This window comes from Paenibacillus sp. NEAU-GSW1 (genome assembly GCF_009737085.1).
Classification (GTDB): Bacteria; Bacillota; Bacilli; order Paenibacillales; family Paenibacillaceae; genus Pristimantibacillus.
This window is the reverse complement of record NZ_WOVL01000007.1, coordinates 1-57,671: the sequence shown is the minus strand read 5'-3', so window position 1 is coordinate 57,671 and position 57,671 is coordinate 1. Positions and strand designations below refer to the sequence as shown.

General features: G+C 51.7%; 52 protein-coding genes, 1 pseudogene and 1 riboswitch (1 of these 54 running past the window's edge). Of the genes and pseudogenes, 15 read left to right on the top strand and 38 right to left on the bottom strand.

The features are described 5' to 3' along the window. The 4 genes from GOM71_RS06700 to GOM71_RS24855 form a co-directional block, all read left to right on the top strand. On the top strand, positions 1-3,483 hold the 3' portion of the coding sequence (locus GOM71_RS06700) for a carboxypeptidase regulatory-like domain-containing protein (RefSeq protein WP_156279092.1). The gene continues 1,983 nt to the left of window position 1, outside the view; only the last 3,483 of its 5,466 coding nucleotides appear in the window; its start codon lies beyond the left edge, outside the window; it ends in the stop codon at positions 3,481-3,483. Positions 3,484-3,558: 75 nt separating this feature from the next. Next, positions 3,559-4,836 carry a glycoside hydrolase family 18 protein gene (locus GOM71_RS06695; protein ID WP_367649494.1) on the top strand — a complete coding sequence of 426 codons (1,278 nt, stop codon included), beginning with the start codon at positions 3,559-3,561 and terminating at the stop codon, positions 4,834-4,836. A 295-nt stretch (positions 4,837-5,131) separates the two neighbouring features. Next, on the top strand, positions 5,132-5,485 hold the full coding sequence (locus GOM71_RS06690) for a helix-turn-helix domain-containing protein (RefSeq protein WP_156279088.1): 354 nt from the start codon (positions 5,132-5,134) through the stop codon (positions 5,483-5,485). Then, positions 5,434-5,793, top strand: coding sequence for an IS3 family transposase (locus GOM71_RS24855; protein ID WP_156279086.1), 360 nt, complete (start codon positions 5,434-5,436; stop codon positions 5,791-5,793). The genes GOM71_RS06690 and GOM71_RS24855 overlap by 52 nt, the downstream gene beginning before the upstream one ends. Before the next feature lie 103 nt (positions 5,794-5,896). Here the strand turns inward: GOM71_RS24855 and GOM71_RS06680 are convergent, their stop codons facing one another. The 4 genes from GOM71_RS06680 to GOM71_RS24340 all read right to left on the bottom strand — a co-directional run bounded on the left by GOM71_RS06680 (position 5,897) and on the right by GOM71_RS24340 (position 11,348). After that, positions 5,897-6,349, bottom strand: coding sequence for a SitI3 family protein (locus GOM71_RS06680; RefSeq protein ID WP_156279084.1), 453 nt, complete (start codon positions 6,347-6,349; stop codon positions 5,897-5,899). Between the two features lie 9 nt (positions 6,350-6,358). After that, complete coding sequence (locus GOM71_RS24850) at positions 6,359-7,192, bottom strand: CdiA C-terminal domain-containing protein (RefSeq protein ID WP_156279082.1); 834 nt, start codon at positions 7,190-7,192, stop codon at positions 6,359-6,361. 62 nt (positions 7,193-7,254) lie between these two features. Further along, positions 7,255-7,608 (bottom strand): hypothetical protein, encoded by a 354-nt coding sequence (locus GOM71_RS06670; protein ID WP_156279080.1) that lies wholly within the window; start codon positions 7,606-7,608, stop codon positions 7,255-7,257. 11 nt (positions 7,609-7,619) lie between these two features. After that, on the bottom strand, positions 7,620-11,348 hold the full coding sequence (locus GOM71_RS24340; RefSeq protein ID WP_253944730.1) for a hypothetical protein: 3,729 nt from the start codon (positions 11,346-11,348) through the stop codon (positions 7,620-7,622). Between the two features lie 22 nt (positions 11,349-11,370). Between GOM71_RS24340 and GOM71_RS23770 the strand changes: the two genes are divergently transcribed. After that, positions 11,371-11,514: a hypothetical protein gene (locus GOM71_RS23770; protein WP_173275302.1), complete on the top strand. Its 144-nt coding sequence runs from the start codon at positions 11,371-11,373 to the stop codon at positions 11,512-11,514. A gap of 303 nt (positions 11,515-11,817) precedes the next feature. On the opposite strand, the gene GOM71_RS06660 is transcribed toward GOM71_RS23770, so the two are convergent. The 4 genes from GOM71_RS06660 to msrB form a co-directional block, all read right to left on the bottom strand. After that, a complete protein-coding gene (locus GOM71_RS06660; protein ID WP_156279078.1) occupies positions 11,818-13,440 on the bottom strand; it encodes an MDR family MFS transporter in 1,623 nt (540 codons plus the stop codon). 69 nt (positions 13,441-13,509) lie between these two features. Next, entirely contained in the window at positions 13,510-13,938 is a 429-nt protein-coding gene (locus GOM71_RS06655) for a MarR family winged helix-turn-helix transcriptional regulator (RefSeq protein ID WP_156279076.1), read from the bottom strand. A gap of 227 nt (positions 13,939-14,165) precedes the next feature. Continuing rightward, positions 14,166-14,738: a nitroreductase family protein gene (locus tag GOM71_RS06650; RefSeq protein WP_156279074.1), complete on the bottom strand. Its 573-nt coding sequence runs from the start codon at positions 14,736-14,738 to the stop codon at positions 14,166-14,168. A gap of 44 nt (positions 14,739-14,782) precedes the next feature. Beyond that, positions 14,783-15,739 (bottom strand): peptide-methionine (R)-S-oxide reductase MsrB, encoded by a 957-nt coding sequence (gene msrB / locus GOM71_RS06645; RefSeq protein WP_156279072.1) that lies wholly within the window; start codon positions 15,737-15,739, stop codon positions 14,783-14,785. A gap of 470 nt (positions 15,740-16,209) precedes the next feature. Here msrB and GOM71_RS06640 point away from each other — a divergent pair, with 470 nt between their 5' ends. Beyond that, positions 16,210-16,644 (top strand): hypothetical protein, encoded by a 435-nt coding sequence (locus tag GOM71_RS06640; protein WP_156279067.1) that lies wholly within the window; start codon positions 16,210-16,212, stop codon positions 16,642-16,644. Continuing rightward, on the top strand, positions 16,641-17,720 hold the full coding sequence (locus tag GOM71_RS06635) for a phosphodiester glycosidase family protein (RefSeq protein WP_156279065.1): 1,080 nt from the start codon (positions 16,641-16,643) through the stop codon (positions 17,718-17,720). The genes GOM71_RS06640 and GOM71_RS06635 overlap by 4 nt, the downstream gene beginning before the upstream one ends. A gap of 287 nt (positions 17,721-18,007) precedes the next feature. Here the strand turns inward: GOM71_RS06635 and GOM71_RS06630 are convergent, their stop codons facing one another. From GOM71_RS06630 to guaA, 5 genes are all read right to left on the bottom strand, one after another. Next, positions 18,008-19,393, bottom strand: coding sequence for an NCS2 family permease (locus GOM71_RS06630; RefSeq protein WP_156279063.1), 1,386 nt, complete (start codon positions 19,391-19,393; stop codon positions 18,008-18,010). A 128-nt stretch (positions 19,394-19,521) separates the two neighbouring features. Then, a riboswitch (purine riboswitch) is annotated at positions 19,522-19,622 on the bottom strand. 179 nt (positions 19,623-19,801) lie between these two features. Further along, positions 19,802-21,112 carry a 6-phospho-beta-glucosidase gene (locus tag GOM71_RS06625; RefSeq protein ID WP_156279061.1) on the bottom strand — a complete coding sequence of 437 codons (1,311 nt, stop codon included), beginning with the start codon at positions 21,110-21,112 and terminating at the stop codon, positions 19,802-19,804. Between the two features lie 18 nt (positions 21,113-21,130). Then, positions 21,131-22,102, bottom strand: coding sequence for an N-acetylglucosamine kinase (locus GOM71_RS06620; protein ID WP_367649493.1), 972 nt, complete (start codon positions 22,100-22,102; stop codon positions 21,131-21,133). 96 nt (positions 22,103-22,198) lie between these two features. Beyond that, entirely contained in the window at positions 22,199-23,065 is an 867-nt protein-coding gene (locus GOM71_RS06615; RefSeq protein WP_156279057.1) for an AraC family transcriptional regulator, read from the bottom strand. A gap of 1,051 nt (positions 23,066-24,116) precedes the next feature. Further along, positions 24,117-25,655 (bottom strand): glutamine-hydrolyzing GMP synthase, encoded by a 1,539-nt coding sequence (gene guaA / locus GOM71_RS06610; RefSeq protein ID WP_156279055.1) that lies wholly within the window; start codon positions 25,653-25,655, stop codon positions 24,117-24,119. A 162-nt stretch (positions 25,656-25,817) separates the two neighbouring features. On the opposite strand from guaA, the gene GOM71_RS06605 reads away from it, so the two are divergent. Next, positions 25,818-27,008, top strand: a complete 1,191-nt coding sequence (locus tag GOM71_RS06605) for a DUF418 domain-containing protein (RefSeq protein WP_156279053.1) — start codon at positions 25,818-25,820, stop codon at positions 27,006-27,008. Between the two features lie 112 nt (positions 27,009-27,120). Here GOM71_RS06605 and GOM71_RS06600 read toward each other — a convergent pair whose 3' ends face one another. From GOM71_RS06600 to GOM71_RS06565, 8 genes are all read right to left on the bottom strand, one after another. Beyond that, positions 27,121-29,679: a transglutaminase TgpA family protein gene (locus GOM71_RS06600; RefSeq protein WP_156279051.1), complete on the bottom strand. Its 2,559-nt coding sequence runs from the start codon at positions 29,677-29,679 to the stop codon at positions 27,121-27,123. After that, on the bottom strand, positions 29,666-31,234 hold the full coding sequence (locus GOM71_RS06595) for a DUF58 domain-containing protein (protein ID WP_156279049.1): 1,569 nt from the start codon (positions 31,232-31,234) through the stop codon (positions 29,666-29,668). The genes GOM71_RS06600 and GOM71_RS06595 overlap by 14 nt, the downstream gene beginning before the upstream one ends. After that, entirely contained in the window at positions 31,174-32,199 is a 1,026-nt protein-coding gene (locus GOM71_RS06590) for an AAA family ATPase (RefSeq protein WP_156279047.1), read from the bottom strand. The genes GOM71_RS06595 and GOM71_RS06590 overlap by 61 nt, the downstream gene beginning before the upstream one ends. A gap of 581 nt (positions 32,200-32,780) precedes the next feature. Further along, positions 32,781-34,220, bottom strand: coding sequence for a serine hydrolase domain-containing protein (locus GOM71_RS06585; protein WP_253944736.1), 1,440 nt, complete (start codon positions 34,218-34,220; stop codon positions 32,781-32,783). Positions 34,221-34,270: 50 nt separating this feature from the next. Then, positions 34,271-34,753 (bottom strand): thioredoxin-dependent thiol peroxidase, encoded by a 483-nt coding sequence (gene bcp / locus GOM71_RS06580; RefSeq protein ID WP_156279043.1) that lies wholly within the window; start codon positions 34,751-34,753, stop codon positions 34,271-34,273. A 71-nt stretch (positions 34,754-34,824) separates the two neighbouring features. After that, complete coding sequence (locus GOM71_RS06575) at positions 34,825-35,616, bottom strand: ABC transporter permease (RefSeq protein WP_156279041.1); 792 nt, start codon at positions 35,614-35,616, stop codon at positions 34,825-34,827. A gap of 6 nt (positions 35,617-35,622) precedes the next feature. Then, complete coding sequence (locus tag GOM71_RS06570; RefSeq protein ID WP_156279039.1) at positions 35,623-36,417, bottom strand: ABC transporter permease; 795 nt, start codon at positions 36,415-36,417, stop codon at positions 35,623-35,625. Continuing rightward, positions 36,414-37,463: an ABC transporter ATP-binding protein gene (locus GOM71_RS06565; protein ID WP_156279037.1), complete on the bottom strand. Its 1,050-nt coding sequence runs from the start codon at positions 37,461-37,463 to the stop codon at positions 36,414-36,416. The genes GOM71_RS06570 and GOM71_RS06565 overlap by 4 nt, the downstream gene beginning before the upstream one ends. Positions 37,464-37,760: 297 nt before the next feature. Between GOM71_RS06565 and GOM71_RS06560 the strand changes: the two genes are divergently transcribed. The 3 genes from GOM71_RS06560 to GOM71_RS06550 all read left to right on the top strand — a co-directional run bounded on the left by GOM71_RS06560 (position 37,761) and on the right by GOM71_RS06550 (position 40,473). Beyond that, positions 37,761-38,813 (top strand): LCP family protein, encoded by a 1,053-nt coding sequence (locus tag GOM71_RS06560; protein WP_156279028.1) that lies wholly within the window; start codon positions 37,761-37,763, stop codon positions 38,811-38,813. Positions 38,814-38,970: 157 nt separating this feature from the next. After that, positions 38,971-40,281, top strand: a complete 1,311-nt coding sequence (locus GOM71_RS06555) for a glutamate-1-semialdehyde 2,1-aminomutase (RefSeq protein ID WP_156279027.1) — start codon at positions 38,971-38,973, stop codon at positions 40,279-40,281. A 3-nt stretch (positions 40,282-40,284) separates the two neighbouring features. Then, on the top strand, positions 40,285-40,473 hold the full coding sequence (locus tag GOM71_RS06550) for a hypothetical protein (RefSeq protein ID WP_156279025.1): 189 nt from the start codon (positions 40,285-40,287) through the stop codon (positions 40,471-40,473). 446 nt (positions 40,474-40,919) lie between these two features. On the opposite strand, the gene GOM71_RS06545 is transcribed toward GOM71_RS06550, so the two are convergent. Continuing rightward, positions 40,920-41,282, bottom strand: a complete 363-nt coding sequence (locus tag GOM71_RS06545; RefSeq protein ID WP_156279023.1) for a hypothetical protein — start codon at positions 41,280-41,282, stop codon at positions 40,920-40,922. Positions 41,283-41,486: 204 nt separating this feature from the next. Continuing rightward, the gene (locus GOM71_RS06540; protein WP_156279021.1) at positions 41,487-41,768 is read right to left on the bottom strand and encodes a hypothetical protein; all 282 of its coding nucleotides are present in this window, start codon (positions 41,766-41,768) and stop codon (positions 41,487-41,489) included. Between GOM71_RS06540 and GOM71_RS06535 the strand changes: the two are divergent. Both GOM71_RS06535 and GOM71_RS06530 read left to right on the top strand, forming a co-directional pair. Continuing rightward, positions 41,726-41,845: pseudogene (locus GOM71_RS06535) on the top strand (AraC family transcriptional regulator); the annotation flags it as partial. The gene GOM71_RS06540 and the pseudogene GOM71_RS06535 overlap by 43 nt on opposite strands. 123 nt (positions 41,846-41,968) lie before the next feature. Beyond that, complete coding sequence (locus tag GOM71_RS06530; protein ID WP_156279017.1) at positions 41,969-42,625, top strand: DUF2306 domain-containing protein; 657 nt, start codon at positions 41,969-41,971, stop codon at positions 42,623-42,625. Between the two features lie 79 nt (positions 42,626-42,704). Here GOM71_RS06530 and GOM71_RS06525 read toward each other — a convergent pair whose 3' ends face one another. The 8 genes from GOM71_RS06525 to GOM71_RS06490 form a co-directional block, all read right to left on the bottom strand. Further along, positions 42,705-43,799: an ankyrin repeat domain-containing protein gene (locus tag GOM71_RS06525; RefSeq protein WP_173275296.1), complete on the bottom strand. Its 1,095-nt coding sequence runs from the start codon at positions 43,797-43,799 to the stop codon at positions 42,705-42,707. Between the two features lie 131 nt (positions 43,800-43,930). After that, complete coding sequence (locus tag GOM71_RS06520) at positions 43,931-44,785, bottom strand: inositol monophosphatase family protein (RefSeq protein ID WP_367649492.1); 855 nt, start codon at positions 44,783-44,785, stop codon at positions 43,931-43,933. Between the two features lie 101 nt (positions 44,786-44,886). Then, positions 44,887-45,708 (bottom strand): sulfite exporter TauE/SafE family protein, encoded by an 822-nt coding sequence (locus GOM71_RS06515; protein ID WP_156279013.1) that lies wholly within the window; start codon positions 45,706-45,708, stop codon positions 44,887-44,889. Between the two features lie 21 nt (positions 45,709-45,729). Next, complete coding sequence (gene uvsE / locus GOM71_RS06510; RefSeq protein WP_156279011.1) at positions 45,730-46,749, bottom strand: UV DNA damage repair endonuclease UvsE; 1,020 nt, start codon at positions 46,747-46,749, stop codon at positions 45,730-45,732. Between the two features lie 3 nt (positions 46,750-46,752). After that, on the bottom strand, positions 46,753-47,070 hold the full coding sequence (locus GOM71_RS06505; protein WP_156279009.1) for a hypothetical protein: 318 nt from the start codon (positions 47,068-47,070) through the stop codon (positions 46,753-46,755). Positions 47,071-47,164: 94 nt separating this feature from the next. Then, positions 47,165-48,280, bottom strand: coding sequence for a D-alanine--D-alanine ligase (locus tag GOM71_RS06500; RefSeq protein ID WP_156279007.1), 1,116 nt, complete (start codon positions 48,278-48,280; stop codon positions 47,165-47,167). A gap of 20 nt (positions 48,281-48,300) precedes the next feature. After that, positions 48,301-49,569, bottom strand: a complete 1,269-nt coding sequence (locus tag GOM71_RS06495) for an amidase domain-containing protein (protein WP_156279005.1) — start codon at positions 49,567-49,569, stop codon at positions 48,301-48,303. Between the two features lie 121 nt (positions 49,570-49,690). After that, complete coding sequence (locus GOM71_RS06490) at positions 49,691-50,434, bottom strand: IclR family transcriptional regulator (RefSeq protein WP_156279003.1); 744 nt, start codon at positions 50,432-50,434, stop codon at positions 49,691-49,693. Positions 50,435-50,694: 260 nt separating this feature from the next. On the opposite strand from GOM71_RS06490, the gene GOM71_RS06485 reads away from it, so the two are divergent. After that, positions 50,695-51,807: an alpha/beta hydrolase gene (locus GOM71_RS06485; RefSeq protein ID WP_156279001.1), complete on the top strand. Its 1,113-nt coding sequence runs from the start codon at positions 50,695-50,697 to the stop codon at positions 51,805-51,807. Between the two features lie 65 nt (positions 51,808-51,872). Here GOM71_RS06485 and folE read toward each other — a convergent pair whose 3' ends face one another. The 7 genes from folE to GOM71_RS06450 form a co-directional block, all read right to left on the bottom strand. Next, positions 51,873-52,466, bottom strand: coding sequence for a GTP cyclohydrolase I FolE (folE, locus tag GOM71_RS06480; RefSeq protein WP_156278999.1), 594 nt, complete (start codon positions 52,464-52,466; stop codon positions 51,873-51,875). A gap of 25 nt (positions 52,467-52,491) precedes the next feature. Next, positions 52,492-52,719 carry a YneF family protein gene (locus tag GOM71_RS06475; protein ID WP_156278997.1) on the bottom strand — a complete coding sequence of 76 codons (228 nt, stop codon included), beginning with the start codon at positions 52,717-52,719 and terminating at the stop codon, positions 52,492-52,494. A gap of 91 nt (positions 52,720-52,810) precedes the next feature. Then, on the bottom strand, positions 52,811-53,971 hold the full coding sequence (queG, locus tag GOM71_RS06470; RefSeq protein WP_156279340.1) for a tRNA epoxyqueuosine(34) reductase QueG: 1,161 nt from the start codon (positions 53,969-53,971) through the stop codon (positions 52,811-52,813). Between the two features lie 38 nt (positions 53,972-54,009). After that, positions 54,010-54,447: a ribonuclease HI gene (rnhA, locus tag GOM71_RS06465; RefSeq protein WP_156278995.1), complete on the bottom strand. Its 438-nt coding sequence runs from the start codon at positions 54,445-54,447 to the stop codon at positions 54,010-54,012. A 146-nt stretch (positions 54,448-54,593) separates the two neighbouring features. Beyond that, positions 54,594-55,163 carry a signal peptidase I gene (gene lepB, locus GOM71_RS06460; RefSeq protein WP_156278993.1) on the bottom strand — a complete coding sequence of 190 codons (570 nt, stop codon included), beginning with the start codon at positions 55,161-55,163 and terminating at the stop codon, positions 54,594-54,596. Then, entirely contained in the window at positions 55,160-55,717 is a 558-nt protein-coding gene (locus tag GOM71_RS06455) for a DUF402 domain-containing protein (protein ID WP_156278991.1), read from the bottom strand. Before GOM71_RS06455 ends, lepB begins: the two co-directional genes overlap by 4 nt. Positions 55,718-55,890: 173 nt before the next feature. Next, positions 55,891-56,313 (bottom strand): GNAT family N-acetyltransferase, encoded by a 423-nt coding sequence (locus tag GOM71_RS06450; protein WP_156278989.1) that lies wholly within the window; start codon positions 56,311-56,313, stop codon positions 55,891-55,893. A gap of 422 nt (positions 56,314-56,735) precedes the next feature. Between GOM71_RS06450 and GOM71_RS06445 the strand changes: the two genes are divergently transcribed. Continuing rightward, on the top strand, positions 56,736-57,350 hold the full coding sequence (locus GOM71_RS06445) for a superoxide dismutase (RefSeq protein ID WP_156278987.1): 615 nt from the start codon (positions 56,736-56,738) through the stop codon (positions 57,348-57,350). Positions 57,351-57,671 lie beyond the last annotated feature (321 nt).

The following is a 57,671-nucleotide window of genomic DNA, read 5'->3' as shown; positions in this document are numbered from 1 at the left end:
CCAGGCAACTATGTTGTTTCCGCCCGTCCCGACGGCTTTGGAGGCGAGACGCTAGGCGCCGCAGTCAACCCGGGCGAGACGACCGAGCTCAATTTCCGGCTCGTGCCGAGTCCGGGATCGGTAACTGGATTGATTACCGACGAGAACGGCAGCCCGCTGGCTGGCGCAGTCATTTCCGTTCAAAACAATGTCGATGGCGGGCCTGTTATATTAACCCGCATCATTTCTGAAAGCGACGGCATTTACCGGATATCCAACCTGGCTTCCGGCAGCTATATATTGAATGTCCTGCTCGCCAACTATCAAAATCAATTTTCTGCGATTCGAGTGCTGTCCAATCAGACGGCTACCGCAAACTTTACAATGCTCCCTTCTCCCGGCGCTATTTCGGGTACGGTTGTGGATACATCGGGTGCGGCCATCTTTGGCGCCGGCATTGAAATCCGCGTGACGAATGCAAACGGCATTACGGTAAGCTCGCTATTCACCGATCCGAACGGCCGTTTTCTTGCCGAGCATTTAAAGCCGGGTATTTATACAGTCGTCGCGGGAGCCGCCAATTTCCAGCAAGCGACTGCTACGTGCAGCGTTCTGCCTGACGGCGTCGCAGCCATCGGACTCGTCATGTCTCCCGATCCCGGCGCAATTCAAGGCATCGTAATCGATGCCGTTACCGGTTCAGGGCTGTTTGGGTCTATCGTAAACGTGAACGACCAAGTCGGATTTTTGGCCGGCTCTGTTATAACTGACGATAACGGCTTCTTCCGCATTTCCGGTCTTGCGCCCGGCAGCTATACGCTTGTGGCAACGGAGAATAACTATCAAAGCGAGACGTTTGGCGCGATCGTGCTAACCAACGCAGATACGCCTGTCAATTTCGCTCTGAAGCCCAATCCCGCTGCCATTACAGGTCAGCTGCAGCCCGCTCCAGCGAGCAGCGTCGTCCAGCTCTTCAATACAAACAATGTCCAGATCGCTACAGTTGCAGCGTTTCCGGACGGCAGCTTCACGTTCAACAATGTTCAAGAAGGCAACTATTATGTAACAGCGACTGCTGCCGGCTTCACCTCGGCCATAGTTGGCGCTAACGCGCTTCCGGGCCAAACGACGTCGGTCATTGTTCCGTTGCAAGTGAATCCCGGTACCATATCCGGCACGGTAACCGACACGAACGGCAATCCGATTCCGGCCGCCTCGGTCAAAGTGCTGAACGGCAATGAATCGGTTCGCGGAATCGGCCAAGTGCAGGCCGATGGAACTTATACCATTGGCAATCTCCCTGCCGGCGTGCTGAACGTCATTGCGTCCGCACCTTTGTTCAGCAGCGAAACGACAGGCATAACTGTAAATCCGGGGCAGTCTGTCACAGGAATAAACTTCCAGCTGCAAGCCGATCCGGGAACGGTCAATGGACAAATAACGGATGCGGTTACCGGGCAGCCGATTCCCGGAGCTGATGTTGAGCTTCGTCAATTAACGGCTAACGGCCTCGGTGTAGCTTCCGGTTCAGCAACGGCTTTCGGCAACTATCAATTCAACGGCATCAATCCGGGCGTATATACGGTAATCGCCAGAGCATCGGGTTATTCCATCAACTCTGCAGGCGCTACCGTCCGCAGCGGCCAGAGCACCGTTGCGAGCATTCTGTTAAACCCGTTGTCCGGCGAATTGAGCGGGCTCATAACGGATACAGCGGGCAACCCAATCTCCGGAGAAAATACGGAGTTCAAACTGTACACGAAAGAAGGCTTGCTGCTAGAAACGGCTTTTGCAAGCCAGCAAGGAACAGTGAGGCTGATTGAACTGCCTCCGAACGAGTACGTTGTCAACGTTTCATCGCCGGGCTTTACTTCAGCTTCAGTCGGCGCATTCATCAGACCAGGCTTGACCACAAGCATTACGGTCGTTTTAAGCAAGCAAACAAGCTTCGCAACCGGCCGTGTTGTCAATGCGGCGACAGGCGCGCCGTTAAGCGGCGCACTCATTAACATATACGATTTATCCAGCCTTATTTTTGAAACCGCCTATACGGATCAAGACGGCAGATACACGATAAACGGGCTGCCTCCGGGCGCCTTTACCTTATCGGCCGTAGCTGACGGCTTCGGATCAGCCACGGCCGCCATTCTTACTTTAGCGGGAACAACCTCAACAGCGGATTTCGCTCTGACGCCTTCTCCCGGCTCGGTTACAGGCTTCGTTAGCGATATAACCGATGGAGCCTCGCTGCAAGGAGCGCTTATTCGCATATTCGACGCAGCAAGCAGCGCGATAGTTGGAACTGTTCTGTCTGGTGTCGGCGGGGCGTACCGGTTTGACGGTCTTGCCCCTGGCAGCTATATCGCAACTGTCGACGTTGCCGGATATGCTCCCGAATTCGGAGGATTTGATATTACAGCAAGTGTGACGACTCGGTTCAGTTATGCATTAACGAGACTGCCGGGCATGCTGAGCGGGAAGATCACCCGGGCGCTGGACAATTCTAATATTACAGGCTGCAGAGTTCAGCTCCATCAATTCAACAGCTTCGGGCCGGTCATCACTTCCCAGCTTAGCGATTCGAACGGAGACTATGATTTTGGCGATGTTGCGCCAACCAACTATATTGTTGCGGCGTCCATTGAGGGATTCGTCTCCAACCAGACCTCTGCGCTTGTCCTATCTGGCGAGTCTACACGGGCAAATATTATGCTGCTTCAAAATCAAACCGTAATAGAAGGGCCTGTGACGGACGGTTCGTCCGGCGCTCCCGTTACGAACGCTCCTGTTGTCGTCGTGGACGATGTCGGAGTCATTGGCGGCAGCGGCGTAACGAACCCTCAAGGGCAATATTCGGTGCCAAGCACGCCTGGCGGCGAGCAGACAGTTATCGTCAGCAAGCCAGGCAAACGAACGACGACTGCCGATGTTCTTCAGCTTCCGGGTCAGCAGCAAGTCGTTCCAATCATTGTGCAAAATCAGACGGGCGCCACAGCGGGCGTCGTCACGGATCGGTTCAACGGAACGCCGGTACCGGGCGCAATTGTGAGCGTCCTTCAGCCGACTACCGGAATTATTCTGAGTACAGTCATTACAAATGGTGTCGGAAAATATGTCTTGGGCGGCTTGATCCCAGGCCAGACATATACGATTACGGCAACCTCACCAAGCTACGGTTCGGCTTCAATCGCCGCTGTTGGAAATACGCAGGGCAATACCATCGCATTGCCGGTCGAGTTCGGAACGCTGCAAGGAACGATAACCGATACTTCGGGAAGGCCGCTTCGCAAAGCGCTAGCTGAGATTACAACGGCAAAACGTATCGTCATCCGGCAAACCGTCAGCAATGCTGCCGGCTTTTACGCTTTTACAAATGTCTCGGCAGGGACCGTTTATGCGCGCTTTTCCTTCCCAGGCAAACAAACGGTCATTCTTCAGCCGATTATCTTTAACAGCCAGACGACTATTCTTAATGTCATGCTTGAAGACGAGGATGACGAATAATTTTATTTTCAGTTAAATAATTTGCGCTCGCCGAATAGAGTAAATACAAGGATGACAAGTAGGGGGGATCGGCGGGTGCAAATTCATACGGTGCAAAGAGGGGATTCCATCTGGCAGTTGGCCAGAAGGTTTGGAGTGAGCGCGGAAGCAGTCACGCAAGCTAACGGACTGGTTGATCCGAATAAGCTTGTAGTCGGTCAAGCGCTCATCATTCCAAGCAGCGTAAGCGTCCATACCGTAGTTCCCGGAGACACGCTTTGGTCGATCGCACAGCGATACGGGACAACGCTGCAAGAACTGGCGCGCATTAATTACATACGCAATCCGGCTGTCATTCGGCCTGGGCAGCAAATTCATATCCCCCAGCCGAACAGGCCGGTTATCGAGGTTAACGCCTATACCGAAAAATTCGGAGCTCGAGGCGTTGCCCTGACGAACGAAATTGCTCCGTATTTAACTTATCTAAGTCCATTCAGCTATCGCGTCCAAACGGACGGCTCGTTAACCGCCTTGGACGACACCGAAGTCATTCAAGCGGCATACAACCATCGGGCGGCACCAATGATGGTTATAACTAACTTTGAAGACGGCACCTTCAGCACCGAAATCGCCCATTCCATATTAACGGACAGCGCCGCCCAAAACCGGGCGCTTGCCAACATTAAGGACACGATGAAGCTAAAAGGCTACATGGCGCTAAATGTAGACTTTGAATATGTGGCGCCGGACGAGCGCGAGCTCTACAATCGTTTTTTGCAGCGGCTCGTTGACGAGCTTCATCCGTCCGGCTATCAAGTATCGTCCTGCCTTGCGCCGAAGCTGTCCGCCGATCAACAAGGGACCTTGTACGAAGCGCATGATTACGCGGCGCATGGGCGGATTGTCGATTTCGTTATTTTGATGACGTATGAGTGGGGATGGTCCGGCGGGCCGCCGCTGGCTGTTGCTCCGTTGAATGAAGTCGTGAAGGTGCTCCATTATGCGCTGTCGGTCATTCCGGCCCGCAAGATCGTTATGGGGATGCCGCTATACGGCTATGATTGGACGCTGCCCTATGTAAAAGGCAACAAGTGGGCGCCGTCGATCAGCCCTCAGGAAGCGGTCGAGCGCGCCGCCAAGTACGGCGCCGAGATCCATTACGACAGCCAGGCGCAATCGCCATACTATCATTACTACGATGAACGCGGCCGCGAGCATGTTGTCTGGTACGAGGACGCCCGCAGCGTGCAGGCAAAGTTCAACATCGTCAAGCTCTACCAGCTCCGCGGGGTCAGCTATTGGGTGCTCGGCGTGCCGTTCCCGCAAAACTGGTATGTATTGAAGGAAAACTTTCGGATTAAGAAGCTGTTGTAGGTTGCCCACTATATCATCTAACGTACATTTGTACCTTAGACGATCTAACTGGTGCAGCTGCGGCGGGGTTTAAGGTACATTTGTACATTAGATTACTGTTTGGCTGGCCTTTTGAGCGTTATTTGGCACCATAACGATTTTGGTGTCTGTTAAAGTATTGGAACAAACAAAAAAAAGGCCAAATGGCCTTTTTTTTGTTGGAACTGACCCCATAACGTGAGACAAATCAAAACACCTTTAAGAGAATCCATAAACATCGTAAGATGTGGAGGACAACTTTGGAGGTGTTTTTGCGTTGGCAACAAGAGTGAGCTATCCGTTAGAAGTTAAGATGAAAGCAGTTGAATTGCGGCTGAAGGGTGTATCTGTGAGGGAGGTTATGGATCAACTCAACATCCGTAATAAGTCACAAGTGGAAACCTGGATGCGCTGGTATCGTAACGGTGAGTTGCATCGTCTTGAGCAGCCCGTTGGTAAACAATACAGCTACGGTAAAGGACCTGAGTATATATCTGAGGTTGAGAAATTACAGGCAGAGAACCGTTTCCTTAAACAACAGATCGATGTTCTAAAAAAGTACAAAGAGATGGAGAGGAGTTGTCGCCAGAAGTCGTCATCCCATGGATCGAATCTATTCGAGGAGAGTTAAGTATTCAGGATGCCTGTGCATTATTGGGGCTCCCACGTTCCACGTATTATCGCTGGAAAGCTACCTACGAAGCATCAAACATTGATCATATAACCGAGACTATACGGCAACTCTGCATCGAGCACAAATACCGATATGGATACCGGAAAGTCACTGCCTTACTTCGCGTTGATCAAGTCATTAACCATAAGCGTGTGCAACGCATTATGCAGCGTGAGGGATTACAGTGTCGCGTACGAGTGAAGAAACGCAAACCAACAGGGCAACCCTCTCTATACGGTATTACATGGCGTATAGCGTTTTATTAGTAGAATAATGGGTTCACTCCGTACTGGGTAGCCCCCATTAAGAAAGCTTGAAAGGCATGAAGTCAATTTGATTACTTATAAACAGGAATGGCTCCTTTATTCATTAAAAGGTTGAATAGACTCTGTCACCGATTATTTGAAGTCGCCGTTCAATGTCCCAAAATCCAAATTCGTTGTTAATTAATAGGTTAACTCCGTCCCAGTAAAATACAACTGAATCATTTAATAAAAATAATGCCTTACTTACACCTTTAAGAATACCAAGTGCTATTTCTAAGATTTCTGAACCTGCTTGTACTAAATCACTGTTTTTATCCAAACGGAATCCTATTGATTGAATATACGGGTACTCTTCCCTTAATAGTTCTGATTCCCACCCGAAAGGCATATCTGAAGTATCTGTAATTGAGATTGTAAAATCCGGGGTTTCAATTTTTCTACCCTTCGGAATATCTGCGATGCTTCCAGCAGAAATATCATATTTCTGAAGTAATGATTTAAAGTTCGTTTCAAACGTTACCTCTTGCTGAAGCAACAAAGAATAATGTAATGACATATATACCTCCTACTTAAGAATTAAATTAAATACTGAATCGTCTTTCGTAATAACAATTACCTCTTTCAATCCATCCATAGGGTAGTCAGAAAACTGTTTTTTCAAGTCTTCGATATTGCCTGACCAATCCTTCAAGTTTAATACAATCCTATCGGTCTGTCCTGCATCGACCTTACCCACTTTAATATTAGACCAAATACTTCTAACAGATGTATTTTTACTTGGAGCATAACAATCAAATATTTTGCCCTCGATTAAGTAATCAGGTTTTTTATTTGTAGTCGGCATGACAGGGTTTTGAGTAATGTCGTAACCACGTTTTGCTAAAATCTCAGCTGATTCGTTTTCCCTTTCAAGTGAACGTATTGTCTCTGCATCGTTTTTTGGGTTTATCTTTGTTTTCGTTCCTGCTGGTACAGCATAGGGGGATGGAGTCTTGCTTGGCTTGGTTATATCAAAATCCCCCTTCCCCTTAACAACCCGATCCTGCAACTCCCCCCGCTTTACCGGAGCATTCAAAAGCGCATCCTCCACGCCTTTCATCAGCTTAGGAAGCTTCGAAGCGATCTTCACAGCCGCTCCGACTCCCAGCGTGACTGCTGCGGCTACCACTTGGACTGCTTTCGCCAGGTTCTTCCCAAACTCCTGCGCTTCCTCGTAACTTACATTGCCTTCCCATCCTTTTTTATAATTCTTCTTGATGTACTCGAACGGCTCGACAAACTCTTTCCGCACCTGATCCTTCAAGCTCCCGAACAGATCCTTTATCGTAATTTCGCCCGTCCAAATTCCTTTCGCAAGTTTTCCGTCCAGAACGAGCCGTTTAACGGACTCAGCAGTCACCTACCCCACCAAAAATAAACCTTGAAAGGCTCAATGCCTATCAAGGTTTACCATAGTGATACTTATTCCTTACTAACTGTGATTGATTTACATAGCACCTCAACAGTAATTGGGGGAGCAATAACCTTACAGTTTAATAAACCTCTCCCGTCTTGAACAAAATCTGAAATTTCAATATCTTGGATAAAATAAGGTATTTGTGACAGTTGCATCTCCTTAAGCGGTTTTTCTCTATCTTCTACACTAGTAGAAAAAAGTACTCTTGAACATCCTGAAAATAATATTTCGACGTTTCCATCTGAATCTTCAAAAACTAAAATAACGTCATCTACAAAATTTGTTGTATCTAATTTTAAGACACGTGCATCCCAATAATGAAGACTCTCCAACTTCTCTTGAATCTGTTGTGCTTTCAACAATCTCTACCTCATTTCTTGATTGGGATATGGGCATCCGGGCTTTTCCTATCAACGATGTTTAAATTTATATCCAAAGAATTTCCATTCTCATCGTAGAGATGGACATGGTCATATTTAGTAACCTTATCCGGTGGGTCAATTCTCATACGAATATTTCCATTTGCATCTTTTACATGGACGAAACCGTTATTTTCAGTATACTTCCAATCTGCAGGTAAACTATCAAGAATCTCTTTTTTAGTCATGTTGGGGATGTTAGTTGAATTAATCTGACCTGCAAAATTACCCTTCCCCCCAACAACCCGATCCTGCAACTCCCCCCGCTTCACCGGAGCATTCAGAAGCGCATCCTCCACGCCTTTCATCAGCTTAGGAAGCTTCGAAGCGATCTTCACAGCCGCTCCGACTCCCAGCGTGACTGCTGCGGCTACCACTTGGATTGCTTTCGCTAGGTTCTTCCCGAACTCCTGCGACTCCTCGTAACTTACATTGCCTTCCCATACTTTTTTATAATTCTTCTTGATGTACTCGAACGGCTCGACAAACTCTTTCCGCACCTGATCCTTCAAACTGCCGAACAGATCCTTTATCGTAATTTCGCCCGTCCAAATTCCTTTTGTCAAATTCTTAAGCTCCGGCAAGGTTTCTTTCCAGAACGTGCCGCTTAACGGACTCAGCATACCCGTCGTATGCAGCAACTCCATCCCGTCATTTGCCAGCTGCGTCACGATCCCGTCTCCGACTCCGAAGTACTTCACGGCCTTCCTTGTCTCTTCTATCCGCGTCTTCACTGCGTTTTCCCGGCCCAACCCAACGTCGCTGACCGCAAAGTTGATCAGATCCTTCGTCATATATCCATTGCGGCCCAAATACGAGTCCTGCTTCTCCCATATCGCCGCCCGCGCATCGCTCTTCAATAGCTCCTGATAAGCATATACCGCAACATAAGTCTCTTTATTATACTGCCCGCTCACCGCTCCCTCATATATTTTCATATCCTTCAGCGCTTTCTGCAACGCACTGATTTCTTTGCTTGTGAAGTTATCGTTTGCTTGCTGAATCGCAAACTCCATCGCCATATTCAAGTTTTCTGCTTCCGAGCGGTTCAGCCACTGCACCTGATTCAGATCCGGCACCAGCTCGTAAATCTTCAGCGTCGCTCCTTCCGATTGCCGCGACATCCCGTAGCCCCAGTACGCCTGCGCCTTCGCGCGATTACCCGATTGAATCGCCTCTAAAATCCCGTCGCGATCCTCCAGCACCTTCCTATTCGCCGCATCCATCGCAAACGTCGGCAGCTTGAGGTCCGACGGAATCTTCGAATTCACCTGATGCAGCACGCTGCCGATGCTCGCTCGCGCCTTCTCCTCCGCTTCCGCATACGCTGCCGTATCGGCTAGTCCTCGCGCTTTGTTATGCCATTGCCCCGCTTTTGCAATATAAAGCTGTTCCAACGTCTGATTCAGCTTCGTCCCGTCCGCCAGACGAGGGATCTCAAACGATATATTCAGCGACGTCATATGTGCCCGCGTCAAGCTATCAGCCTGATTCAACCGACTCTTCCACGCTTCGCGCTTGCCCGCCAGCTCCTGCTCCTGTGCGCTATGTCCCTTTCCGGTCCACTCCAGCAGGTTCAACTCGATCCCGTCCCTGTACAAGCGATCAAACGCCGTGTCGAGCGAGGCCCCAAGTGTCGAATACTTATTCGCCGCCGCGCTTTGCAGCGCCTTCTCCGCCTGCTCTATTTGCGTGGTGGACAAGTTTGCAGCCGCTTGCCAATAATCTCGCTTAGCGCTCAGAATCGTTAAATTGACCCGGTCCAGTTCGCGAATTTCCGCACTGTTCAAATCCGCCAGCAGATTGTTGCGGACTGCCGTTTTCGCCTTCGCTAATCGCCCGCCTTCGTCGCTGCGCAGCGCAAGCAGATTATCCCATTCTTTCTCTTTAATATATACCATCAGTTGATTGACGTCGTTCTGCGCTACCGCGTTCGAACGGCGAATCGTCACATCGCTGCCAGACTCTTCGCTCAGTTGTTGCATCGTCCGGATATAATGAATAGCTGTATCTGAATCGCCCGCCTTAATCGCCTGATTCATTTTTTCACGATACCGCAAAAACAAATCGTTGTCCGCGTCGGTTTGGCTTGACTTCAGCAGGCCTTCCATCGTTTTGTTCGCCGCAACCAGCTTCGACCACTCTTCTTCTCGAGCTTTCGCAACCGCCGAATTATACTGATCTTCAGCCGACCAGTACGCATTTCGCAGCTGCACCAGCTGCTCGTTTACATCATCCAGCTTTGTCCTTTTAAAAATCTCACCCAGTCCGCTGCCGTTCAGCTGTTTATAGCTGTTCTTCAGCTTCCCGTTGATCCAGGCCATCCCGTTGCTCGGCTGACTAAGCTCCTTTTTGCTCAGCTTCGCATACGCCTCCCACTTGACCTGCGTCTGATAAATCGCCTCGTTCGCTACCTTGTCAAGCTCGTAGCTTCGCGATGAGATTTCCTCAACCATCAAGCTCGAAAAAGCCCCCAGCGACTTTCGATACGCATGCTCTTGCCTTTCGATTTCACTCGCGCCCTTACTGTCATCCGCTGCTTGCTCCCGCCAGTACTGTTTACGAAGGCTGATCAAATGCAAGTTGGCTTGGTCCATCTCATAAGTACGCGTCACACTCAAGCTCGCGCCTTTCGCCGTTGCCCGCTTCATCGCATCCTTGCTGGCGCTCGTGTCGCGCAGGTTCAACAAATCGGTGTAATATTGCTGTTTCGCCTGCAAAAACTGACGGTTTTCCCGATCCAGTGTCTGCAACGCTTCGGTCTGATCGTTAACGTATGCCTTCCCACGCAACTTGTTGGCCTCGTTTTGCGCCTTCAACACACCGTTCTGATCGAGATTTAGCGTCGCTTCCCACCAGCGTTTTTTCGCCTCATACAGCAGTTTCTCATTCTGGAGCTTATCTTTCAGCAACAAACCGTATTTCGCGTCAACCTCTCGGGAACGGTCCGTCTCCATTGCTCCGGCGGCGCGAAGCCGCTCGCCCTCTGCGCTGAACTTGTCCATTAGTTCGGCATTGTCGGCAAGCCGCGCCTTCCACCACTGCTCCTTGACGGAGGTCAGATCATCGTTCAGCTTCTTTTGCTTCGCTTGCGTCAGTTGGTCCTGCAGCGCCTTCAGCTTTTTCGCATATTCCGTATCGAGCCGCGCCGTCTCAACTGTATCGGTCGCGCCGCCCTTGCGCAGGATTTCACCGCGCTCCTCTGCTTCCGCCATGGCCTTCTTGTCCCCAGCCAGCCGCGCTTCCCACCAACTGCGCTTCGCATCCAGCAGCAGCTGGTTTTTATGATCCTGGTCAATCTTCTTCGCTGCTTCCGTCTCAACGGCCCCTTGCGCACGCAGCTGCTCGCCTTGCTGCGCCGCCTTGTCCATGCCCGCCTGGTCGCCCCGCTCAAAAGCGTCCCACCAGTCCGATTTTGCCTGCGACAGCTTCTCGTTTTTTTGCGCCTCGAGCTTCGCATTGTTCTGGCGGTCGAGCTGCTTCGCCTCTATGGTCTCGATCGCGCCCATTTCCCGCAGCTGCTCGCCTTGCTGTGCCGCCGCGTCCATCCCCGCCTGGTCACCTGCAAACTTGGCGCTCCACCAGGCGCTTTTCGCATTTTCCAGCGCTTTGTTCAAATCCTGCTGGTTTGGTCCTGTATAGCTGGCAGAAGATGCTGCCGCTTCAGACGGCTTCGACAACGATTTCGAAGGGGTTGCAGACGTGCTGCCAGATGACGGCTTGGCGAATGTCCCTAAGCTCGTTGTGCTTGTTATCGGAGCACTGGAGCTCGACGAGGACGTCAAGGAAGTCGTATTTTTAATCGCCGAGGCCGTTGGTCTAGCTACTGAATTCACAATATCGTAAAACAATCCATTCCCTCCCCATGAATTTTGGAAATTAATGATAGTAAAAATTATATCATTTTTCCAAATATTTTCATTGAGAGATTTCCACTAACCATGTCATTCAATGTCGAAAAGAGTGTTTTATAGAAGAATTTGCTCTTCTTCTGTACTGTCCTGCCAATGACAGGCCTTTCCTTTCCCCGTCACTGCAGGTGGCAAAAGCAAAAAAACCTCCGTCATTGGCGGTTCCAAATTCACCGACAATAACGGAGGCTTTTTTCGCCTAACTATTTGTATGTCTTCACCGATAGCGCAGCTGCTTTTACTCCCCTTGGCTCGCAAGCTGAGCGCTGGCCGTTTCGCCTTTAGCCGCCTCTTCCGGCGCTTTGTTCGTTGTGCGAAGCGGGATTTCTTTAATGAAGAACGTCAGTATGACAGCAACGACGAGGATCAATGCGCCTGTCAAGAATACCGTCGACAACGAGGAACTTAAAGCGTCGCGCAGCATCTCGATCACTTTAGCGAAGATCGGCTGAATGTCGGCCGGCAAGCTTTCCATCGTGCTTTTCAGAGCCGGCTGGTCGGTCAGCATTTGCGGATTCGCGAACTTTGCGAATTTCTCTTGAATGGCCGGATCAAGCTTCGACAAGTCGGCGCCGTGTCCGGTCTTCGCCAGATCGGTCAAGTTATGCTTCAAGCTGGAAGCAAGAACGGTACCCATTACCGCGATACCGATTGTGCCGCCAAGGTTACGGAACAATTGCATCGTTGCAGTTGCCGCGCCAAGCTCCTTGTGCGGAACGGCGTTCTGGATCGTCAGCGAGAATACCGGCATGCCCAGACCAAGTCCGAAGCCGAAAATAATCATTGCCAGAACAGCCATCCAAATGCTGTTCATAAATACCATGATTAGCATACCCGCAAACATGATCGGCATACCAATCAGCGCAAAACGTTTATACTTGCCTGTTTTGCTGATCATCGAACCGCTGATTGCGCTCGTAATAACCATACCGATCGACATCGGCATCGTTACATAACCGGCATGCGTCGGCGAAACCTCAAGCACGCCCTGCACGAAGAACGACAGGTAGATGAGCGCGCCCATCATGCCGAAGTTCATAATAAAACCAATAACGTTAGAAAGCGTTACGATACCGTTCTTAAACATATAGAGCGGAAGCACGGGGCTTTTTGCATATTTTTCTACAAGCAGAAAAATGACAAGCGATACGATGGTGATGCCGAACAATCCAAGAATTTCGAACGAGCCCCATTCATATTTCGAGCCTGCCCATGTAAAGGCAAGCAGCAATGGCACGATCGTCGTTGTCAGGAACAGCGAGCCGAGGTAGTCGATCGACTCTCCTTTTTTGCGCTCGGTTTTCGGGAACAGCCACATGATCATGACGAAGGCGATAACGCCAAGCGGCAGGAAGATCCAGAACACCCAGTGCCATTCCATATGGTCGATAATGTAACCGCCAAGCGTTGGTCCAATGACACTCGAGAAGCCGAATACAGCAGTCATTAAGCCGGTCCATTTGCCCCGTTCACGCGGAGGGAACAAGTCGCCTACAGCCGTGAATGCGGTAGCCATAATAATACCCGCGCCTACGCCTTGAATACCGCGGTACGTAATAAACTGATAAACGTCGTTCGCTAACCCGGAAAGAAAAGCGCCGATAACGAACAATAAAATACCGCCTAATAAGAACGGCTTCCTCCCGTATATATCGGAAAGCTTGCCGACAAGGACAGTTGCAATGGTGGAGGTCAGCATGTAAATAGTGATCGTCCACGTATAAAGCTCCATCCCGTCCAAAATCGCAATGATGCGCGGCATCGCCGTACTTACAATCGTCTGGTTAATTGCAGCAAAAAACATCGCAACCATTATGGCAATCATAATGGAGAGCTTACGTTTGCTTGATAAGTGTTCCATAGTTGTCTCTTCTCCTTACATTAGTACTTTGAGCAAGCTCCGCTCAAAGTCACTCTTTTTATAATTAAATTATTTCTCTAAATGGACAAGCAACTGGGCAAAAATACGTTTCAGATGCTGGATATCCTCATCCGGCAGCCGATTGAACATCGCCGAAATCGATTCGCTTTGCGATTCGAGCAGCTCTTCGATCATGGTTTTGCCTTGCGGCGAAATTTCTACATAGACCACTCTGCGGTCGTCCGTAGCCCGCTCTCGCGTAACGTAGCCTTCATCGATCAGTTTGTCTACAACGCCCGTTATCGCGCCAGATGTGAGACCCATCAATTCGGCTAATTCCGAAACTTTAAGCTTCTCCTCATTGTGCAGCCGAAACATCAGCTTAAACTGCGTATAGGACAAGTTATGCGGCATTCGTTTCTTCCACTCTTGATTAATCGAACGAAGCAGGCAGCGAAACTGTCCGGAAAAAGTGACCAGCTCGGCGCTTCTGTCCATTATCATCCCTCCTTGCTTCAGCAATAAACCGTCCCTTGATTGTTTTACGTTCCCCACAAATAGTTTAGAACTAAAACAATTAACAGCAAAGTATTTACTACTATATATCTATTTATTAAAGCAGTCAAATGACAAAAAAAGCCTTTCGCAGGGCTGCAGCCGCATCTTGCCAGCTTTTTCCCTTACAAAAGGCTTTTCTCTCGTTTAAGCTCGATATCGCGAATAAATTATCCTTCCAGCCATACCGTTTTCTCGGCTGCAGGCGTACGCTTCCCTTCAGGCGGCGTCATATCCGGGTAACCGAGATAAATAAGGCCGACAAGCTGCTCCTCTGCGTCGAGGCCAAATGTATCCTTCATTAAAGGATGATACATCGGGTCGCCGGAGCGCCAGATCGCGCCAAGTCCATTGGCATGCGCGGCCAGCAGCAAGTTCTGAACCGCTGCATGCGCGGCGGCAACTTCCTCGACCAGCGTGGCCCGCGGGTCATCGGACGGCGAGCACACAGCTGCAATAACGACCGGACTGCGGTACGCTTTCGCGCGTTCCTTCTCCAGACGTTCTTCCAGTGCGGCGCCGATGCCCGTATCGAGCGAGGCCATCGCAACGCGAGCGTACCCTTCGCCGAGCTTTGCCCGGCCGTCGCCGGTCATGACGATAAACTTCCAAGGCTGCGTATTATGGTGGCTTGGCGCCCAGGTCGCCGCTTCAATTATTTTCTCGATCAGATTGCGATCGACCGGATCTTTTTTCAAACGGCCAATCGATCTTCTTGTACGGATTGCTTCCTCGATATTCATCTGAACAAAGTCACTCCCTTATTGAAATAGAAGCATAATAGTAATCAATTAAACCAGCCGGCGTATTCGCCGTAGCCTTCTTTCTCTAGATCGGCCCGCGGAATAAAACGAAGCGATGCGGAGTTGATGCAATATCGCAAGCCGTGAGGACCAGGCCCGTCATTGAACACATGGCCTAAGTGCGAATCGCCCTCTTTGCTCCTCACTTCTGTCCGCACCATGAAGTGGCTCGTATCCGTCAGCTCTTTAATCGCCGTATCTTTCAACGGCTTCGTGAAGCTCGGCCAGCCGCAGCCGGAATCGTACTTCTCGCGGGAGCTGAACAAAGGCTCGCCGGATACGATGTCGACGTACAGCCCCTCTTCTTTGTGGTCCCAGAACTCGCCTGTAAAGGCCCGTTCCGTCGCGCTGTTCTGCGTCACTTCGTATTGCAGCGGGGTCAGGCGCGCTCGAAGCTCTTCCTCGTTTTTGCGAACCGTCCAGTTTTGCTCGATGAACGCATCGCGGCCCGAGCCTTTGCGGTACATTTTGTACCTCAGCTTATTCGTATGGTGGTAGCCTTGATGATAGTCCTCTGCCGGATAAAACGGTTTGGCCGGTTCGATCGCCGTCACAATCGGCTTGTCAAAACGCCCGCTCGCTTGCAGTTCCGCCTTGGAAGCTTCCGCCTCCTGCCGCTGCTCTTCCGAGTAATAGAAAATGACCGGCCGGTACGAGTGGCCGCGATCATGGAATTGCCCGCCGGCATCGGTCGGGTCGGTTTGTCTCCAATAGACGTCGAGAAGCTTTTTATACGAAAAAACAGTCGGATCGAACGTAATATGAACAACCTCAACATGGCCAGTCGTGTCCGAGCAGACTTCCTCATAGGTTGGATTTTCGGTATGACCTCCGCTGTAGCCCGATATGACGGAAACGATGCCCGGCGTCTCTTCGAAAGGCTGAACCATACACCAGAAGCAGCCTCCCGCAAACATTGCTTGTTCCAATTGTTGACTCATCCTTTTGCCCTCCTAAAAAGTTTCGCGGCAGCAAAACTTGCTATAAATTGAATTAATCAAGCTATGGAGCAGAGGAACCGCGAAGAGAAAGATTGAGCTGGAGGAGCGATAGCGTTCGCCTTTGTTTTCGGATTTCAACAGCGCACAGTCTTAAACATTCAAGAAATCTGAAAACAACAGCGACCGGAAGCCAATCTTTCTCGCAGTGGTGACGAACAGTCTCCATTCCAATAATTAGTTCAACTTATATCGTTTTGCTAAACAAAACTTGCTTTTCTTCTTATTATAACGCATCTCACAAATCCCACAAACTAGATGGGAGACCTGAGCCCGAATGTTTGTTACAATGTAGTGACACCCGCAACAATCGCCATCATTCGACCGTTTATTGATTGAGCTTGCGATTCAACTAAATCATGCAGTTCGTTCCCTTCTTCTTTGCCGCAAAACAACTGAAGAGGTGAACGCATATGTCTACTCACGCCCCATTAGAGACGTCGGGCGCTCCGCTGTACGAGAGATCGACGCGCTCGAAAAGGAACAAACGGTATTTCTTCTTATTTGCCATGGTCTGGCTGATGCTCATCATGATCGGCATTGCCGGAGCCAAGCTTTACAGCGATCATATTCAGCGGCAAGTTGCCGCTGACCTCGAACAACAGACTGCGGAACAAATCGCCGCTATGCAGAAGCAGTACGACGAGCGTCTGGCCAAACTGGAGACAAGCTATAAAGAGGAGCTGTCCAGCTTGGAAGGAAAGGTCGACGCGCTGAATGAGCTGCTTACTTTTACCAAAGATAATGCAGACGTCAAAACCGATAATAGCAATAAGCTGTATAGCCAATTAAATGAAGTGAAGAAGAAGCTGAACGAACTGCAAAAAAGTTTGGATGTGCTGAAATGAACAGCGTCCGTTATTTGAACCGGACGTTGCTGCTTGCTTGCACGCCGTTTCTAGGCATGCTGCTGTGGCTGCTGTTTGCTAACATCTCCGTTGTCATGGGAGAAGATGCCTTTCCGAAATATGATGCAGCGGCAATAGAAGATGCTGCTGCGGTGAAGCCCGCCGCTAAAGCGACGGAGGGATTAAGCAGCGCGCAAAAAACGGCTGCGCAGACAAGCAAGTCGATTAAAAAGCAAATCAAGCTCTACAATCAAACAAACGCCGAAATGAAGCAAATCGTCACGAAAGCGAAAGCTCAGGCACAACGCCCGTTCGAGATTTACGACCGAATCATTACGTCAAAGCTTGGTTCGCCGTCAGGAACGGTCAACACGGACAATTTACGGGCGCAGCTTTTCTACATAAAAGCTGATCACTTTAACGCTTATGCGTTAAAGCTTAAGCTGAAATCAAGCGACGCTATGCAAATGGCCCTTGGCAACGGCAAGTACGGCGGAGCGGAGACCACGCTCGCCGCCGTTAAACGGACCGGCGCTTTCGCGGGTGTGAATGCTGGCGGCTTTGCCGACGGCGGGGGAAAGCGTTATCCGCTTAGCACAACGATCGTTGGCGGAAAGTATGTCGGCGGCTTCGAACCGACGTATAACGATTTGTTTTTTGTTGGTCTGAATGAGAGCAATAAGCTGGTCGGAGGGAAGTTTACGAGCCGGCAGCAGCTCGACAGCAAGAACGTCAAGTTTGGCGCATCCTTTGTGCCGGTGTTAGTGAAGAACGGAGCGGCTGCAGCCATTCCGTCGAAGTGGCAGACCAGCCCTGCACGGGCACCGCGCACCGTCATCGCCAATTACAAGGACGACCAGCTGCTCGTTCTCGTCGTCGACGGCCGCAACGAGGGCGGCAGCTCTGGGGCAACGCTGGCCGAGATGCAGCTGCTGCTTCGCCGTTACGGCGCAGTTGACGGCTATAATCTGGATGGCGGCGGTTCCTCGTCGCTCGTATGGAACGGGCGCGTCATCAACAAGCCTTCCGACGGACAGCTTCGAAAGCTGCCCACGAACTTTTTGTTTTTTAAATAATTAGGCTTTGTGAAAGAAGCTCAACGATGCTCCCCCTGATGGGAAATATCGTTGAGCTTTTTTCACGAGCTCCCTAACGGACTGCGGGTCCGATACGAAGCCGACTCGCCCGACTCCTGTGCATCCTAACGGACTCGACTCAAAGCGCCTTGCACGACGCATCTCAGCCCGCCGCTTTCCTATTCCATCAGCACACTATAAAACAGCAAAAAACCGGCACCCATAAGGTGCCGGCTAAATTGCCGCAAGCGACGTCGGTCCGCCCCCGCCTGCTCAAACTCAAATGACTACTCTGCGCCAAGGAAAATAAAGCGGGCAAGAATGAGCGCCGCAATAATCCACATAAGCCAGTGTACTTTGTACTTGCCTTTGCCTGTTGCATTAGCAACAGTAGCGAGCAGCACGTAAGTAACAACGCCGAACGAGATGCCGTTTGCAATGTTGTAAGTGAAAGGCATCAAAGCAAGCGTCAGGAACGAAGGAATCGCGTATACCATATCCGAGAAGTCGATTTCTTTAATCGACTGCATCATCAGCACGCCTACAATGATCAAAGCCGCATTTGTTGCCGATCCAGGCACAAGTGCGATGATCGGGGCAACAAAGATCGAGATCAAGAAGCAAATGCCCGTCGTTACTGACGTCAGACCTGTACGTCCGCCTTGCGCAACGCCTGCCGAGCTTTCAACAAACGCGGTAACTGTGCTTGTGCCAAGCACCGCGCCGCCGCTTACACCGATCGCATCGACGAACATTGCTTTGCCGACGCGCTTCTTGCCTTCTTCTTCGTTTTTCATCAAGCCTGCGCGGTTCGCAGTGCCGACGAGCGTTCCGAACGTATCGAACAGTTCAACGAACGTAAACGTCAGAATCACGGTAACAAGGCCGACTTCCATTACGCCTGCGAAGTCAAATGCCGCGAAATTCATCGTCGAGAAGTCAGGTACCCAAGTTTGACCCGACAACGTTTTGTTCACATCAACGTGGCCTGTAATCAGAGCGATTACCGTAGTACCGAGAATACCCCACAGTATAGCGCCCGGTACGCGAAGCACCATCAGAAGCGCAATAAGTACAATACCGATAATGGTCAAATATACGTTAGGGTCAGCCAGATGTCCCAGGTGAATAACCGTTTCCGCAGAAGCAAGATCCGTGTATTCGCCTGTTTTTACATCGCGGAAAGTCGTAGCCGCAATCGTCATCAGACCGCTGCCTTTCAGGCCAATGATCGCAATAAACAAGCCGATGCCGACGGTAATCGCATGCTTCAAGCTGTCCGGCACTGCCGTAATCATCATCTGACGAATTTGCGTCAGCGTCAGAATGATAAAAATAATACCGGAAATAAAGACGGCGGTAAGGCCCATTTCAATCGAAATCGGCTTGTCCGTTGCCGCCGATGAAATAACAACCGTCGCAAAGTACGCGTTAAGTCCCATGCCCGGCGCAAGCGCAACAGGGAAGTTTACAAACAAGCCCATTGCGATGGAGAAAATACCAGCCGATAAAGCCGTTGCCAAAAATACTGCAGTCCAGTCCAGACCTGCCGGCGTCAGCACGATCGGATTGACGGCCAAAATATAAGCCATCGTCATAAATGTCGTCAGACCGGCCATTATTTCCGTTCTGAAGTTAGAACCGTGTTCTTTGAGCTTAAAGAAACGTTCCATTATTGATCATAACCCCCTAAAAATGTGTGCAAGCATTACAAAGAGCCTAGGGAACGGGATATGCGGAATACGCATTCTCATCTCCTAGGCTCTTCAAAAAGCGGAAAAGTATACCGTCGGACCGTACGGACTTTTTCCTCGCCTTTCGTAGCCTGATCATTTACGGTGATCGAGTAGAGACTCTCAAGCCAATTCTTGAGATTATACGAAAAGAGTTATAAAATTTATTGTTGCCGTTTCTCATTCTAATAAGGCACTATCATTTTTGTCAATAGAATTTACGAACATTAACGGTATTAATTCCCTTGAACATTCGTAATTATCCTTTCATTGGAAATTACTTCCCATAAAATGCTCGAAAGCGGAAAAAGCCTCCCTTTTCGGCGCTTCCGCTTTCATCATGCAGCATTATTTTTTTTCGAAAAATGCGGGCAGGTAAGCCTGATTCGCCTGCAGCATCTCATCCAGCATCGGCTTCGCAACGGACACATCCGGCACTAGCGGATGATGGACCATCGCTTGCAGCGCAATGCCTCGGTCCCCGGAAACTGCGGCTTCAATCGTCAGCGATTCATACGTTTTTACGGCATGCATAAGGCCTTTAATTTGCTCGGGCACGCGCTGCGGAGGAATCGGAATCGGTCCCTGCGCCGTCACGACGCAATTGACTTCAATGCTCGCGTCCTCCGGCAAGAACGGCAAAATCCCGCCGTTACGCACATTAAGCGTTTGAATATCTCTTCGATCCGTATAAAGCGAATGCATCAAATTGACGGCCGCCTCGGAGTAGTATGCGCCCCCGCGCTTCTCCAGCTGCTTCGGCTTTTTGTTCAAATTGACGTCCTTGTACAGCTCAAAAAGCTCGGCCTCCACTCGGCTGACCACATCTGCGCGCGTCCCGTCCTTCTCCTGCGACGTCTTCATATCCGCGAGCATCGTATTCGTCATATAGAAATAACGGAGATAATAGGTCGGAATCGCGCCTAGCGACCGCAGAAAATCAGCATCCCAGTCTAGGGCCGTTACATTCGTCGCCGAATAGTCTTTACCGCCATTGATCATTTCCTGCAATTTGTCCTCGCCGTTCACATATGCGGCAGTTACCCAGTGCAAATGGTTGATGCCGACAAATTCAGGAAGCGTCTCCTGCTCGGTTACGCCGTATTGCCTTGCCAAAAACTTCTGAAAATTGATCGGCGAATTGCACAGCCCGACCGTTCTCACCTTGCTGTGCTTGAGCACCGCCTCGGTTACAATACCGGCAGGATTCGTAAAATTAAGCATCCAAGCGTTTGGAGCGAGCTCCTCGATATCTTTGCAAATGTCGAGAATGACCGGCACGGTGCGCAGCGCCTTCAACATGCCGCCCGGGCCTGTCGTTTCCTGGCCGATCACGCCGTAAGAGATTGGAATATGCTCGTCGCGGCGGCGCGCATCCAGCAAGCCTACACGCATTTGCGTCGTCACGAAATCGGCTCCCGCAATCGCTTCGCGACGGTTCAGCGTCAGCTTGACATCGATCGGCAAGCCCGCTTTTTCCACCATGCGTTTAGCCAGCTCGCCTACGATTTCCAGCTTGTGCCGGCCTTCCTCGATGTCGACAAGCCACAACTCGCGAACCGGCATTTCGTTATATTTATTAATAAAGCCTTCGACAATTTCTGGCGTGTAGGAGGAGCCCCCTCCGATAACCGCTATTTTCAACGCTTTCTTCTCCATCTGCAAGTTCCTCCCTAGTTATAAAATAATTTTCCGAAGCGTTGCATCAACGCTTGCATCGATCGTAATGCCGGCTTGATCCATCGCGCTCATAACAGCGCCTATTACCGGATCGACGGACAGCTTCACGACGCTTGCTCTCGGCGCAACCTCAGCTACCGCCGTTTTGATCGCGTCGACCATGTGCGGCGAGGCGCCTCGCGACATGACGCTTCCCGCCAACACGACATCAAACATTTCTTCTTGCATATGAAGCCGTTTGATCAGCGCATTTACCGCATTGCCATGCTCGCGTCCCGCATCTTCAAGAAGGCGAATCGCAACCTTGTCGCCTTGAGCCGCCGCCTCGAACATCGTTTTGGCAAGCTCGTAGGATGGCGTTTTGCCGTTATCCAGCATATCGTCGTACATCTGCTGCAGCGAGCTATAGCCAAGCTGCTTTGGCACAAGCTCCATCAGCAGGCTCGGCGCCTCGCGGCCTTCCCAGCTCCTGATCGACGTTCGGAACGCTTGAATGGCCAGATCGGTCCCAGAGCCTTGGCCGTCTCCGAACAAATAGCCGAAGCCGCCGTACTGAAGCTCCTCACCTGCGGCGTTTCGGGCTGCGGCATTAAAACCGGTCCCGCTTATAATGACTGCGCCATGCGCGCGCTTCGTGCCTGCCCGCATCCCGATCATCGTGTCGCAAGCAATCGCATATCGCTCAAAACTTAGCGAAGCAATCATCGGGCGCAAAATGTTGTAGTCAGGCTCGCGATCCGCTCCCGCCAACCCGAAGTAGGCAAACGCAATGTCCTCCTTCGACGCACTGGCCAATTGAAGCGCTTCGGAGCATGCGTTGTCGATATTCGTCTTCGCTTCGGCAAAGGCTGTCTGATGATTGCCGTTGCCGCCGTATCCGCGTCCGAGCACGCGTCCAGTCTCATCCGTCAGCAATGCGTGTGTCTTGCTGCCTCCGGCATCTATTCCGAGAAAAAGAATGGGGACCACCTCATATTGTTCAAATTCACTCCATTGTTCATAGCTCTATTCTAAATAAAAAAACATCGTTCCTCTAATGATAAAGAACGATGTTCTAATACTATCTTACTGTCTTCTTTTTGATGCGCGAAGCTCGGTAGGCAGCTTTCCAACATGCTGTTTAAACAGCCTATTGAAGTTGGACAAGTTGCGAAAACCGCATTCGGACGCAATTTCAATCATTTTCTGATCGGTAGTTTCAATCAAGTCTACCGCATGAGAGAGCCGAAGCTGGATCAAATAGTCCATCGGCGACGTGCCGACCGTTTGTACGAATAACGCGCTGAATCGGGATGGGCTTAAATGCGCAATCTCGGCCAGCTCGCGCAGCGTCCACGGATGAGCGACATCGTCATCCATGCGGCGAAGCGCTTCGCGAATCGTCTCCATCCCTCGCGACTGGCTTGTAGCACGGCCTCCCGCTCTGGCGAAATGGCGATTAACGAGAGCCAAAAATCGGACAAGCTCCGAACGGATAATCGCTTCATAATGCGGCTGCTTGCTTTTGTACTCGGTCTGCATCTCCATTAATTGTTCGCCTAAACGGCGCGCCATCATGTGGTTCGGGTCCAGCACATTATCAAAACGGCTGCCCATTTCACGAAACGGATTAAGCAGCTCTGTATCGTACCGCTGCTCCAGCGCGAGGAACGACGGATCAAACATGACGACTTGCATGACCAGCCCTTCGTTCTCAAATGCGCGATGCAAATCATTCGAGTTGATGAGCAGAATATCGCCCTGTTGAAACTCGATGCGATTGCCGTTGATCAAGTAATAGCCGCTGCCTTTTACAATATAGTTGATCTCTAGCGCCGTATGCCAATGCAGACGCTGAAACGGAAGGCTGACTCCCTCTGTCTGTGAAATGATAATCGGAAACCCGTGCGGAAGCTCTATGTGATCTCGACTGATGGACGGATTTGCTTTCATTCCATCCCCTCCTGTATAGCATGCACACTCGTATCGTATTTCGAGTATACCAAGCTTGCATCTATGATGCGAGTGATCGCGTGAGAAAAGGCGAGTTATACACTGAACGTGCATATGGTGCAGCAATCCATCAAGTTTTACGAACCTCATTCGCTAGTTTACGAACGTATTTTCGTTGTTTTGCTCGATTTATTTGACCCTGCGGCAAGTAGCGAAACGGGTTTCGCTATCCATGAACTTAAATTCGCTATTAGCGAAAAACCTTTCGTTCTTGCTCGTAATCCTACCCTCACAGCTCGAATTAACGAACTTGCATTCCTTATACGGCGAAGCGGGTTCGCTATCGACCGGTCTAGGACTGCAGCTGGGTTACGCCCCCCGTCCCCTCAGGCCGTATGAGTATAAATAAAAAGCCGGACGAGGATGTCCTCGGCCAGCTTCGCTTATATTTGATTACTGTGAATGGGAGAAAAGCAAGGCGTAGATCGTACCTCCAACTAGCAGATACGGCTGCCGCTGATGTTGCGAGGGAAAGCGGAATTTTAGCGGCTGTAGGAAGCTTGGAACGAAAAACGTTAATATTGAGCGCTAGTCCGAGCGCACCAATGACGCCTCCAATTGCGCCGCCTGCAAAGATCAACAGCAGCGGAAGGAGGCTAAAAAACTTTTCATAGCCCTATAGTTTTTTGGCGATTTCAATGTCCCGTCCATCGAAGTTTACGATCGGCGTTCCGCTTAAGGCATGGCGTTTGACCGTCAGCTTTGGCTAGCAAGCTTTCCTCCAAAGCCAGGTACAAGCTTTAAAATCATGTCTGAATTGATTTGCGTTTGGTACTTCATATATGCCTCCTTGAAATTAAGGCATAATTAAACATTTATTTCATCGACCAGTACTAGATCGCAATAAATAGGACTATCTTCTCAAATACCAAGTTTTACCTATTTCGCAGAAGACGTCCATTCATTCCCTATAAAAAAACTCCCTTCTATTCGCGAATTAACGCAAATAAAAGGGAGTTCTATTTTTATACGCAAAGGTTGCAGATACAGCCTATTCCCACTCGATCGTAGCCGGCGGCTTCGACGTTACGTCGTAGACGATACGGTTGACGTTGTCCACCTCGTTAACGATACGCACGGAAATTTTCTCAAGCACGTCCCAAGGGATACGCGCCCAGTCCGCTGTCATGCCGTCGATGGACGTTACGGCGCGGATTCCGACTGTGTATGAATACGTACGAGCGTCACCCATAACGCCAACGCTCTTCATGTTCGGCAGAGCAGTGAAGTACTGCCAAATTTCACGGTCAAGACCAGCTTTAGCGATCTCATCGCGAAGGATCGCATCGGATTCGCGCACGATCGTCAGCTTCTCTTCCGTTACTTCGCCAAGCACGCGGATCGCAAGACCCGGGCCTGGGAACGGCTGACGCCATACGATTTCAGCAGGAAGACCGCACTCTTCGCCGACTTTGCGAACTTCGTCTTTGAACAACGTTTTGAGCGGCTCGACAAGCTTGAACTTGATGTCCTCAGGCAGGCCGCCAACGTTATGGTGAGACTTGATCGTTTGCGCCGTAGCCGTGCCGCTTTCTACGATATCGGTATAGAGCGTGCCTTGCGCAAGGAATTCGAAGTCATCAAATTTAGCCGATTCTTCTTGGAAAACGTAAATAAATTCGTTGCCGATAATTTTACGTTTTTGCTCTGGATCGTCCACGCCTGCAAGCTTGGACATAAAACGCTCGCGAGCGTCGATTTTAACAACCTTCATGTCGAACTTGCCGACGAACGTTTCCATTACGCCTTCCGCTTCGCCTTTGCGCAGCAAGCCGTGGTCGATGAACATACAAGTAAGCTGATCGCCGATCGCTTTATGAATCAGCATGGCAACAACGGAAGAATCAACGCCGCCGGAAAGCGCGCAAAGCACTTTTTTGTCGCCGACTTGCTCACGAATGTCACGAATTTGATCCTCGATGAACGATTCCATCGTCCAATTGCCTTCGCATCCGCAAATGTTGAACAGGAAGTTGCTGATCATTTCATTGCCTTTTTCCGAGTGGCGCACTTCCGGATGGAATTGCACCGCGTAGAATTTACGGTCCGTGTTGCTCATCGCCGCGATTGGCGCATGTTCGGTGCTCGCATCTACTTTGAAGCCTTGCGGCAGCTCAACGACGTGGTCGCCATGGCTCATCCATACCGTTTGGCGCTGCTCCAGATCTTTGATCAGATGGCTTTCAGCTATAAAATCAACTTCAGCCTTGCCGTACTCGCGCTTGCCGGCGCGTTCTACTTTACCGTTCAGCTGATGCGACATCAGCTGCATGCCGTAGCAAATGCCGAAAATTGGAATGCCGAGATCATAAATCGCTGGATCAACCAGCGGCGATTTTTCCTCATAAACGCTAGCCGGTCCTCCCGAGAATACGATGCCTTTCGGCTGAATTTCCCGGATCCGCTCCACCGACGTATTAAATGGCAGCAGTTCGCTGTATACGCCCAAATCACGAATGCGGCGTGCGATCAACTGGTTGTATTGTCCCCCGAAGTCGAGAACAACGATGATTTCATTTGGCTTGTTCATTACCGAGCCTCCCTCAATTAATGTAGTAATTATATCTATACCGCTTCTAGAGAGTCAAGGCGAAGAGACAGGTTCCGACAACATTTGCTATGGCAGCGTTTTATTTAAATGAATTGAAACTTTTGCAGAGCGGCGGCGTACTCAACTGTCGAGGTGAAAAAGATGAACCAACCGTCTTTAAGATTAAGGAACGTTGACGGCATAAGAGGCTTGAGCTTGCTCGGTATTTTGCTGGCTAATATGCTTTGCTTTCAGTACGGGATGTGGGGGATGCAGGATTTAAGCTTTTTCAACCTGTCCGCAGCCGATTCAATCGCCCTTACCGCGCTAAAAATCGTTGTCGAAACGAGCTTTATGCCGATTTTCGCGTTTTTATTCGGTTTCGGCATCATCAAAATGAAAGAAAACATCGAGCTAAGCGGCAGACCCGGACATCCGGCAGCGCACTTGGCGCGGCGTTTTGTGTTTCTTGTTGTTCTAGGGCTGGCTCATTATATTTTCCTATGGGAAGGCGACGTGCTCGTGACTTACGGTCTGGCGGGCTTTGGCATGCTATTATTCATAAACGCCAAGCCGCGCACACTGTTCATCTGGGGTATCGCCTTCATGATTATCGCTTCGTTAATCAGCTATGGCGCCCTCAACGAGACTATCGCGAGCAACGCGGTTATGGACAAATTCAATACGCAGACGGTGGATGTTTACGGCAGCGGCAATTTCACCGAAATTATCGCTCATCGAACAACGGAAGATCCGCTCGATCTTCACGGCTTTTACTATATCGTGATGCTGCTTATCGGCCCGTTGCTTGTCGTTCCAATGTTTCTATTCGGCATGGCAGCCGCCAAATACCGTTTGCTTCACCAGCCTGAGAATGAAAAGGCGCTCTACATGAAAATCGCCGCTATTCTCATTCCGCTGGGCTTGCTGCTTAAATCGGTCAAGCATATTTTCCCGGACTTCGGCTTTGGCGGCTCGATTAACTCTCTGGGCGGAACCATTCTTGCCCTAGGCTACCTGTCTGCCTTTGCTCTCCTATTCGCTGATCGCCCTCGCTGGCTGTCCGGCTGGCTAAACCGCTTTGAAAGCGTCGGCAAGCTGTCTTTGTCGAATTACTTGCTGCAAACGATTGCCTCGGTGCTCGTATTTTACGGCTACGGACTCGGCCTATTCGGCAAGGCCGGCATTATAGGCGGCATCGCAATAGGTATAGCTATCTATATTGCGCAGTCATTTGCGAGCCAATTGTATTTGCGCAAGTTCCGCATCGGTCCGGTCGAGCGCATCCTTCGCGCATGGACCGCTCTGCAATGGAAGCCGCGCGGAACGAAAAGCGGCGGCGTGAACATGTAAGCGACAGCGTGAACGAAGGAGCGGCACCCCGAATATCAAATTCGGAATGCCGCTCCTTTTCGCTTTTTACTTCCGGAGCGAGAGCTGCTGCTCGCGGTATTCCGTTATTCGCTCATTTGCTGCGGGAGCGAAGCGACTTGACCGCTTCCGCAAGCTGTTCGGGCGGCGGGGCGAGCCAATCGGCCCGCTGCCCGAACCTCGCTTCATCGTCCCATGCGATGAAGCGCTCCAGCGCTGCCGCGTGCACCCGCGGCAGCATGGCCGTCCGCGCCGCGGCGTACTCGCGCGCGGTTTGATGCGGCGGCCGCGCGCTGATGCGCCGCTGCAGCAGCGACCACGTCGCGGCGGATACCGCCGCGAACCGCTGCTGCGCCTTCGCGCGAGCCGCTGCAATGCCGCTGGCGCGGCCGCCTTCAAGCGGCGCCGGCCCGGCATCGCCGCCGGCTGCGCGAAGCGCGGCATACGCGGCGCGGTAACGGCGCAACGCCAGCGCAAGCTGCAGCCTGCGGCGCTGCAATGCCGCAACGGCAGCGGCGGCGACCGCGAGCGCGGCAGCTGCAAGCCCCGCCTGCGCGGCCGGCGTCGCATCGCCAATAGCGCTAACCGCGTCCCCAGCCGTTGCCGTCAAAGCGGCTGCGCCCGAGGATATATCCGCAAGCAGCGCATTCGAGCGCTCCGCCAACGAAACCGTTCCTGCTGTTTTATCGCTAGCCGAGTTAACTGCTGCTCCATTCGCCTTCAAACCGCCGCCCCCGTTCGAACCGTTAAAGCCGCCTTCTCCGTTGAGCACGCCAGCTGTTGCAGACGGCTGTCCGCTCTCCGTGCCGCTAAAACCCGGCGTCGGATCAAACGGCACCCATCCCGTGCCCGGGAAATACACTTCAACCCACGCATGCGCATCCTTCGCGCGTACTTCATAAGCCGTCAAGTTACTGCCGCTCGAAGCCGCGATGGAAGCGGCGACGCTGCTTTCCGCATCCGTCGGCGTCCCGGAAGTGAACCCCTTCACCCAACGGGCGGGAATGCCTTGCGAGCGCAGCAGCACAACCATTGCCGTCGAAAAATGGACGCAATAGCCGCTTTTTTGCTCGAATAAGAAATAATCGGCCAAATCTGCTCCTGCCGGAGGTATTTTGCTATCCAGCGAATAGAGGTAATTGGACTCCAAATAGCGTTCAATCGCTTTAACCTGCTCCAACCGGCTCGTTACGCCGCCGCCGGCAATTTCCGATGCGAGCGCAGTCACGCGAGAAGGCAGCGACTCCGGCAGCTGCAAATATTCGCTTAGCCCTTCTTCGCTTGCGCCTTCCCATAGAGGAGCGTTCTCTTCCGCCGCCGAAAGGCCGCCGCCAGTCTCCAGCTTCGTCTCGTCAATAACCGGAAGAACGCTTTGCACCGTATACTGCGTCACTTTCGCTACTGAAGAAGAAGCAAGCAGCGTTCCGTTTGCTTCATTTCGAACATAAGTATTCAGCGTTCGTCTCGGGTCGGAAGCGACCAGATTGATCACATGCCCGGATGGCCCCGCTGCAAACAACGGCAGCCCTTGCGAGGGCTGTTTCATAATTACGGTCTGGACGATAGACACGCCTGCCGCGGCGTCGGACACTCCTTCCGACTCCGGCCTCGATTGGACAGCCTCCGAATCGCCGTCTACTTGAAGCAGCGTTTTTTTGCTCCAGGCATCGCTCCAGCCTCGCCCGTCATAGCTGCTCTTCGCTTCGCCGCGCCAGTAAGACTGAACAGGGGAAAAGCCGGTAAAAATGACCGAATCATCCTGCGAAAGCGCCGCCCCCAGCTCACTGTCATCAAAGCCGTAGCCCGTCACGGCTCCCGCGCTGATTCGTCCTCCGCCTTCCGGCTGAAGCACCGCCTCGCTGCCGCCGGCAAGCGAAATAATCGATTGCTCCAGCCGATCGGCAAGCGATGCCGTCCATGCCGCCGGTTCGTCGACAGCAGGCTTGTCTTCTGACAGCAGCATTCCAGCGCCAATACAGACCGCAACCGCAAACATTGACGCCGCAAGCCAGCCTGCGCCGTTGCCCGCGCGCTCCCGAACGCCGCCGGATACCCGCTGCACTCTGCTCATCGCCACAATCGCGCCGAGCAGCAGTCCTTCCGCCGCCGTTCGCAGCAAGCCGGAAGTTACATCCATCCCGAGCCAGACATGTATAGCCGCCAAATACAGCGCAGTCACAGCAGCCAAACCGAGCGACAGCTGGCGCATCCACATGAGCGCTTGCAGCGCCGGCGCAAGCATCGCCCAACCGGCGAACAGCAAGAGCGTGCGCAGCTCGCCTGACATCGTCCAAAGCCCGTATTTAAACATAAAGACGACATCATTCCACAGCAGCGACGGAAAATGGCCCAGCCATTGCAACGCGCTCTCGTCTCCGCTTTTGAACAGCCACATTAAACTCAGCAAGCATAATCCTGCATTAAAAAGCAAAGAGACAATCCACGCCGGACGAAACAATCCTGCTCCAAGCACGCAGCCTACAATGACAAGCAGAGGTCCGAGCTGATAAAGCGCTCCCCAGTCGCTGTCGTTCACCCACGGCAGCATCCATTCCGCCAGCAAGCCAAACAGAAGAAGGCTGGTCAGCAGCCGATAGCCGAGCGAATGTCCTTGACCTTGCCCGTCCTCCTGCGTTCCGTTAAAAACGTTCATTAGAGCCCCCTCCTTCTGACCCGGCGATTGCCGTATAGGTTTTTTCGCTCATTCGTTCCGGAAAAGGGAGCCATGTCATCCGAATGCCGCTGCTTTCCAAGATTCGCTGCTGCTCGCGCATCGCGTACGTCAATACGGACTGCTTGGTCACAACATGCAGCTCCAAGCGGCAGCCGTAATCGGACGCGTATGCCGCCAGCTGCGTCCAGCCTTTTCCGTCGTGCCAATCCGCCGTGTAGGCGTGAACGACCCCGCCGTGGCGCATCACGCCAAGCTCTTTTCTTATCGCCGTCCTGTCAAGCTCGACGGCCTCAAGCCGCAGCTTCGCCAGCCGTTCAAGCAGCGGCTCTGCCGCTTCTGCGCCCGATGCGGCAAGCAGCCGGACGCTCCCGCCGGCTGCCGCAGCCTGATCGATCGCCTGCGCTGCCCAAGCCGCGCAGGCGTCGAACAGCCGACCGTCTCCGCTGTAAGCAGCGGATGACGCGTCGACCATAATGGCCAGCTCGGCGGGCTTCTCCGCCGCATGCTGCTTCGTATACAGGCCGCGGCCTTTCGCTGCGGCCCGCCAATCGATATGGCGCAGCGAATCGCCTTCCCGGTACGGGCGGTTGTCCGGCCCGATACCGGCGTTCAACGGCATTCTCGCCGCTGATGCATCCGCTGCTTCGCCTTCTTTGCTCGCGATGCTCGCATGGCTTGCTCCCCTGTCGGTCAGAACGCCGCCCGCAGCCTGATCGCGGCCTCGCAGCTCAACCGTTTCCGGGAGAGCAGGCAGCGCAAGCAGCACGCCTTCGCAGCTCAGCTTGCGGGTAATCGCCGTCAGCCCGAGCCAGTCCCCAACGGTCACGGCAACGAGGTCGAACCGATGCTCCCCGCGTTGAAGCTTATTTACCGTATATTCAAACGTAAATTGTTTGCGGAAGAGCGGAGCAGCAATATATCGGAATGCTACGCGCGCTTCCTTATCCGAACTCGCATGGGCATTCATTAGTCCGTCGCGGACCGCAATCCAGCTGAATGGCATTGCCGCAGAGCGCCGTACAGTCACTCTGATCATTGCGCTGTCTCCGTCCCTAACTTGCGTGGCTGAAAGCGAGCGTTCAACAGACAGCCCTGCGACCGCTGCATAAGGACCGATTGCGCTGATCGCAATCACGCAGCTCAGCAAAGCAACAAGAAACGCTTCGACCTCGCCTCCCCGCGTCAGCATGGCGGCAAAGCTCGCGCACCATGCGGACGCCAGAAACGTCCAAGCGAACCACCTTGTCCGGTAAGGCTTCTCGTGAATAGCCGCATCAGTTGCACCGCCATTCATGCCGCCATTGCCGCCCTTCCGCAAGCTTCCTTTTTGAATGACAGAAGACCCTGTTGCCGCTCCGGACAAAGCGCCAGCATCAGCCGAGTCCGCTAGCCGCGCATTGGCGCCAGCCGTCTCATTGCCTGCGGCAGTCTGCGATGCAGCAACTTCATTATATTGGCTGCTCCTGTTGGTCCTCATTTCATCCCCCGGCCTGCCATAGCTGCCGCTTTGCCCGACAGCTGCACGCCCTTCCAAATTTTCCGCAGCTCCTCCGCCGCGTGAATTTTCGCTCCCCGAATACCGGCATTGGCTTCCAGACGGTGCAGCAGCACCGCTTCTCCCGTTGCAATCAAATCATCGGGGAGCACATAGCCTCTGCCCTCCAAATAAGCATGCGCCTGCGAGGCGCGCAGCCAGTCCCGTCCAGCCCGCGGACTAAGTCCGACAGACAGCTGCGGCGAAATTCTTGTCGCATTCGCGACTCCGACAATCAATTCGATCAGTTCGGGGTGGATATAGCTGAGCTGAGCTTCTCTCTGCATGCGGGTCCATTCCTCCGGCATTACGACCGGACGCAGCTGTCCCGGATCGATCCGGCGGCCCTCGGCGTATTGCTCGAGCAATTTTTTCTCATCCTGCTGCTCCGGGTAACCGATAGACAGCCGCATCATAAAGCGATCCAGTTGAGCTTCCGGCAGCGGATTCGTCCCTTCGCAGCTAAGCGGATTTTGCGTCGCAATGAGCAGAAACGGATTCGGCAGCTTTCTCGTTTCGCCTTCCACGCTGACGCGCTTCTCCTCCATCACTTCCAGCAGCGCGGATTGCGTCCGCGGCGAGGTCCGGTTGATCTCGTCAGCCAGTACGATATTGGCCATAATCGGACCTGGACGGTACACCATTTCTCCGCTGCGGCTATCCCACACCGTGCCGCCAATTACATCGGCAGGCATCATATCCGACGTAAACTGGATGCGCTTGAATTCCCCGCCTAGCGCGCGGGCAACAGCTTGGGCAAGCAGCGTCTTGCCTACGCCGGGCACATCCTCGAGCAGCACATGCCCCCCGGCAAGCATCGCCGCGAGCATTTGCTTGATCGTCTCTCTTTTTCCTAGAAGCACGCTCTCTACTCTATGAATCAATCGTTGCAGCAGCACTTGCGGCGGTTCCGGCCACAGCTGCCTCTCCTTCTCGTTATCCTGCTTGAACTTCGGCGCTATCATAGAATCATTCCCTTCGCAATCTATTCTATTTTCAGTGTCACCACATTCACTTCTATTTAGACCTGCTAGAGTTGCAAAAATAGTGGCCGCTCCCAACGCGCGGACATGCCAAAAAAGCGTGCGTCCCGCCATTATTATCAATGACGGCGAAACGCACGCTTTAAACCCAAATATTCAAACAAGGCTGTTTTCAGGCTTGTTTAACCTGCTATCAATCTTGGTAAACTGTCTTCGACGTAAGCTAACGTACATTTGTACCTTGGAGCAGCGCGCATCCGTTTCCTTCAAGGCTCTAACGTACATTTGTACCTTAGAACGCCCTGCACTCGCTTCATCACCAGGCTTATCCACTAGCTAACGTACATTTGTACCTTGGAGCGCGCCGAACTGACTCCAAGGGAAATACTGTTTCAAGCCCGCGCGAATGAGAGGCTCGTCCTCAACAATCATTACTTTCAGCATGGCATTCACCCTTAGATTCAATTTTGCGAAATTTCAACATAATTATAATGAAAACTAAGGGATGGTCCTATACGGATAAATAAGCAAAAAGAAAAAGGGTCAAAAATGGACCCTCTATGTCAATTTTGAAGGATAGCCGCCGCAGCCATCGACTGCAGCTTATCCATCATCATCGCGGTATCTGCGCCCGCATGATTGCTCAGCAATATTACCGTTACGCCGTTATCCAAATTTCGCGACATGCCGGTGGAATAACCGCTTCCGCTTCCGTTGTGAAATACGATCTTCCCTTCCGCGGCTTGCTTGACGATCCAGCCGTAGCCGTAGCCTTTCGCCGAATGAGCCGTATACATCGCCTGAAGCGATTGTTCTGTGAGCAGCTTGCCCGAACGCAACAATCCATCCCACTTCAACAAATCGTCAACTGTCGAGTACAGCGTTCCTGTGCCGGATTGGGACGCATAATAAGGCGCTTTCGTCCAGCTTCCGTCCTTGGCAAGCACATAGCCTTGATTCGTTGGCGTAGCAACAGTTGCCGTACCGGATTGTTTCATCCCCGCCGCATTCAGCAATCGCTTCTCAACATAATCGCCGTAACTCATGCCCGACAGCTTCTCGATCGTATAGGCAAGCAGAACATAGCCGCAATTGCTGTATTTATAATCGGTTCCCGGTTCAAATGCGAGCGTCTTGCCGCGAATTTCGTCAATTGTCTGCTCCAGCGTCACGCCATCCTGGCGCGTAAACTCGGAGGGAAGCCCGGAGGTATGCGAGAGCAGCATATGTATCGTTATCCGCTCTCCGCCGGGTATGCCGGTAACGACGGTTGAGATCGGATCGTTCAGCTTAAGCTTTCCCGCTTCGACCAGCTGCATAATCGAAGCCGCAGTAAAAGATTTCGTAATTGACGCGATTCGCGTCTTCCCGTCAGGGCGATTCAATTTGCCGTCGTTCGCCAGCCCGTACCCTTTGCGCAGCAGCGCTTTGCCGTCCTTGGCGACAAGTGCCATGCCCGAGAACGAGTTCTGCTGCAAATAGCTGTCGATTGCCGCTGCGGAAGCGTTCACTTGGGTGGACTTGTCTGTCGCAATCGCTATAGACAGTCCTGCTGGCGTCTGCGACAGATTAAGCGAAGCTCGCATCGCTTCCATCAATCCGCGCAGCGGAACCATCAGACTGCCTTTTATCGTACGCGAAGGTCCGCTCATTTGTAATTTAACGCCATTAATTCGTATTAAAGAGTCTCCCGACCGCTGTGTAACAACATCGCCGTTCAAGGCGATAGACACCGTCTGGCTCCCTTGATTCCAGGCGACTTTGCCGCCAAGCGATACAGCCGCTTCCCGCAGCGGCACCATCGTCGCACCCTTTTCTACGAATGGCTCGCCATTCCAATGCACCGCGCCGCCATTGATCGTAACGATCGCTTTGCTTCTTGCCGCCGCTTGCTCCGTTGGCGCTGCAGCTATGGGCTCCAGCCCCAAGCCGCCGACTCCCGTTGCACAACAGACGGCAATAACGGCCGCTGTCCATGCAACTCCTGCTTTTTTAACAAGCATCAAAGTCTGACCTCCTTTAGCCCTTTGTCCGCAGATTCAACCTCTAATGGTCATTTGCTCTGCTGCAGAGCTTCCAGCACCTGCGCGACATGTCCTTTTACTTTCAAATTGCGCCATTCTTGCTCTAGCTTGCCCTTTTCATTAATAAGGAAGGTCGAACGAACGACTCCCATATACTCTCTTCCATAAAGCTTTTTTAGCTGCCAGACGCCATAGAGCTCGCATGCTTTATGCTCCGAATCGGATAACAGCAAAAACGGAAGCTCCTGCTTTTCGATAAATTTAAGATGCGATTTTATCGGGTCCGGACTGATCCCGAGCACAACTGCGCCGTGACCGGCCAATGCCTCATAGGAATCTCTGAAATCGCAAGCCTGCTGCGTACATGCCGGCGTCGAATCCTTCGGATAAAAATAGACGACTACTTTCTTTCCTTTAAAGTCGCTAAGCTTAACGACTTCACCGTTCGACCCCATCAGCGCAAAGTCGGGCGCTTTACGTCCGAGCTCAGCTGTCGCTTTCTTTGTTGCCATAATCAATGTACCTCCGCTATTGAAACGCTATTGCTAAAGCAAATGCATAAGTTATTTTTCAAACGATCGCGCTATGAGCCCGCGCCGCGATACCGTTTCACGCCATAATTCCAAAGGGAAAGCCCTAACGCGAAGAAAACGATGCCGACAACCGGGGTCAGCAGCGCAAGCTGCGACAGATCGTCTGCCTTTTTCTCCAAAAAGTACGATGCGGGAATGACCCCGACGAACGCAAAGGGCAGCAGCCACGTTAAAATAAAACGAATCGTTTTATTGTAAATATTGACCGGATAGCGCCCATAGTTCTGGATATTGTAGATTAGCGGAACAATGCCTGTCGGCGCATCGGAGAAGAAGGAGAGCGCCGAAAGCGCAGTGTAAATGCCCCCGTAGACAAGGACGGCGCCAATGACGAATAACAGCATCATCAGCAGATCAACCGCATGGAACGGCAGCCCCAGCTCGCCCCAGCACACGGCCATAATAATGCTGCCAACGACCGAGCCGATCAGCGACGGCGGATCGACGTTTTCGAGCAGCACCTGAAACAGATTGTGAGCCGGCCTCGTCAAGATCCGGTCCATCTCTCCTTTGACGATATACCGCTCGCTAAAGTTCCACATGTTAAAGAAAGTCGTAAATACGCCGTACGGAATCATGAAGAAGCCGTATACGAAAATGACCTCCGCTTCCGACCAGCCGCCCAGCGAAGGCGTATGCTGGAATACGACGAGGATGAAAAACAGGTTCATCCCTTGAAACATTAAATCGGACAACACCTCGATCCAAAAATCGGCTCGATAGGTCAGCCTTGTTTTTGCGTAATTCTTAATGTACTCCCACAATAAAACCGCATATATCATCGTTCCTTAACCCCCTTGCACGATCAGCCGCTTGCGCGCTGCCCGCCACACTAACCAAATTGGCACAATCAGCACGGCGAACCAAACGATTTGCAGCCCGATTGCTCCGTACGCTTCGGCAAGCGGCGTCCGTCCTGTAAACACGGCACTCGGCAAATACGTGATCGCTTGAAACGGCAGCCACTTCATAGCCGCGCTTAGCCAGTCCGGGAAAAAGGCGATCGGGATAAGCACGCCGGAAAATAAGTCGACCATGACGCGTTTCATCCGCATCATCCCTTCGTTGTTTTCGACGAAGAAGGCGAACAGGCCGGTCAAAATGTTAATTTGCGAATTAATTAGGAAGCTGAACAGCAGCATGACGAGATAAACCGCCCATGTAAGCGGATCAGATGGCAGCCGAACGGGAAAAATAATACAGACGATGATCATTCCCGGCACCATGAAGAGCAGCATGCGGAACAGCCCTTCGCCAAAGCCTTGCATCATTTTGACGAACAGGTAGGAATAAGGCCGAATCAGCTGCGTCGCAACGCTGCCGTCCCGGATTTCGTTCGCGATTTCGCGATCCAGATTGTTGAAGTAGAATGCCCGCGCCATCCATGAAACGGCAACATAGGTCGTCATTTGCGCCAGTGTAAAGCCTTGCAGCGTTTCCGCGTCGCCGAAAATCGCCTTCCAGAGGAAATAATAGGCGCCAATATTGATCGCATAAATGATGATGCCGCTGTAATAATTGACGCGATAGGCAAGCATCGTCAAAAAACGGATACGGATAAAGTCGATATAAGCGCTCGTCATCGCAGTGCAGGCTCCTCTTCTTTCAATAGAGCTGCGGCCGCTGAAGCCGATGCCGAACCGGAACGGTAAATTTCCCGCACAATCTCGTCGGTATTGGTCTCGGTAATTTTAAGGTCGCGAATAGCGGTTCCGCCGGTAACGATCGACAGCGCGTCGGATACGTTTGTCGTATGCGGCAGCCACATCGTTGCGCTGAGGTCGCTGTCCTGCTTCCAAGTAACGCCAAGACCGGCTGTCAATTGCTCCAGCTTCGCAAGCGGCGTCGCGGACGTGAATTGGAACTGCACCTCGCGTCCTTTGCTCCAACGGCCTTTAAGTTCGTCAAGGCTGCCGTCATAAATGATCTTTCCGTCGTCAAGCATAATGACGCGCGAGCAAAGCGCTTCGATATCTTGCAAATCATGCGTCGTCAGCAGAATCGTCGTGCCTTCCTCGCGGTTCAGCTCCTGCAAAAACTCACGTATTGCGGTTTTTACAACGATATCAAGTCCGATGGTCGGCTCGTCGAGAAACAAGATGGACGGGTTATGCAGCAGCGAAGCAACGAGCTCGCAGCGCATCCGCTGTCCAAGGCTGAGCTTTCGTACGGGACGGTTCAGCAAATCGCCCAGATCAAGCCGTTCCACCAGCCGATCGAGTCGCTTGCGGAAATCCTGCTCGGATACGCCGTACACTTTGCGCAGCAGCCTGAACGATTCGATAACGCCGATATCCCACCATAGCTGCGAACGTTGGCCAAAAACGACGCCGATTTCGCCGACGAACTTTTCCCTGTCTTTATAAGGGATATAGCCGTTCACGCGAATATCGCCGGAGGTCGGGACGAGAATGCCGGTCAGCATTTTGATCGTCGTTGATTTTCCCGCTCCATTCTCGCCGATATAACCGCAAATTTCGCCTTGTGGAATTTGGAATGAAATGTCTTTTACCGCGCGCACCTCATTATATTCGCGTTTAAATAAGTCTTTCAGCGCGCCTGACAGCCCTTCGCGGTTTTTCTGCACCTTAAACTGTTTACGTAAATCTTTCACGTCTATTGCCAGCATTTGTACTAATCTGCTCCTCTCCGTACATACGGTCGACATTTCCCGGGAAATTGCGAGATATTCCCAATCATGCGTAATTTCTGACAGCATGACTCGCTTTTCATGTAGATTTAAGCTTCCTGCATTAAAGTTGACTCATAATCTCCGCATTAAAATGATAAAACTTGCGCCGAATCGACGTTCCGCTTTATAATTTTATGATATGTAATATTACCATTAGTTATCGTTCATCGTAAACGTCAATACCAATCAATCGAGATATAGGATTTATTTGCTGAAAGGGGCACTAGTAACGAAATGCGCAGTCAACCAAAAAAGAAGAGGAGCCTGGGAATCCGAATACTTGTCGGTGTCCTCGTTATTCTGGCTTTAATAATCGCCGGGATTATCGTATGGGGCTCTGGCGTATATAAAGGGCTGGACAGCTTTAGCAAAACGAAAGAAGAGTCCCGCTTCGGGCAATTCGAAGAAAAGCCTGAGCTTGCGATTTCAAAATGGGAAGGCAAGGAGCGCGTCAACATTTTGCTGCTCGGCGCCGATGCTCGCGGTCTGGAAGAAGACCAGGTGGCACGTTCCGACTCGATGATGGTCGCTTCATTTGACCCTGTCACGAAGAAAGCCCACTTGTTCTCCGTTCTGCGGGACACCTATGTGGAGATTGACGGACATGGAGACGGCCGAATTAATACGGCTATAACTCTCGGCGGTCCTCAGCTCGCTATGAAATCAATCGGCGACCTGCTGGGTCTCGACATTCAATATTATGTATATACCGACTTTGAAGGATTCAAGGCGCTGATCGATGCGATCGGCGGCGTATCCATTGATGTCGAGAAAGATATGCATTATACCGACAACGCGGACAACAATGAATATGACATCGATTTGAAAGCCGGCTATCAGGAGCTTGACGGCGACAAAGCGCTGCAATACGTCCGGTTCCGCCACGACGCAATGAGCGACTTCACCCGTACCGAGCGGCAGCGTAACTTGCTGCAAGCGGTGGCGAAAGAGCTCCAATCGTCCTGGAACATTATTAAAATGAAAAATATTTTGGAAAGCGTCTCGCCTTACATCGAGACCAATCTTCAAGTAACCGACATGCTTAAGCTTGGACAGCTTGGGGTCGAAAGCCATGTGGCCGGCACTGCGCAAGTGCCGCCGATGGATTTGATCGCCGATGAGAAGGTTGGCGGCGCTTCGGTTCTTGCCGTTCGCGACGACGCGGAGCTGCTCGCGTTTGTGCAGGAAACGCTCGCTGCCGATCAGACGCTTCCGTCTCCGTCTCCATCCGCTGATGCGGAAGACGGCAGCGCGTCTACGAATAGCGGAAGCAATACTTCGCAGTAAGCAAGCTTTAGACAAATCAACTTCGATCGCTAAGCGACGGCTTCATTCCGCTCAGGAATGAGGCCGTTTTGCCGATTGCGAATAACAAATTCGCTAATACCATGAATGGAGCATGTGGATAACGTGCCCAATACGATATTTAGGAGGTCTACATACGATGACTATGACCCGTACTCGATCCGAGGCATTATATCAGGAAGCGCTTGAGCATATTGTCGGCGGCGTGAACAGCCCGTCCCGATCTTTCAAAGCGGTTGGCGGCGGCGCGCCGGTGTTTATGAAACGCGCGGAAGGCGCTTATTTTTGGGACGTGGACGACAATCGGTATATCGATTACCTTGCCGCATACGGTCCGATCATTACCGGCCATGCACATCCGCATATTACGGAAGCGATTATTCGCGCGGCGCAAAACGGTACGCTGTACGGAACGCCTACCGAGCTTGAAATTAAGCTGGCGCGCATGTTGAAGGAGGCTATTCCTTCAATGGATAAGGTGCGCTTCGTCAATTCCGGAACCGAAGCGGTCATGACAACGATCCGCGTTGCCCGCGCCTATACGAAACGCAACAAAATTATTAAATTCGCAGGCTGTTATCACGGCCATTCCGATCTTGTTCTTGTTGCGGCTGGCTCCGGGCCTTCGACGCTTGGCATACCGGACAGCGCCGGCATTCCAACAAGCATCGCGCACGAGGTCATTACGGTGCCGTTCAACGATTTGGACGCGCTCAAGGAAGCGCTGAACCGTTGGGGCGACGACACGGCAGCCGTCATGATCGAGCCGATTGTCGGCAACTTTGGCATGGTTATGCCTGAGCCGGGCTTCTTGGAAGGCGTATGCCGCGTGACGCGCGAAGCGGGCGCACTCGTCATTTATGACGAGGTCATTACCGCTTTCCGTTTCCACTACGGATCGTCCCAGACGTTCGCGGCATTCCCCGATCATCAAGCAATCGAGCCCGATCTTACTGCACTGGGCAAAATCATTGGCGGCGGCCTGCCAATCGGCGCATACGGCGGCCGAAAACACATTATGGAGCAGGTCGCTCCGCTTGGCCCTGCTTACCAGGCAGGCACGATGGCCGGCAATCCTGCCTCGATTTCCGCAGGCATCGCTTGCCTTGAGGTGCTGCAGCAGCCTGGCGTCTACGAGCGGATGGACGCGCTCGCAGCCGAACTGGCAGACGGCATTGCCGCAGCTGCTTCGCGCCATGGCGCGCCGCTGACGATCAATCGCATTCGCGGCTCTTTCTCTACTCATTTCTGCGACCACCCGGTAACGAATTACGATCAGTCGCAGGACACGGACGGCGAGAAGTTCGGCCGATTCTTTAAGCTCATGCTGGATCAGGGTATCAATCTCGCTCCATCGAAATATGAAGCGTGGTTCTTAACGATCGCGCATACGAAAGAAGATATTGCAGCGACCATTGCCGCTGCAGACTACGCCCTCAGCAAGCTGTAATGAATGAGGCGCGGTTCGGTTGGCAATAGGCCCTTAACCGCTCGGTTCGGCAGACTGCGCAGCTTTAGACGCGGACCGCTCGGTTCGGCAGACTGCGCAGCTCTAGACGCGGACCGCTCGGTTCGGCAGACTGCGCAGCAATGGGTACGTAACTGCTCGTTCCACCATGCTGCGTACGCCATTAGCGATTAGCGAACCAGACTCGCTAATTAACGAACTTAAATTCGCTATTGAAGCCGCTAGATTTTAGTAGTCTAGCAATAGCGAAGTGATTTTCGTTATTCGCAAACCTTGCTTCTCAAATAGCGTCACTAGCTTCGCTAAATGATAGTTAACACGTAAAATTGATCCGATTAAGGAAATTGGTTTCGTTATATTGCGAACCGGCTTCCTTAATCGATCTACTGTTGATAATCCGCTTTACCTAATGGATAGAAATTAGCGTCGTCTGCTGGTTCTCCCCATTTGTTTATAAGTGGCTCTCTATTGGGGAGAACTTTCGCAAACGTTTCTTCGTTGACAGTTGACTCCATCCACATTTGTTTATAGTTTGCATCCGAATGGGGATAAAACGCCTCATTCTTCCCTCTATTGCCCTCTGTCGCCGCACTCTTATTCACATGTGCAATACGCCTATCTCACCGCTCGTCATTTGAGCCTCTATCCACATGTGGATAAAATAAACAAGCAATGATCCACCCTTCTCTATTGCCTGCTAACGACCGAACGCGAAAGACCAGCAGCAACGATACGTTCGAAGAAACTCCGCACTTCTCGGTAATATAGATGCGGATAAATCGCCCCGATGCTCCTTCATCCAATTGAATCGTCTCGGTCATGCTGCCCGCCGACAGTTCTCTGCTGGCGGATGCAACCGTTGCCCAGTCGCTGCTGCCAGCGGACAAATCGTCTCCCGTTTGAGCGACTTGAATATCAAACGTTTTACCGTAAGCCGCTTCCCAGACGTGCACCAACTTGGATAAGTCATGAACCTCGCCCAAATCGACGGCAATCCCGATTCATTGGCGTGCCCTGATTATCCGTATATTTAGCTTCCCAGCGCGTGCCCCGATTGCCGTCTGTGAGCCATTCGAGTCAAAATTGGTGTTACTGCTTGAAGCGGTAACTGTCTTATGCAGTGCCAGGTTTACCTCGGCAGCGATCGTTTGCGTCACTTTAGCCGCTTTATAACCGGTCGCTTTAATTCAGACCGCGTAACTGCCTGATTCCGTAAAGCGATCCAAAACAATTGATATTTTGCCCGATTCGACTGTATAGTCGCCGGCAGCCAGCTCAGCGCCGTTAGTCGACCAGCTGACTGGCACATTCCATCCCGGATGAATGCCGCCGTTGTAATAAACGTCGACTCGCGCCGCTTCATTTTCGATGCCAAATTCTGAGTAGTCTTCGTTTTCCGTCCAATACTCCCAATCCCGGCTTTGCGAAAATATACGAGATTTCGCAAATGCTCGGCTACCAGAAGCCAAGCTATTTCATTCAGCTGTTCAAAAAGCATTACGGGCTAACGCCGCAGGAATACCCAAATAAACAGTCACAAGCGTAAACCGTACAGCAAGCACCGACTAAAGTCGGAGTTTCCTTTCCACCCCTGGTCTGTTTATGAAATTACTTCCAGCTTATATAATTGGCCATAGATCAATTAAATTGGAGCTTGGAGGGAATATTGATGACGAAAGAAATGAAATTCCGGGCTTGGGCGTTCGGTATTCTAGCCGTTCTTGCGACAGGCGTCAGCGCTTATGCCTTTATATTTTTCGGCTCCTTGGACCAAATGCGCGAGATGCCCCTGGTACAAGGGAAAAATGAGCTGCCGTCCCTTTGGATTCACGTATTATGGGCGCATGCGTTGTCAGCGGGCACGGCGCTGCTGATCGGCTGGCTGCAGTTTGTAAAGAAGCTGCGGGTTCGATCGCCGCGCTTGCATCGCATCATTGGCTATATCTATTCCTTGATGATCATCATTGGCGCCGTTACCGGGTTTTATCTCGCTTTCTACGCCGACGGCGGATGGATCGCCAGCGCAGGCTTTGCCGGTCTCGCCGTCTCATGGCTGTTCACGCTCTACCACGGCCTGTTCCAAATTATCGTGAAACGCGATCATGCTGCGCATCGGCGCTGGATGACCTACAACTACGCGCTTACATGCGCAGCCATCATGCTTCGCATTTACATTCCGCTAGGTCTCCTATTATTCGGCATCATCGATACGAACGAGACCTTCGACGTTATCGCTTGGATATGCTGGGTTCCGAACCTGCTTGCCGCCCGTTTGTTTCTCGGAGCAAAGCCTAAGAACAAAGCTCGTCATTCTGTGATCCTATAACAAGCAATGCAACCGCAAATAGGCTGAACGCGACCCTCTTCCCCGGTCGGCGTTCAGCCTATTTCACTTCAAATATTTATTAAGCGAACACTTCTTTTCGATCCATATACGATTCCAGCAACTCAATCAACGCTTGATTATTGTTCTCCAGCGCTATCGTGTATGCCGTCGTTATCTCATCCGAATGGACAATCGTCGGATCAGCTCCCGCTTCGAGAAGCAAGCGTACCGCCGATACCTCTTCGCATTCCGCCGCTTTCATAAGAGCGGTCGTCCGATTGTCTGTCATCAGATTCGGATCGGCACCCGCGTCCAGCAACGGCTTCATCACATTGATAAAGCCGCGGCTTCCCGAATAAATGAGCGGCAGGCTGCCGTGATTATCGCCTTCGTTCGGATTGGCTCCAAGCGAAAGCAGTTTGTTTACCATCGCTGTTCTGCCGTTAACAGATGCTCGTATCAAAGCTGTACAGCCGTAATTGTCGCGATGACGCCAGTCCGCGCCGTTGTCGATTAGCAATTCGAGCATTTCAACGTTCCCGTTTTCAGCGGCACGCAGAAGGGCCGTCCGTCCTTCATGATCGGTGGCATGAGGGTCCTCGCCCCTCTGCAGCAAATCATACACTTTATTCAAATCATTATGATAAGCGGCCTTTACCAGCTTCGGCGCTTTTTTCAATTTCGGCCGGCCTTCGCCGTAATAAAAAACAATTTCATGCGGAGTCGTACTGTTGCCGCCCTTTAAGTTGTGGCGAAGCGCTGCAAGCGTCAGAACAGGCCCCCATGGAATCCCCCACCAACCGAATACTGCTGTTATTGCCGTGTAAATAGCCTTTATTGTTCCATTCTGAAGCGTGTCTCCAATGACCATTCGCGATCTCATATTTGCGGTCACGCCGAGAGAGACCACCAATTCGTAGTACGAAAGCTTCGTATCCGGCTTGACAGGCACACCTTCGTACTCCGCTGTCTCCATAAAGATCGCCTCTTTATTTTGCTCGATCCATTGGATAAACGCTTTCGTTTTCCGCGCTTCCTTTCTAAAAAACACGATAAGCCAGGTCAGCGCGATCGCTCCTGCAAGCGGTCCCCAGCCTGCCGCATCCCCTCCGATAGCGAGAATTGAGATGCCTGCGAAATAAAGCATGAATGCAATTAAATACAATAATGACATCATTATCTCCCCTTTGCGATAATATCGACAAAATTCGAGATTTTTTGTATAGAATTAGCGCCTTTTTCACGAAAAAAAGCTTCCATCGTCCGCTGGCGCGAGACGAAAGAAGCTTCTTTAACAAGCCAGTATTATTGCGCAGCGTCTGCTAGCGCGAGCGCGCCGACCAGTTCCTCGTGAATTTGTCCGTTAGAAGCGACAACATTCCGAACGCCAAGATGATACGGCTTACCAAGCGTATCCGAAACTTTGCCCCCCGATTCCTGGATGAGCAAGGCGCCGGCTGCGAGATCCCAGCTGTTCAGGCCGATTTCCCAAAAGCCGCTAAGCCTTCCCGCCGCCACATAAGCCATATGCAGCGCAGCCGAGCCGCTGGAGCGTATATTGCGCACCTGCGGAGCGATCGCCTGCAGCCCTTTCATATTAAGCGGCAGCGCATAGTGATGATCGGCCGGGAAGCCGGTCGCGACCAGGCTGCTTTTCAGCGCGGACTCAGCGGAAACGCTCATTCTTTTGCCATGAACATAAGCCCCTTTGCCTTTTTCCGCAAGAAACAGCTCATCCTTCATCGGATCGTATACGACGCCAACGATAACCTCGCCGCGATACGCAAGCGCAATCGAGACAACGAAAAACGGAAAGCCGTGCACAAAATTGGTTGTGCCGTCAATCGGATCGACGATCCACAAATACTCATCCTCAAGCTTAGCTTCCAGCGCTCGAGCGGAGGCCTCCGGACCGGGCTCGACGCCTTCCTCGCCGAGAAAGGAATGATGCGGAAAATGCGTCTGGATCAGCCGCTTGATCAGCGTCTCCGAGCCTTTGTCTACTTCTGTAACCAGATCATGCGAAGAATATTTTAGATCAAGATTCTCATAATTGCCAAGCTTAGTCTTTATCCATTCTCCGGCTTTAGCCGCACAATTAATCGCTACGGCGGTAAAGCTTTTGCTGCCGACAACGGCACCATTTTGCTGATCGCTCACCGTGCATCACACTTCTTTCTACCTTTGTAAGTAACAATAAAACAATAATAGATAATCAATAAGCATAGTATACGAAAAAAAATGAATACTTTCTTATATTTTTATAAATCCAGCAATCCCTCAATAATCATTTGACATGCGAGAAGCAGAAGCGTCGCGCGCAGCAGCCAGAGAAGTCCTCTGCCGCTCATCCGAGAAGCGATCCATGCGCCGGCTTTCCCGCCAACCCAGGCTCCCGGAACTAATGCGAGCAGCAGCCAATAATCAATTTCCCCAAGCCATCCGTGCATTCCGCTGCCAAGTATCGAGGATAAAAAAATAACGAACATGGACGTTGCCGTCGCCACATGCGGCGGAAACCGAAACAGCAGCACCATAACGGGCACGAACAGCGAGCCCCCGCCGATTCCGAACAATCCGGACACGAACCCGACGGCGAAGCCGATCAGCAGAAGCGGAAAAAGGCCATAGCCGTAAGTGTGGACTTGTCCGGCGGCATCGGTCATCGTCCGCTCGATCGGCCATTTGCGGGATATCGGTTTCATATATTCGCGGGCGATTAGCAGCGCAGCCATTAACAGCATAAACACGCCAAAACTGAGGGAAAATGCGGGGCCATGGAAAAGGCCGGTCAGCGCCGATCCGAGGAAAGCGGCCGGACCGCTCGTAATGAAAAGAAGCAGTCCGCTGCGAAAATCGACAATTTTCTTCTTCGAATAGCTGAGCGTTGACGCCAGCGCCGTCACAATCAGCATCGTCAATGAAGTGCCGACTGCTGTTGCATGGTCAATCGCCCCCCCGGTTAGCTGCGGGCCGAGCAGCATAAGCGCAGGAACGACGATAATGCCGCCGCCCAGCCCTACTATGCTGCCGAACATGGCGGCTAAAGCGCCGAGAAGAACGAGCAGTATCCATTCCCACAACTTGTATCACCGCTTTCATCTCTATGGTGTAATTTCGATGCTTCCGCCGTCGATAACCCGGACGCCTTCGCCAAGCGCCTCTAACCGCTGCCAATCCTCCATCAGCTTCAAAAGCGCCGCATCTTTATGCTTGGCTTCAAGCATGCAGTCGACTCGCCCCGTCGAAGCGGCAATGTCCCGCAAAAACCGGAGCAGCGGCTTCGCCTCAACGCCGTCGGCATGGCTTCTGCGATCCGTATCGCTCCTCGGGCTGGAAGCGTGGATTTTGGGCGGCAGCGCACCCGGCGACGCAAGACCGAGGCGGATCGCTTCCTTCTCCCAGGTGTTAAGAATGCGCGGCCAATACTGATTGACCAATTGCTCCCGGGCGATGCCGCCGTCATTCACGTCATGGTGATGGATATCGAGCACCATCGGCACATTTGCCGCTTCGGCCGCTTCCAGCGTTTCGCAAACGTTGAACGTTTTATCATCGTTTTCCAGCGTTACGCGCTGCCGCAATCTTGGCGGCAGCGCGGTAAATTGCCTTACGAACCGGTCGCCGGATTCAAGCTTGTTGCCGTAGGCGCCGCCGATGTGAATGTTGTTTTTTACCGTCTCAGACAGCCCCATCGCTTCGAGCATTCGGACATGGTAATCCAAATCCCTTTGCGAACTGGCAAGAACCTCTGGACGGGGCGTGCTGAACACGCAAAAATGATCCGGGTGAAAAGATACCCGCATGTCCGATTTTTGCACAAATTCCCCCACCGCGGAAAAAGAATCCGCAAGCGCAGGGTAAGGGTCCCAATCGCTCAAATCGCTGTGCGTCGCCAGCGGTATTATTTTTGAAGTGAACCGGTAAAGCCGGATATCGTGAGCCGCCGCATGCTTCATTATGCGAAGCGTTGTGTGCAAATTTTGTTCGGCAATTTGCTCCAACCGGCGAATGGCCGCCGCTCGATCTGGCTGCTTGATGAAATTTGAATACGTCATCGTTCTTGAAGGCGAGGCATTCTGTAGCAGCAGGCTCATAGCCACGAAACCGAATTTTACAATCATTTGTTAGGCACGTTCTCCAAAAAACATTTCGAAAGCAAGCGCCGTTTGAATTTTCGACTCCTCTTCCGTCAGCTTTCGAACGAGTTCCATTTCAACCTCGGTAACCTCATCGCCTTGAAAGTTAATTTCCGCGATAGACGCGAGAATGCGTACGATTGCAATCGCCACATTGTTAGGCGTATAGGCAATGACCTTCTGGCCGGTTGGAAACACGCGAAAACCGCTCTTCACCATTTTGCCCCGTCCATATTCTAACAATTCATAAAGCTCCTGCTCCGACTTGAACTTGCATACGGAATTAAACTCTGTTGCGAACCCCATCCATAAACCTCCTCTATTTAGTAAAAAACTTATATAAGTTGAACAAGAACAGCGCATGAGTAACGTAGCCGCGATAATTATAATTTCAACTTATCTAATTGCCGCTACCGCCATAGTCGATGCTTTGTTTATCGGCATACCGTTTGAGCGCTAGCTCGATCAGCTTATCAAGCAGCGCCCGGTAAGGCAAGCCCGAAGCCTTCCACATTAAAGGATACATGCTGAACGGCGTAAAACCGGGGAGCGTATTGACTTCGTTAATGAAAATCTGGCTGTCGGCTTTGCGTACAAAAAAATCGATGCGGGCCAATCCCGATCCGTCGATCGCCAGAAATGCGCGAACCGCCAGCTCGCGTATCGTCTCCGTCGCAGCTGACGGAAGGACGGCCGGTATTTGCATCGTCGATTTACCGTCAATATATTTAGCCTTGTAATCGTAAAATTCGTTGGACGGCGCGATTTCGCCTGGAACGGACGCTTTCGGCTCGTCGTTGCCGAGCACGCTCACTTCGATTTCACGGGCGTCGACAAACTCCTCGACGATCACTTTCCGGTCGAACCGGAATGCATAATCAACCGCAGCAATCAGCTCATCGCGATTTTTCGCTTTGGAAATGCCGACGCTGGAGCCGAGATTGGCCGGTTTTACAAAGCAGGGATAGCCAAGCGAAATCTCGCATTCCATAATGAAAAAAGCGGCATCCTTCTCCCACTGCGTCCGATTGAAGTAGCGGAACACGCATTGCGGAAGACCTTCCTGAGCGAACACTTTTTTCATCATAATCTTGTCCATCCCGACAGCGGAAGCGAGAACTCCAGCCCCGACATAAGGGATATTCGCTATTTCGAGCAAGCCTTGAAGCGTACCGTCCTCGCCGAAGGTTCCATGAAGAAGCGGGAACACGACATCGATCGGAGATGCGCCGCTTGCCGAGCCTGACAGATCAAGCCGCTCGAACAGAGGAGCAAGCGGAAACGCCGCGGCAGCCGAAGGATCGGCCGCCGCCAGCTTCAACTCGTCGATGCTGCCCGGTTTGCCGGACAGCATCGCTCCGCGTCGCCACTCGCCAAGCTTCGTTATATAGAAAGGGGTAATTTCATACTTGGCGTAATCGAACTCGCCGGCAACGGCGAACGCTGTCTGCAAAGAAACGTCATGTTCGCCCGACTTGCCTCCGTAAAGAAGCCCTACATGCAATTTCTTCCCCATAGCGTATCCTCCGGAATGAATTATAGTAGATCCGCAATATGAAAAAACCGATATTTTGTCTGTTCCGTCCAAGCGTAGGAATCACGATAGTCCCAGTAGCGGTGCCTGCTCGGAACCGTATTGGCGTTCACAAGCGGCATGCCCGCCGCGTCAAAGGCGGTAACGATCGTACTATGTTCAAAACGGCCGTCGCCGTTCCAATCATACGTAATAATATCCCCCAGCTGCAGCTCCTCGGGCGAATAGACAACCGTCGCTCGCAGCCCAGAGCTTCGCTGCGCTGTCAAATAATTGGCCATCGCATTCGATACCGACCAACTGTAGCTCCACCATTCGCTTCCCTTGTTGCGGCCTTTATACCACCAGCCGCTGTCTCTTTTACCAGTATAGTTCATTGGCGCATTGCCTGCAAAGATGGCTTGAGAGGTAAAGTTCGTGCAGTTGACTTCAAATTCCTCATAGCTTGAATTCGGCTGATTCCACCATAAGTCCGCATAGGCAGCGGCAAGATCGCGGCGATACGGCACTCCGGCCTGTCGATGCTTCAATTGCGGAAACAGGTCATAGTTCAAAAAAGGGGTCGAGCGGGCAAACGGAATTCTGTCGTACGCGACACCGATTTCTTCTTCGGTTCCTCCCGCATACTCGCTCGCGCCAAAACGCGGACGGCGCTCCGCGATTACAGGCTCGATCCGGGTTATTTTCCAAACGCCGCCCTCCCCCGACAGCCAGATTCTCTCGCTTTCCGTTCTCTCCTCGATATAATAAAGTCCCGCCTGCTCCATCTGCCGTTTCATATGCAGCTTTACCAGCACCGACACTTCGGCTGCCGACTCATTTACTCGCAGAAATTCCGCTTTCGTCTCGCCTCGGGACGGCAAGCAGCCTCGGTACAAATCGCGTTCCCGCAGCCGCTCCAAGCGCCCGCGAAGACGGGCACAATGCTCCTTATCCGAGACGTAGCCTTCGATCGAGGCGACATGCTGCTGCGTTTCCGCATGATTGTAATGAGTCACGTACTGATGCAAAGCTGCTTTCCAGCCTTCATTCTGTTCCTTGCCCGTACGAGCAAAATCGGATGAGCGAAGCAGCGAATTAAGCCTTGCTCCCGGCCTCTGCTCTTCTGCGGCCGATTGCGGCCGCTTCTTGCCTGGCGGCTTCTCCGGCTGAGCCGACGCTGCAAGGCTGTTCTGCGATGGCGCCGCAGCAGATGACTTGTTCAGCAGCGGCTGCTTGGGCTGCCGATCGGAGCGGCTTCCTCCTCCTTGCTTGACCGTTCGCGAAGACATAGCTTCCCCTCCTGCCCTTCATTAGCTGGTTCATTATATGAAGGATATGGGACTGCTATTCAAAACAAATGGAAGGCTTGCCCAGTTTTGGCGGCAAGCCTTCCATTCCATTACGTACTTATTATCGAAGCATCGTGCCCATTCGTCTTGCCGATTCGATGACGGAGGGCGCATATTCGCTCATCAATTCAAGCGTCAAGCGGCTCGACGGTCCTGAGAGCGACAAAGCGGCAACGAGATTTCCGTTGCGATTGAAGATCGGCGCGGACAGCGCGGCCACGCCAGGCTCGCGTTCTTCGAAGCTGGTCGCATAGCCTTGTCCTACAATCTCTTCGAGCTGCGACTTATAATGCTCCCGGTCAATGGCAGCAGGCCAGATTGGGTTGCCGGTAATTTGCTTTTGCACGTCCCGATCCGCATATGCGATCAGCACCTTGCTGGAAGCGCCGGCATATAGAGGCAGCCGCGCACCGACCGGAGCGACGCGCCTGACAGGCTGATTGCTTTGCACCGCCTGTATGCGGATCCGCTCCATGCCGTCGCGGACATAGATGCTAACCGTCTCTCCCAATTTATCTCGCAGCCGCTCCATCTCCGGCTGCCATATAATTCCCGGATCGTCTGTCCGTGACAAGTGTGCCGACAGCTCCCACACGCGGATACCCAGATGATAACGGTCCGACGCCGAATCCCGCTCGACAAAACCTTTATCCTCAAGCGTCGCCAGCATGCGGTGCACCGTGCTTTTATGCAAGCCGACCTTCTCGGCAATTTCCGTCATCGCCAGATTGGTGCCCGTTGTAAAACATAGCAATATATCAAGCGCGCGGTCTACCGCGCGCACATTCGCTTTGCCCTCTTCCATCCCTTTGCCGCACCCCCCAGCATCGCTGCTTAGCCGTTCCATGTATTGAGACTAATTATCGTTTAGTATAACCAATCCGGCCGCAATCGTAAAGAAAAGTTACTTCATTACAGCCTTGTTACAACTGCTTAACATTACGTCGACATTGATTGACAGGCTCAGACTATCGACATACGATGAAAGTACCAAAAAGAAATAAAGCGTTTTCATATTATATGTAACTTCATTTATAAGGATAATAGGATAGGGAGGGCTACGACATGAGTACAACCATTATGACGCCAATTCCGCTGGAAAGCGGCTTCCCTCAAGTGCTGCCGTCATTTCAGCAAACAGGCGGCATTCTGAATCGTCCACGTCCGCAAGCTAGAACGAGACGCAATCATATGCTAGTCGCCTGGACCGCTGCGTTCGCGGCAATGTGCTTGCTTGCTGTCGTCGTTTTTCACGGCTACGTGGCTTGGATGCTTGCACATCCTTATGTAGCCCCCCTTTTCTCCAATCCGAAGGCTGCTGTCGGCCTTGATTACGAAGACATTGTGTTCCCGAGCAAAAGCGGCCGCACGACCGTAAGCGGCTGGTACGTCCCGGCTGGATCAGCGGAACTCTCGAACGGTTCCGGCGCTGAAACGGCAGCATTGACGTATGGCGCCGCCGAATCCAAACGCACCGTAGTTCTCAGCCACGGCTACGGCGCCAACCGCGAAGAAACTTGGGTGCCTATGTACGATTTGACCAAGCTGCTCAACAGCTTACATTACAATGTTGTCCTTTTTGATTACGGCTATGCTTCCTCCGACTACAAAGTGCCGGCAACCGGCGGTCTTGAGGAATCGCAGCAGCTGCTGGCGGCGGTTGATTATGCCAAAGCGCAAGGCGCAGAGGAAGTAATCGTATGGGGCTTCTCGATGGGAGCCGGAACCGCTTTGCAAGCGGCTCTGCAAACCGACGACATCGACGGCATGATACTAGACAGCCTCTTCCTCGCAAGCTCCGACACGCTATACAGCAACGTGACGCAAATCGTTGATCTGCCGCGTTTTCCGTCCATGACGCTGATTGAATCGCTCATGCCTGTATTTTCCGGAGCGAGCCTGAACCAAATTCCGCTCGATACAATTATGAATGATTCTTTCGATATTCCGCTTTACATTATTCATGGAACGAATGACGCAAAAGCGCCCTACCAAACGGCCGAGTTGATTGCCGCTGCACAGAACAACCCATTGTCCCGCTCGTGGATCGTGCCGCAAGGGCAGCACGAGATGCTGTTCCGTGAAGATCCGAATGAATACATTCAACGCGCAGTCTTGTTCTTAAGCCAGTTGGACCAAAAATTCGATTCCGAAACGGCTGTCGCTTTCGCTCAATAGCACAAAATAACCGTTGCCGTTCGGCGCTTGACGCCGGCTGGACAACGGTTATTTTTTTCGCGCAACTAATCTTTAATTAAGGATAAAAATTCCGAGCGCAGCGCAGGGCTGCTGCGGAACTCGCCGCGTACTGCCGAGGTTACCGTCTTGCTGCCCGGCTTCTTCACCCCTCGGGAACACATGCACAAATGCTCGCCTTCCACAACGACCATCACGCCTTGAGGATGAAGTTCCTCTTCAATTACATTCGCAATATCGGTTGTAATTCGCTCTTGCACCTGCAAACGGCGAGTAATCGCCTCAACCAGTCTGGCGAATTTGCTTAAACCGGCAATTTTGCCATTCGGCAAATAGCCGATGTGTATTTTTCCGAAAAAGGGAGCCATATGATGCTCGCATTGGCTGTAATAAACGATATCTTTTACAATGACCAGCTCTTCGTGCTTCTCGTCGAACGTAACGCCCAAAACCTCGCGAGGCTCTACTTCATAGCCCGCAAAAATTTCTTCATACATGCGAGTGACGCGCGCAGGCGTCTCCAGCAATCCTTCCCGTTCAACATCTTCGCCAACCAACTTTAAAATTTCTCGAATATGATGCTCAATCTGCTCCCGGTTACGCGATACTGCCGAATTGACGTAATCCTTTCTTCCCGCCATTCGATCTCTCCTCTCCGGCTATCTCCTATTTACGAGGCATTCTGTTATTTTGGTTTTTCATCATGCTTTGCGCGCGCTGCATTTGCTGTTTATTTAAGTTGTAGCCCATTTGCTTCGCCATCTTCTGAATCATTTCCGGATCGTTTTGCATCCGTGACAATTGTTGACGCAAGTAGAATACGCCGCCGAAAAATCCGCCGACGCCGCCGACGATTAATGTAATAATCGGAATAATAATGTTCCAGGTGTTCATATTAAATTCACCGATCCTTTTTATCCATAATGTCCACTATGATAGCATGGAAAGCAAGCGTTCGCAAACAGCGGAAGCAAAGCAATTTTTACTAGATATCAGCCGTCTCCAAAGCAGCGATCGCCCGCTCGATATAGGTACGCGCTTCCTCGTCGCCTTCCAGCGGCAACGCGCCTCTCAGCGCTTCTTCCGCTTCTTCGCCGCCGATGCGTCCAAGCGCCCACGCAGCCGTGCCTCGCAGCACGGGACGGGTGTCCTCGCGCAGCACCTGCGCCAAATCGTTCACGGCGCTCTTCTCTTTAAAGTTGCCTAAGGCAATGACCGCGTTCCGCTGAATCGGCTTCTTGCCCCGCCAAGCGGACGAGCTGCTGCCATAGCGCTCCTTGAACTCGCGATTGCCCATCGTGAGCAGAGGAACGAGCAGCGGCTTAACCAGCTCGTGATCGGGCTGCAATTCCGGCTGATGCGTCCAGTTCTTGCCGCGGTTGACCGGACATACCGTTTGGCAAGTATCGCAGCCATACAGCCGATTGCCGATTTTGCGCATAAACTCGTCCGACACGAAGCCCTTTGTTTGCGTAACGAACGATATACAGCGCTGGGAATCGAGCTGCCCGGGCCCGACAATCGCGCCGGTTGGACAAGCATCTATACATTTCGTGCACTCCCCGCAGCCTTCAGTAACCGGCTCGTCCACAGGAAGCGGCAAATTCGTAATCATCTCGCCGAGATACATCCATGAGCCAAGCTCCTCGGACATAATCGAACAGTTTTTGGCGCTCCAGCCGATGCCCGCCCGTTCAGCAACTGCCCGGTCGGACAACGCCCCTGTATCGACCATGCTCTCGACACGCAGCTCCGGCACTCGTTCGCGCAGCCAAGCCTCAAGCTTCGCGAGCCTGTCGCGCAGCACCTTATGATAGTCCTCGCCCCATGACGAGCGGGATAAAATGCCTCTCCTTGCGCCCGGCTCCGATTTAGGCGGGTTTTGCAGCTTTGACGGGTAGGCGATCGCAATTGCGATGATCGACTGCGGATTATCGAAGAGCAGCGCCGGATTCGTCCGCTTGTCCAAATCAGGCTCTTCAAAGCCCGATTCGCGACCAAGCTCGCGATGCCGAACAAGCACCTGCTTCAGCTCTGTAAACGGGTCCGCCGATGCGACGCCAATTTTATCGATGCCTAAACTTTGAGCAGCCTCGCGCATTTCCTGTTTCAGCTGCGCCCAGCGGTTATCCGTTTCTGGCAGCATGTATTCGTTCACCCCTTGCTTAACCGCGCGGACATTGATCAGGCAAGCTGTTTGATTGCCTGCCGAGCCAATTCGTCGCAGCGATTGTTCCATTCGTTGTCGCTATGGCCTTTCACCTTCACATACTCTACAGTATGGACCTTCATAAGCTCCCATAGCCTTTTCCATAGATCCTGATTTTCTACAGGCTCTTTCTTGCTGTTCTGCCAGCCATTGCGCAGCCAGCCGTAAATCCAGCCCTTCTGAAAGCAATTCACGACATAGGCGGAATCGCTGTGCACTTTAATGTTGCAAGGCTCCTTGAGCAGGCTCAACGCCTCAATAACAGCCGCAATTTCCATTCGGTTGTTCGTCGTCTGCTTCTCGGCTCCGGATATTTCCTTCCGATGAGCGCCGTAAAACAGCACAGCGCCCCAGCCGCCGGGACCCGGATTTCCGGAACAGGCTCCGTCCGTGTATACGATGACTTCCTTCATCTATTATCCGCACCTTTTTAGAGGTTGTTCAAAAAGTCCAATTTTGATCACGAGGCTATTCAAGAAGCGTAATCGACATCGAATCTTGAATTCATCCGGGACAGCGTATGCTGTGCTGAAAACCGGACTTTTTGAACACGCACCTTTTACAACACTTTAAATTGACCGAACGGCCATATTATAAATTCAGCTCTCCCGCGAATCATCGACTTCTGAATCGTGCCGAAAATGCGGCTGTCCTTGCTTGCTCTCGCATGACGGTTGTCCCCCATTACGAAATAACCGCCCTTCTCCAGCTGAATCGGCATAAAATCCAAATCCTCTATGACAGAATCGACATAGGTCTCCTCTACGAGATCGCCATTACGGTACAACTGCTTATTATAAATCTCCAGCCGGTCTCCGGGAACGCCGATAATCCGTTTGACGAGCAGCTCCTGCTCACCGGCCGGAGACATCGGATCTTCCAATATGACAATATCGCCAAATTTCGGCTGCTCGAACAAATAGACGAGCTTATTAATGAACAGCCACTCTTTCTCATGCAGCGTCGGCTCCATAGAATGGCCCTCTACAGTAGAAAGATTAAATACAAACAAATGAAGCAGCATTACGATAGCAAAAGAAACAACGACCGTTTTCGTCCAATCCCACAGCTCTTTTTTCCAGCCTGACTTTTGTGCGCTATTTTCCGAAGGTGAGACGTCCACGCTCATCGCTCGCTTTCCTCGTACTGTTCCGACCATGCCTTATAATAGTCAAGCACAACACTCTCATGAAAAGGGGCTTGACCGCGGTCAATGCGCTGCAAAAGCGCCGTCAGCCCTTGGTATACCAGATCATCAACCATCTTCGGATAATGATAAGCAAGCTTATGCAGCTCATATTCGTCTTGATCGACGATATGCCGGCTTCCGTCCGCTGTCCGGATCACATCCAGATCATAATCAATATAGGTCAGAACGTCTCCTTGCATGAAAGGAGGCGATGCGATATTGCAGTAGTAGCGCACACCGGCATCTTCCAGCAGCGCCACGACATTGAACCATTCGCCCGGTATAAAAAAAGAGACAGCAGGCACGCGGCTAACCCACAGCTTGCCATCGGACTCTTGAATCGGCGTTTGACGATTAATGAGGACTATCATTTCCTCGTCTCGATGCTCTGGAGCGATCCGCTCCTGCGGCACAAGCCAATTGCGCTGCCAGGTCCGATGAAGATGCCCGTCATGCTTGAAGCTTTTAATTACACAATGCCGATAATTGTTCATGCGGGCCTCCTTGTCATCAGGATCTTTGAGCCGAGCTCAAAGTCGCTCATTATTCTCAAAGTCGCTCTACATCTAACGATCGCTCTTATATAAATAGAAAAGCATATCTCATCGCCAAAAGCAATGGCGATGCAGATATGCTCTGCACATATGGCATTATCAGCGAAAGCCGCTTAGCCTGCAATAATACTTAATTTTTGAAACGAACGATAGAAGTCGTTCGAAGCGTATCCCATAGCCTCATACAGCGGAAGCACCGGTTCGTTATATTCATCTGCGGTAATTAAAATCTTCAGAACATTGCGCTGTTCAAAACGTTGGCGCAGCGCCCCGATTAGTGCTTTGCCGATTCCTCTCCGTTGATGGCTAGGAAGTACGGCAACACGATAATAATAACCTTTGTTATTATCAATCGTACCGATGATCATTCCAACAATCTCTGACTGTTCGACGGCGACTAGAACCAGCTCGCTGTCCCATGACAATTGACGTGCAAAAGCTTCCATTGTTTGCTCGTAGCAATCCTCGGAAAGTACATCCTCAAGGAGCGCCGTTAGTGGTCTGTAGTCAGACAACTGGAAGGAACGAACGTTCATTACATATACACCTTCTATACCATGTCATAGTGCTGCATGTGTGACCGCCGACTTATAACTGCTAGACTATATGCCTGCTTAACGAGGGACACAATAAGACCTGTACACATATTATACGACATAATTTAGACAAATTCCTGCTATTTCTTTAAAAAAACTTAAAAATTTTAAAGAAATAACGAGATATTCGATGAAAACGCTTTATATTAAGCGCTTACATTCATAAAAATTAATGATTACTCCCATTTCTTCGTAATTGCTCCCTCTTTTGCATATTTACGCGAAAAAAATGCCATTCTAATGCTGCTGTCGATCCTGACTTTAGCGAGCCGACTTTTTCAACATAAATGTTGATTTATTCGTCCGGATAGAGGATAATGATTGGAGAGTTTTACATATCTATTATTAGGAGGCTATAAACAATGGCTCATCAATTACCTGCACTGCCTTACGCAAACAACGCTCTGGAACCGCACATCGATGCGTTGACTATGGAAATCCACCACGATCGTCACCACAATGCTTATGTAACAAACCTGAATGCTGCTCTGGAATCCGCTCCTGAGCTGCAAGACAAATCGCTGGAAGAACTGCTTGCCAACAACCTGGCAATCGTTCCTGAAGCAATCCGCACTGCTGTTCGCAACAACGGCGGCGGCCATGCGAACCACTCCCTGTTCTGGGAAGTTATCGGACCAAACGGCGGCGGCGCTCCAACTGGCGCTCTTGCAGCTGCAATCGACAGCGAGCTGGGCGGCTTCGATACGTTCAAAGCTGACTTCGCTAAAGCGGCAGCTACTCGTTTCGGCAGCGGCTGGGCATGGCTCTCCGTTAAAGACGGCAAACTGAAAGTTTCCAGCTTGCCTAACCAAGACAGCCCGATCTTCGAAGGCGAAACGCCTTTGCTCGGCCTGGACGTTTGGGAGCATGCTTACTACCTGAACTACCAAAACAAACGCCCTGACTACATCGCAGCGTTCTGGAACGTTGTAAACTGGGCTGAAGTTGGCAAACGTTACGAAGCAGCTGTTAAGTAATAGCCTTTAATAATAGCGGTACAGGGAACTATCCCTGTACCGCTATTTTGTTTTTGACCAATGGTGTGGTCGCGTTGCAGCTTACAGCATTCGTGGCTTTAAGGCCATTTTCGGCCTTAATTCCTCCGTTGCACCTCGCGCAATCGACTTTTAGGCCGTTTTCGGCCTTAAAGCTCGCTTTTTCCTCCGATTGCCGCTGCTTTCCGGCTATATAAGGCCATTTTCGGCCTTATTCCCTCCGTTGCACCTCGCGCAATCGACTTTTAGGCCGTTTTCGGCCTTAAAGCTCGCTTTTTCTCCGACTTCCGCTGCTTTCCGCCC

Bases quoted from the DNA above. Each gene is read 5' to 3' on its own strand.
- GOM71_RS06680 (WP_156279084.1), bottom strand. From the start codon at position 6,349: ATGTCATTACATTATTCTTTGTTGCTTCAGCAAGAGGTAACGTTTGAA.
- GOM71_RS06660 (WP_156279078.1), bottom strand. From the start codon at position 13,440: ATGGAACACTTATCAAGCAAACGTAAGCTCTCCATTATGATTGCCATA.
- GOM71_RS06655 (WP_156279076.1), bottom strand. From the start codon at position 13,938: ATGGACAGAAGCGCCGAGCTGGTCACTTTTTCCGGACAGTTTCGCTGC.
- GOM71_RS06650 (WP_156279074.1), bottom strand. From the start codon at position 14,738: ATGAATATCGAGGAAGCAATCCGTACAAGAAGATCGATTGGCCGTTTG.
- msrB (WP_156279072.1), bottom strand. From the start codon at position 15,739: ATGAGTCAACAATTGGAACAAGCAATGTTTGCGGGAGGCTGCTTCTGG.
- GOM71_RS06640 (WP_156279067.1), top strand. From the start codon at position 16,210: ATGTCTACTCACGCCCCATTAGAGACGTCGGGCGCTCCGCTGTACGAG.
- GOM71_RS06635 (WP_156279065.1), top strand. From the start codon at position 16,641: ATGAACAGCGTCCGTTATTTGAACCGGACGTTGCTGCTTGCTTGCACG.
- GOM71_RS06630 (WP_156279063.1), bottom strand. From the start codon at position 19,393: ATGGAACGTTTCTTTAAGCTCAAAGAACACGGTTCTAACTTCAGAACG.
- GOM71_RS06625 (WP_156279061.1), bottom strand. From the start codon at position 21,112: ATGGAGAAGAAAGCGTTGAAAATAGCGGTTATCGGAGGGGGCTCCTCC.
- GOM71_RS06615 (WP_156279057.1), bottom strand. From the start codon at position 23,065: ATGAAAGCAAATCCGTCCATCAGTCGAGATCACATAGAGCTTCCGCAC.
- guaA (WP_156279055.1), bottom strand. From the start codon at position 25,655: ATGAACAAGCCAAATGAAATCATCGTTGTTCTCGACTTCGGGGGACAA.
- GOM71_RS06605 (WP_156279053.1), top strand. From the start codon at position 25,818: ATGAACCAACCGTCTTTAAGATTAAGGAACGTTGACGGCATAAGAGGC.
- GOM71_RS06600 (WP_156279051.1), bottom strand. From the start codon at position 29,679: ATGAACGTTTTTAACGGAACGCAGGAGGACGGGCAAGGTCAAGGACAT.
- GOM71_RS06590 (WP_156279047.1), bottom strand. From the start codon at position 32,199: ATGATAGCGCCGAAGTTCAAGCAGGATAACGAGAAGGAGAGGCAGCTG.
- GOM71_RS06585 (WP_253944736.1), bottom strand. From the start codon at position 34,220: ATGCTTGTTAAAAAAGCAGGAGTTGCATGGACAGCGGCCGTTATTGCC.
- bcp (WP_156279043.1), bottom strand. From the start codon at position 34,753: ATGGCAACAAAGAAAGCGACAGCTGAGCTCGGACGTAAAGCGCCCGAC.
- GOM71_RS06575 (WP_156279041.1), bottom strand. From the start codon at position 35,616: ATGATATATGCGGTTTTATTGTGGGAGTACATTAAGAATTACGCAAAA.
- GOM71_RS06570 (WP_156279039.1), bottom strand. From the start codon at position 36,417: ATGACGAGCGCTTATATCGACTTTATCCGTATCCGTTTTTTGACGATG.
- GOM71_RS06565 (WP_156279037.1), bottom strand. From the start codon at position 37,463: ATGCTGGCAATAGACGTGAAAGATTTACGTAAACAGTTTAAGGTGCAG.
- GOM71_RS06560 (WP_156279028.1), top strand. From the start codon at position 37,761: ATGCGCAGTCAACCAAAAAAGAAGAGGAGCCTGGGAATCCGAATACTT.
- GOM71_RS06555 (WP_156279027.1), top strand. From the start codon at position 38,971: ATGACTATGACCCGTACTCGATCCGAGGCATTATATCAGGAAGCGCTT.
- GOM71_RS06550 (WP_156279025.1), top strand. From the start codon at position 40,285: ATGAGGCGCGGTTCGGTTGGCAATAGGCCCTTAACCGCTCGGTTCGGC.
- GOM71_RS06530 (WP_156279017.1), top strand. From the start codon at position 41,969: ATGACGAAAGAAATGAAATTCCGGGCTTGGGCGTTCGGTATTCTAGCC.
- GOM71_RS06525 (WP_173275296.1), bottom strand. From the start codon at position 43,799: ATGTCATTATTGTATTTAATTGCATTCATGCTTTATTTCGCAGGCATC.
- uvsE (WP_156279011.1), bottom strand. From the start codon at position 46,749: ATGATTGTAAAATTCGGTTTCGTGGCTATGAGCCTGCTGCTACAGAAT.
- GOM71_RS06505 (WP_156279009.1), bottom strand. From the start codon at position 47,070: ATGGGGTTCGCAACAGAGTTTAATTCCGTATGCAAGTTCAAGTCGGAG.
- GOM71_RS06500 (WP_156279007.1), bottom strand. From the start codon at position 48,280: ATGGGGAAGAAATTGCATGTAGGGCTTCTTTACGGAGGCAAGTCGGGC.
- GOM71_RS06495 (WP_156279005.1), bottom strand. From the start codon at position 49,569: ATGTCTTCGCGAACGGTCAAGCAAGGAGGAGGAAGCCGCTCCGATCGG.
- GOM71_RS06490 (WP_156279003.1), bottom strand. From the start codon at position 50,434: ATGGAAGAGGGCAAAGCGAATGTGCGCGCGGTAGACCGCGCGCTTGAT.
- GOM71_RS06485 (WP_156279001.1), top strand. From the start codon at position 50,695: ATGAGTACAACCATTATGACGCCAATTCCGCTGGAAAGCGGCTTCCCT.
- folE (WP_156278999.1), bottom strand. From the start codon at position 52,466: ATGGCGGGAAGAAAGGATTACGTCAATTCGGCAGTATCGCGTAACCGG.
- GOM71_RS06475 (WP_156278997.1), bottom strand. From the start codon at position 52,719: ATGAACACCTGGAACATTATTATTCCGATTATTACATTAATCGTCGGC.
- queG (WP_156279340.1), bottom strand. From the start codon at position 53,971: ATGCTGCCAGAAACGGATAACCGCTGGGCGCAGCTGAAACAGGAAATG.
- rnhA (WP_156278995.1), bottom strand. From the start codon at position 54,447: ATGAAGGAAGTCATCGTATACACGGACGGAGCCTGTTCCGGAAATCCG.
- lepB (WP_156278993.1), bottom strand. From the start codon at position 55,163: ATGAGCGTGGACGTCTCACCTTCGGAAAATAGCGCACAAAAGTCAGGC.
- GOM71_RS06455 (WP_156278991.1), bottom strand. From the start codon at position 55,717: ATGAACAATTATCGGCATTGTGTAATTAAAAGCTTCAAGCATGACGGG.
- GOM71_RS06450 (WP_156278989.1), bottom strand. From the start codon at position 56,313: ATGAACGTTCGTTCCTTCCAGTTGTCTGACTACAGACCACTAACGGCG.
- GOM71_RS06445 (WP_156278987.1), top strand. From the start codon at position 56,736: ATGGCTCATCAATTACCTGCACTGCCTTACGCAAACAACGCTCTGGAA.